The 44,238-nt window shown below is 72.0% G+C and carries 39 protein-coding genes and 1 pseudogene (1 of these 40 only partly in view); 27 read left to right on the top strand and 13 right to left on the bottom strand.

The annotated features are described in order from the left end of the window. Window positions 1–139 carry the 5' portion of a class I SAM-dependent methyltransferase gene (locus tag ACZ42X_RS31290; RefSeq protein WP_468297282.1) on the bottom strand. It extends 605 nt beyond the left edge of the window, so the window shows 139 of its 744 coding nt (coding positions 1–139); it begins with the start codon at window positions 137–139; its stop codon lies off the left edge, out of view. A gap of 110 nt (window positions 140–249) precedes the next feature. Between ACZ42X_RS31290 and ACZ42X_RS31295 the strand changes: the two genes are divergently transcribed. Together ACZ42X_RS31295 and ACZ42X_RS31300 are read left to right on the top strand one after the other, a co-directional pair. Then, on the top strand, window positions 250–861 hold the full coding sequence (locus ACZ42X_RS31295; protein WP_468297192.1) for a dihydrofolate reductase family protein: 612 nt from the start codon (window positions 250–252) through the stop codon (window positions 859–861). Window positions 862–947: 86 nt separating this feature from the next. Continuing rightward, complete coding sequence (locus ACZ42X_RS31300; protein WP_468297195.1) at window positions 948–2,084, top strand: CapA family protein; 1,137 nt, start codon at window positions 948–950, stop codon at window positions 2,082–2,084. A gap of 41 nt (window positions 2,085–2,125) precedes the next feature. Here the strand turns inward: ACZ42X_RS31300 and ACZ42X_RS31305 are convergent, their stop codons facing one another. After that, window positions 2,126–2,530, bottom strand: coding sequence for a DnaJ family domain-containing protein (locus ACZ42X_RS31305; RefSeq protein WP_468297198.1), 405 nt, complete (start codon window positions 2,528–2,530; stop codon window positions 2,126–2,128). Between the two features lie 129 nt (window positions 2,531–2,659). Next, window positions 2,660–2,863, bottom strand: coding sequence for a cold-shock protein (locus ACZ42X_RS31310; RefSeq protein ID WP_003967102.1), 204 nt, complete (start codon window positions 2,861–2,863; stop codon window positions 2,660–2,662). A 261-nt stretch (window positions 2,864–3,124) separates the two neighbouring features. On the opposite strand from ACZ42X_RS31310, the gene ACZ42X_RS31315 reads away from it, so the two are divergent. The 5 genes from ACZ42X_RS31315 to ACZ42X_RS31335 all read left to right on the top strand — a co-directional run bounded on the left by ACZ42X_RS31315 (window position 3,125) and on the right by ACZ42X_RS31335 (window position 8,482). Continuing rightward, a complete protein-coding gene (locus ACZ42X_RS31315; RefSeq protein WP_468297200.1) occupies window positions 3,125–4,012 on the top strand; it encodes a menaquinone biosynthetic enzyme MqnA/MqnD family protein in 888 nt (295 codons plus the stop codon). Window positions 4,013–4,145: 133 nt separating this feature from the next. After that, the gene (locus tag ACZ42X_RS31320; protein WP_468297203.1) at window positions 4,146–5,870 is read left to right on the top strand and encodes a serine/threonine-protein kinase; all 1,725 of its coding nucleotides are present in this window, start codon (window positions 4,146–4,148) and stop codon (window positions 5,868–5,870) included. Window positions 5,871–5,953: 83 nt separating this feature from the next. Continuing rightward, window positions 5,954–7,153 carry a cyclic dehypoxanthinyl futalosine synthase gene (gene mqnC, locus ACZ42X_RS31325; RefSeq protein WP_468297206.1) on the top strand — a complete coding sequence of 400 codons (1,200 nt, stop codon included), beginning with the start codon at window positions 5,954–5,956 and terminating at the stop codon, window positions 7,151–7,153. A 7-nt stretch (window positions 7,154–7,160) separates the two neighbouring features. Continuing rightward, window positions 7,161–7,760: a hypothetical protein gene (locus tag ACZ42X_RS31330; protein WP_468297209.1), complete on the top strand. Its 600-nt coding sequence runs from the start codon at window positions 7,161–7,163 to the stop codon at window positions 7,758–7,760. 29 nt (window positions 7,761–7,789) lie between these two features. Next, window positions 7,790–8,482 carry a demethylmenaquinone methyltransferase gene (locus ACZ42X_RS31335; RefSeq protein WP_468297211.1) on the top strand — a complete coding sequence of 231 codons (693 nt, stop codon included), beginning with the start codon at window positions 7,790–7,792 and terminating at the stop codon, window positions 8,480–8,482. A 37-nt stretch (window positions 8,483–8,519) separates the two neighbouring features. On the opposite strand, the gene ACZ42X_RS31340 is transcribed toward ACZ42X_RS31335, so the two are convergent. After that, window positions 8,520–9,044, bottom strand: a complete 525-nt coding sequence (locus ACZ42X_RS31340; protein WP_361428284.1) for a GNAT family N-acetyltransferase — start codon at window positions 9,042–9,044, stop codon at window positions 8,520–8,522. 98 nt (window positions 9,045–9,142) lie between these two features. Between ACZ42X_RS31340 and ACZ42X_RS31345 the strand changes: the two genes are divergently transcribed. Further along, window positions 9,143–10,435: a geranylgeranyl reductase family protein gene (locus ACZ42X_RS31345; RefSeq protein WP_361428286.1), complete on the top strand. Its 1,293-nt coding sequence runs from the start codon at window positions 9,143–9,145 to the stop codon at window positions 10,433–10,435. Window positions 10,436–10,455: 20 nt separating this feature from the next. Here ACZ42X_RS31345 and cuyB read toward each other — a convergent pair whose 3' ends face one another. Genes cuyB through ACZ42X_RS31360 form a run of 3 tightly spaced genes read right to left on the bottom strand, consistent with a single transcriptional unit; the run spans window position 10,456 to window position 12,959 of the window. After that, entirely contained in the window at window positions 10,456–11,166 is a 711-nt protein-coding gene (gene cuyB, locus ACZ42X_RS31350; protein WP_361428288.1) for a cysteate racemase, read from the bottom strand. 7 nt (window positions 11,167–11,173) lie between these two features. Beyond that, window positions 11,174–11,953, bottom strand: a complete 780-nt coding sequence (locus tag ACZ42X_RS31355; protein WP_468297214.1) for a TSUP family transporter — start codon at window positions 11,951–11,953, stop codon at window positions 11,174–11,176. Then, the gene (locus tag ACZ42X_RS31360) at window positions 11,946–12,959 is read right to left on the bottom strand and encodes a TauD/TfdA family dioxygenase (protein WP_468297217.1); all 1,014 of its coding nucleotides are present in this window, start codon (window positions 12,957–12,959) and stop codon (window positions 11,946–11,948) included. The genes ACZ42X_RS31355 and ACZ42X_RS31360 overlap by 8 nt, the downstream gene beginning before the upstream one ends. A gap of 253 nt (window positions 12,960–13,212) precedes the next feature. Between ACZ42X_RS31360 and ACZ42X_RS31365 the strand changes: the two genes are divergently transcribed. Next, window positions 13,213–14,670, top strand: a complete 1,458-nt coding sequence (locus ACZ42X_RS31365; RefSeq protein ID WP_468297220.1) for a benzoate/H(+) symporter BenE family transporter — start codon at window positions 13,213–13,215, stop codon at window positions 14,668–14,670. A gap of 40 nt (window positions 14,671–14,710) precedes the next feature. On the opposite strand, the gene ACZ42X_RS31370 is transcribed toward ACZ42X_RS31365, so the two are convergent. Continuing rightward, window positions 14,711–15,790, bottom strand: coding sequence for a helix-turn-helix transcriptional regulator (locus tag ACZ42X_RS31370; RefSeq protein ID WP_468297223.1), 1,080 nt, complete (start codon window positions 15,788–15,790; stop codon window positions 14,711–14,713). 120 nt (window positions 15,791–15,910) lie between these two features. Further along, complete coding sequence (locus tag ACZ42X_RS31375) at window positions 15,911–16,744, bottom strand: C40 family peptidase (protein ID WP_468297226.1); 834 nt, start codon at window positions 16,742–16,744, stop codon at window positions 15,911–15,913. A gap of 704 nt (window positions 16,745–17,448) precedes the next feature. Between ACZ42X_RS31375 and ACZ42X_RS31380 the strand changes: the two genes are divergently transcribed. The 16 genes and pseudogenes from ACZ42X_RS31380 to ACZ42X_RS31455 form a co-directional block, all read left to right on the top strand. Beyond that, window positions 17,449–17,808 (top strand): NADH-quinone oxidoreductase subunit A, encoded by a 360-nt coding sequence (locus tag ACZ42X_RS31380; protein WP_031077122.1) that lies wholly within the window; start codon window positions 17,449–17,451, stop codon window positions 17,806–17,808. Window positions 17,809–17,851: 43 nt separating this feature from the next. Next, a complete protein-coding gene (locus tag ACZ42X_RS31385) occupies window positions 17,852–18,406 on the top strand; it encodes a NuoB/complex I 20 kDa subunit family protein (protein WP_064070020.1) in 555 nt (184 codons plus the stop codon). Beyond that, the gene (locus ACZ42X_RS31390) at window positions 18,403–19,134 is read left to right on the top strand and encodes an NADH-quinone oxidoreductase subunit C (RefSeq protein WP_468297231.1); all 732 of its coding nucleotides are present in this window, start codon (window positions 18,403–18,405) and stop codon (window positions 19,132–19,134) included. The genes ACZ42X_RS31385 and ACZ42X_RS31390 overlap by 4 nt, the downstream gene beginning before the upstream one ends. Next, window positions 19,131–20,462 carry an NADH-quinone oxidoreductase subunit D gene (locus ACZ42X_RS31395; protein ID WP_468297234.1) on the top strand — a complete coding sequence of 444 codons (1,332 nt, stop codon included), beginning with the start codon at window positions 19,131–19,133 and terminating at the stop codon, window positions 20,460–20,462. Before ACZ42X_RS31390 ends, ACZ42X_RS31395 begins: the two co-directional genes overlap by 4 nt. A 26-nt stretch (window positions 20,463–20,488) precedes the next feature. Beyond that, window positions 20,489–21,304: an NADH-quinone oxidoreductase subunit NuoE gene (nuoE, locus tag ACZ42X_RS31400; RefSeq protein ID WP_468297236.1), complete on the top strand. Its 816-nt coding sequence runs from the start codon at window positions 20,489–20,491 to the stop codon at window positions 21,302–21,304. Continuing rightward, the gene (nuoF, locus tag ACZ42X_RS31405) at window positions 21,304–22,647 is read left to right on the top strand and encodes an NADH-quinone oxidoreductase subunit NuoF (RefSeq protein WP_468297239.1); all 1,344 of its coding nucleotides are present in this window, start codon (window positions 21,304–21,306) and stop codon (window positions 22,645–22,647) included. Before nuoE ends, nuoF begins: the two co-directional genes overlap by 1 nt. Continuing rightward, window positions 22,644–25,142, top strand: coding sequence for an NADH-quinone oxidoreductase subunit G (locus ACZ42X_RS31410; RefSeq protein WP_468297241.1), 2,499 nt, complete (start codon window positions 22,644–22,646; stop codon window positions 25,140–25,142). The genes nuoF and ACZ42X_RS31410 overlap by 4 nt, the downstream gene beginning before the upstream one ends. Continuing rightward, window positions 25,139–26,497 carry an NADH-quinone oxidoreductase subunit NuoH gene (gene nuoH / locus ACZ42X_RS31415; RefSeq protein ID WP_468297243.1) on the top strand — a complete coding sequence of 453 codons (1,359 nt, stop codon included), beginning with the start codon at window positions 25,139–25,141 and terminating at the stop codon, window positions 26,495–26,497. The genes ACZ42X_RS31410 and nuoH overlap by 4 nt, the downstream gene beginning before the upstream one ends. After that, entirely contained in the window at window positions 26,490–27,116 is a 627-nt protein-coding gene (gene nuoI, locus ACZ42X_RS31420; protein ID WP_468297246.1) for an NADH-quinone oxidoreductase subunit NuoI, read from the top strand. Before nuoH ends, nuoI begins: the two co-directional genes overlap by 8 nt. Beyond that, the gene (locus ACZ42X_RS31425; RefSeq protein ID WP_468297248.1) at window positions 27,113–27,961 is read left to right on the top strand and encodes an NADH-quinone oxidoreductase subunit J; all 849 of its coding nucleotides are present in this window, start codon (window positions 27,113–27,115) and stop codon (window positions 27,959–27,961) included. The genes nuoI and ACZ42X_RS31425 overlap by 4 nt, the downstream gene beginning before the upstream one ends. Beyond that, window positions 27,958–28,257 carry an NADH-quinone oxidoreductase subunit NuoK gene (nuoK, locus tag ACZ42X_RS31430; RefSeq protein WP_064070011.1) on the top strand — a complete coding sequence of 100 codons (300 nt, stop codon included), beginning with the start codon at window positions 27,958–27,960 and terminating at the stop codon, window positions 28,255–28,257. Before ACZ42X_RS31425 ends, nuoK begins: the two co-directional genes overlap by 4 nt. 10 nt (window positions 28,258–28,267) lie before the next feature. Next, window positions 28,268–30,208 (top strand): NADH-quinone oxidoreductase subunit L, encoded by a 1,941-nt coding sequence (nuoL, locus tag ACZ42X_RS31435; protein ID WP_468297251.1) that lies wholly within the window; start codon window positions 28,268–28,270, stop codon window positions 30,206–30,208. 5 nt (window positions 30,209–30,213) lie between these two features. Next, entirely contained in the window at window positions 30,214–31,785 is a 1,572-nt protein-coding gene (locus ACZ42X_RS31440) for an NADH-quinone oxidoreductase subunit M (RefSeq protein WP_468297253.1), read from the top strand. Then, on the top strand, window positions 31,782–33,437 hold the full coding sequence (gene nuoN, locus ACZ42X_RS31445) for an NADH-quinone oxidoreductase subunit NuoN (RefSeq protein ID WP_468297256.1): 1,656 nt from the start codon (window positions 31,782–31,784) through the stop codon (window positions 33,435–33,437). The genes ACZ42X_RS31440 and nuoN overlap by 4 nt, the downstream gene beginning before the upstream one ends. A 133-nt stretch (window positions 33,438–33,570) precedes the next feature. Then, complete coding sequence (locus ACZ42X_RS31450; protein ID WP_468297259.1) at window positions 33,571–34,539, top strand: helix-turn-helix transcriptional regulator; 969 nt, start codon at window positions 33,571–33,573, stop codon at window positions 34,537–34,539. Between the two features lie 45 nt (window positions 34,540–34,584). Continuing rightward, window positions 34,585–35,220: pseudogene (locus ACZ42X_RS31455) on the top strand (dioxygenase family protein); the annotation flags it as partial. Between the two features lie 63 nt (window positions 35,221–35,283). On the opposite strand, the gene fahA reads toward ACZ42X_RS31455, so the two are convergent. Together fahA and ACZ42X_RS31465 are read right to left on the bottom strand one after the other, a co-directional pair. Further along, entirely contained in the window at window positions 35,284–36,522 is a 1,239-nt protein-coding gene (gene fahA / locus ACZ42X_RS31460) for a fumarylacetoacetase (protein WP_468297262.1), read from the bottom strand. A gap of 58 nt (window positions 36,523–36,580) precedes the next feature. Further along, window positions 36,581–38,530 carry a CocE/NonD family hydrolase gene (locus ACZ42X_RS31465; RefSeq protein ID WP_468297265.1) on the bottom strand — a complete coding sequence of 650 codons (1,950 nt, stop codon included), beginning with the start codon at window positions 38,528–38,530 and terminating at the stop codon, window positions 36,581–36,583. A gap of 183 nt (window positions 38,531–38,713) precedes the next feature. On the opposite strand from ACZ42X_RS31465, the gene ACZ42X_RS31470 reads away from it, so the two are divergent. After that, a complete protein-coding gene (locus ACZ42X_RS31470) occupies window positions 38,714–39,724 on the top strand; it encodes a polyprenyl synthetase family protein (protein ID WP_468297268.1) in 1,011 nt (336 codons plus the stop codon). Window positions 39,725–39,859: 135 nt separating this feature from the next. Then, window positions 39,860–41,041, top strand: a complete 1,182-nt coding sequence (locus ACZ42X_RS31475) for a LolA family protein (RefSeq protein WP_468297271.1) — start codon at window positions 39,860–39,862, stop codon at window positions 41,039–41,041. A 62-nt stretch (window positions 41,042–41,103) separates the two neighbouring features. Here ACZ42X_RS31475 and ACZ42X_RS31480 read toward each other — a convergent pair whose 3' ends face one another. Continuing rightward, on the bottom strand, window positions 41,104–42,420 hold the full coding sequence (locus tag ACZ42X_RS31480; RefSeq protein ID WP_468297273.1) for a M28 family peptidase: 1,317 nt from the start codon (window positions 42,418–42,420) through the stop codon (window positions 41,104–41,106). 469 nt (window positions 42,421–42,889) lie between these two features. Continuing rightward, window positions 42,890–43,843 (bottom strand): EamA family transporter RarD, encoded by a 954-nt coding sequence (gene rarD / locus ACZ42X_RS31485; RefSeq protein WP_468297284.1) that lies wholly within the window; start codon window positions 43,841–43,843, stop codon window positions 42,890–42,892. Window positions 43,844–44,238: the final 395 nt, after the last annotated feature.

Here is a 44,238-nt window from a genome sequence, read left to right on the forward strand (position 1 = left end):
CGGTGCCGCACGCGACGTCCAGTACCGTGCTCGGCCCCTCGGGCAGCAGCCGCTCGAGCGCCTCGGCGGCCGCCCGCGCCCGCGGCTCGCCGCCCCGGGAGGCGTCGTACTCCTCGGCCTCCCCGTCGTAGTCGAGCAGAGTGGATCTCCGTGTCATGTCCCCGTCCCCGTAGCGATGATTTCGGCGCGGCGCACCGGTCTCTCCTGTGACGGCGATCCCCGCCACGCAGACAAGGAGCGCGCAGACCGATGACGACCAAGGTGTACACCGGCGCCAGCATGTCCCTCGACGGCTTTATCTCCGGGCCCGAGGAGACCGGCTTCGACAAGCTGTTCGCCTGGTACGGGAACGGCGAGGTCACCGTCGAGACCGCGGACCCCGGGATGACCCTGCGCATGACCGAGGTGAGCGCCACCCACTGGCGGCGGCTCGTCAGGGAGACGGGGGCGCTCGTCGTCGGCCGGAAGCTGTTCGACCTGACCGGCGGCTGGGGCGGCAACCACCCCATGGGCGTGCCCGTCGTGGTCGTCACGCACGCGGTGCCGGACGGCTGGCCCCGCGAGGGCGCTCCCTTCCACTTCGTCACCGAAGGGGTGGAACGCGCGGTCGCACTCGCCCGCGAACTCGCCGGGGACGGCCGGCACGTCGGGGTCAACGGCGGCACCATCGCCCAGCAGTGCCTCGACGCGGGGTTGCTCGACGAGGTGGGAGTGGACCTGGTCCCGGTCCTGCTCGGCGGCGGAACGCCGTTCTTCACCGACCTCAAGGGCGCCCCGTACGAACTGGAGGGGCCGCTGTCCATCGCCGAGGGCAAGGGCGTCACGCACCTGCGCTACCGCGTGCGCGCACGGAACGCGTAGGAGGATCCCTTGGGCCCCCCGGCCCCCGGCCCCCCGGGCCCTCGCGGCGGAGGGGCGGCGACGGGGCGCGGCGGTAGCGTGGAGGCATGCGCGGGGACACGCTGACGCTGTTCCTCTGCGGCGATGTGATGCTCGGGCGCGGCGTCGACCAGATCCTCCCCCACCCCTCGGACCCCACCCTGTGGGAGGAGTACATCCGCGACGCCCGCGCCTACGTCGAGCTCGCCGAGGCGGTCAGCGGCCCGATCCCGCGGCCGGTCGACCCGGCCTGGCCGTGGGGCGACGCGCTGGCGGCGCTCGACGACGCCGCACCGCACGCCCGCATCGTGAACCTGGAGACCAGCGTCACGCGCAGCGACGACCGCGAGCACGGCAAGGCGGTCCTCTACCGCATGAACCCCGACAACCTGCCGTGCCTCGCCGCCGCCCGCCCCGACGTGTGCGTGCTCGCCAACAACCACGTGCTCGACTTCGGGCGGCGCGGCCTGGAGGAGACGCTCGACTCCCTGGCCGGTGCCGGCCTACGGACGGCGGGCGCCGGGCGGAACGCGGCCGAGGCGCGCCGCCCCGCCGTCGTCCCCCTGCCCGGCGGCGGCCGGGTGCTGGTCTTCGCCCTCTCCATGTCCTCCAGCGGCGTCCCCTCCGCATGGGCGGCCGGCGAGGACACGCCGGGGGTCCACTACGTCGCCGAGCCCTCCGACGCCGACGCCGCCGCGCTGGCCCACCGCGTCCGGGAGACGAAGCGACCGGGCGACGTGGCCGTCGTCTCCGTCCACTGGGGCTCCAACTGGGGCTACGGCGTCCCGCGCGCCCAGACCCGGTTCGCCCACGCGCTGATCGACGCCGGCGTCGACCTCGTACACGGGCACTCCTCGCACCACCCGCGCCCGCTGGAGCTGTACCGGGACCACCTGGTCCTGTACGGCTGCGGGGACTTCATCGACGACTACGAGGGCATCACCGGCTACGAGCAGTACCGCGACGACCTGCGCCTGGCCTGCTTCGCCTCCCTGGAGCCGGACACCGGCCGCCTCGCCGGCCTGCGGATGGCGGTCCTGCGCCCCCGGCGGATGCGCCTGCGGCCCGCGGCGGGCGCGGACCGCACGTGGCTGCGGGAGACCCTCGACCGGATCAGCCTCCCGTACGGGGTGCGCGTCGCGGCGGACCCCCAAGGCGGCGGCCTGCGGGCCTTGCCCGCGGAGCGCGCCGAGCGCTGGGCCTGAGCGCTGAGCGGGTACGCGGCACGGCCGCGCACCGACACGTCCTAGCCGTCGCGGCCCGCGCGCCACTCCCGTACCAGTTCCTCCGCGTCGAGCGGCGCCAGCCGCAGCGGTGGGCCCGCGGGCGGGCGGCGCAGCGCCGCCTCGATCTTCTCGTTGATCTCCGCGACGATCCGCCGCACCTGCGCCTCGCTCGCCGCCCGCCCCGCAGCCTCCCGCGCGTCCTCGGCCTCCTTGCGGAGCGCGAGCGCGGCCGGCAGGACGGGCGCGATGCCCTCGCGGTGCATCTTGCCCTTGACCCACCACGTCTCGTCGTACGGCGCGGTGTCGTCCGGCAGCGGCTTGCCGAAGCCGTCGAGCTGCTCGAAGTCGCCCCGGTCCTGCGCCTCGCGGATCTGCCGGTCGACCCATGACTCGAAGCTGACGCCGGGCGGTTTGCGATCGGTCATGTCTTCGATCGTACGGACGCGTCGTGCTTCGGGGGCGAAAAAGGCAGGAGCCCCTTCCCGTGACCGCCTGGTCACGGGAAGAAGCTCCTTGGGTACTGCTAAGTCGTGCGCGATCGCCGACCCGGGCAACTAGGCCGGGGTGACGTTCTCCGCCTGCGGGCCCTTGGGGCCCTGGGTGACGTCGAAGTTCACGACCTGGTTCTCCTCGAGGGAGCGGAAACCAGAGGCGTTGATCGCGGAGTAGTGTACGAAGACATCCGGGCCGCCGCCGTCCTGGGCGATGAAGCCGAAGCCCTTTTCAGCGTTGAACCACTTGACGGTTCCGGTAGCCATAAGCCCTCCTATGGGCCAAAGGGTTGCCCTGCTCCAGAACCTGCAAAGAAGTCTGAAAACTACAAAAGCCTGCGGGTCACATGCTCCGCAGGCTCTGTACTGCAAGGGAAACCAAACTGCAACTTGCGCCGAGCCTAGCACGCAGCCACGGGGGAGCGGTAGAGGTAAAGATCACTTCACTCGGAGGTTTGAACCTTTCACGGACGCTGACGCACGGCACCCCCTGACGCCTGCCGCGCCGCGCGGGTCTAGCCTCGCGATGTGGACAATTCAACCGACTGTCACCACGGGCAGCAGCAGCGACAGCAGCCGAACCGGCCGCGCGTCGGTCACATTCAGTTCCTGAACTGCGTGCCCCTGTACTGGGGACTCGCCCGTACCGGAACGCTTCTCGATCTCGAGCTCACGAAGGACACCCCGGAGAAGCTCAGCGAGCAGCTGGTGGACGGCGCTCTCGACATCGCCCCGATCACCCTCGTCGAGTTCCTGCGCAACGCCGACGACCTGGTCGCCTTTCCCGACCTCGCGGTCGGCTGCGACGGCCCCGTCATGTCCTGCGTGATCGTCTCGCAGCGACCGCTGGAGGAGCTGGACGGGGCACGCGTCGCGCTCGGCTCGACCTCCCGCACGTCCGTGCGCCTGGCCCAGCTGCTGCTCTCCGAGCGGTACGGCGTGGCGCCCGACTACTACACCTGCCCGCCGGACCTCGGCCTGATGATGCGCGAGGCGGACGCGGCCGTCCTGATCGGGGACGCGGCGCTGCGCGCCTCGCTGCAGGACGCGCCGCGACTCGGCCTTCATGTTCATGACCTGGGGCAGCTGTGGAAGGAATGGACGGGGCTGCCGTTCGTGTTCGCGGTGTGGGCCGTGCGCAGGGAATACCTGGCGCGTGAGCCTGAAGTGACGCGTCGGGTCCACGAGGCGTTTCTCGCCTCGCGCGACCTGTCGCTGACGGAGGTCGTGAAGGTGGCCGAACAGGCGGCGCGCTGGGAGACCTTCGACGCGGCGCTGCTGGAGCGGTATTTCACGACGCTCGACTTCCGTTTGGGGGCGGAACAGTTGGCGGGTGTACGCGAGTTCGCCCGCAGGACCGGGCCGACGACCGGCTTTCCCGCGGATGTGCGGGTCGAGTTGCTGCGTACGGAGTGACATTTCCGGGAAGTCCGGGAAGGGGGCCGCGGGAATTCGCGGCCCCGGAATCCACCGCCCCCGTCGAATCACCGCCCTCTACCCTGCTGTCGACGACGTAGGGGAACCAGGCGTACGGGAACGGGGGGCTCGCATGCAGCCGTTGGAAGCCGGCGAACCGGGGGCCATCGGCCCGTACCGGCTGCTCGGCAGGCTCGGGGCGGGCGGTATGGGACGGGTGTACCTCGCGCGGAGCGAGGGCGGCCGTACCGTCGCCGTGAAGGTCGTGCACCCGCACTTCGCGCTGGACGAGGAGTTCCGGGCGCGGTTCCGCCGCGAGGTGGAAGCGGCCCGGCGCGTGGGGGCGCGGTGGACCGCGCCCGTCCTCGACGCGGACCCGGAGGCGCCCGTGCCCTGGGTCGCGACGGCGTACGTGGCCGGGCCCTCGCTCGCCCGCGCGGTCACCGAGCACGGCCCGCTGCCGCCGCACACGGTACGGGCGCTGGGATCCGGACTCGCCGAGGCGCTGGAGGCCGTGCACGGGCTCGGGCTCGTCCACCGCGACGTGAAGCCGTCGAACGTCCTGCTGACCGTCGAGGGGCCGCGGCTGATCGACTTCGGCATAGCGCGGGCGACGGACGGGACGGCGTCGCTCACCTCCACCGGCGTGTCCGTCGGGTCCCCGGGCTACATGGCGCCCGAGCAGATCCTCGGCAAGGGCGTGGGCGGCGCGGCGGACGTGTTCTCGCTGGGCTCGGTGCTCGCGTACGCGGCGACCGGGGAGCCGCCGTTCTCCGGCGACTCCTCGGCGGCGCTCCTCTACAAGGTCGTCCACGAGCAGCCCGAGCTGGGCGGCGCCCTCACCGGTGAGCTGCGGGACCTGGTCGCCGCGTGCCTGGCCAAGGACCCGGCGGCCCGCCCCGCGCCCGCCGAGGTCGCCCGGCGGCTCGCCCCGGACGGGGCGGCCGCGCTGGTCGAGGGCGGCTGGCTGCCGGGCCCGCTGGTGGCGCGGCTCAGCCGGGAGGCGGTACGGCTGCTGGACCTGGAGCCGGCGGCGGCGGACCCGGCCGGGGTGCGGTCGGGTCCGGTGCCGTTCAGCGGCCCGGCGGTCGAGCCGCCGTCGCCGGGGACGGCGGCCGGGGCCGTATCGGACGCGTCGTCCGGCGCGGGGCCCGGCGCGGGGCCCGGCGGGGGATCCGGCACGGGGGCGGGCACCGGGGCCGGCTCGTCGTCCGGCAACTCGTCGCCCGGCGCGGCGCCCGGCTCCGCGGGCGCCTCCACGGGCGGTCCGCTGGGCGTCTTCGGGCCGCCGCTCGACCCGGCGCCGCCGACCGCGGCCCGCGGTCGGCGCCTCAGCTGCACGGTCGCCCTCACGCTCGCGGGGGCGCTCGCGGCGGTGACGGTCGGCGGCGCGTTCCTGCTGGACCTGCTGCCCGGGCAGGGCGGCGACAGCGACAACGCGGCCAAGCCCCCGACGCAGGGCTCCACGCCTCCCGCGTCCGCATCCTCCGTCCCGAAGGAGTTCCTCGGCACCTGGAAGGGGCCCACCCAGGAGGCCAACGGCCTGCCGCACGGCGAGCTGACGGCCGTCTTCAGCCGGGGAGGCACCGGGCAGGACGTGGTCCGGATGACGACCACCCTCTCCGTCCTCACCACGACCGTCGAGTGCCACAGCGTCGGCAGGCTCACCGCCGTCAAGCCGGGCGAACTCACCGTGGTGGACCGCACGGACCCGGCCAAGCCGGGGTCGCCGGGCCTGTGCACCGGCAGCTCCGCCACCCTGACCTTCGCCCTCACCGCCGACGGCACCCTCGCCTACCGGTCCGACGAGGCGGCGGCGGGCCGGCCGACCGGCACCCTGACCAAGGCGGGCGGGTGAGCCGGGCGTAGGCTGGTTCGGTCCGTACTGAAGCCGCTGAAGCACCCCTGAAGCCCTGTAAAACCGCCGAAAGGTGACATCCGGTGACCGAGAAGGCCGACCTCCAGTCCGTCCTGGACCGCGCCGCCGAGGGTGGGCGGATCACCCCCGAGGAGGCGCTCGACCTCTACCGGTCGGCCCCGCTGCACGCCCTCGGCGCGGCGGCGGACGCGGTGCGGCGGCGGCGCTACGCCGGTACGGAGCACATCGCGACGTACATCATCGAGCGCAACATCAACTACACGAACGTGTGCGTCACGGCGTGCAAGTTCTGCGCCTTCTACGCGCCGCCGAAGGACACCGCCAAGGGCTGGACCCGCGACCTCGACGACATCCTGCGGCGCTGCGCGGAGACGGTGGAGCTCGGCGGCACCCAGATCATGTTCCAGGGCGGTCACCACCCGGACTACGGCGTGGAGTACTACGAGGAGCACTTCGCGGCCATCAAGAAGGAGTTCCCGCAGCTCGTCATCCACTCCCTCGGGGCCTCCGAGGTCGAGCACATGGCGCGGATCTCCAAGGTGACGGTGGAGGAGGCCATCCAGCGCATCCACGCCGCAGGCCTCGACTCCTTCGCGGGCGCGGGCGCCGAGCTGCTGCCCGAGCGGCCGCGCAAGGCCATCGCCCCGCTGAAGGAGTCCGGCGAGCGGTGGCTGGAGATCATGGAGATCGCGCACACCCTGGGCGTGGAGTCCACCTCCACGATGCTCATGGGCACGGGCGAGACCAACGCCGAGCGCATCGAGCACCTGCGCATGATCCGTGACGTGCAGGACCGGACGGGCGGCTTCCGCGCCTTCATCCCGTACACGTACCAGCCCGAGAACAACCACCTGAAGGGCCGCACGCAGGCCACGCTCTTCGAGTACCTGCGCATGATCGCCGTCGCGCGGCTGTTCATGGACAACATCGCCCACATCCAGGGCTCCTGGCTGACCACCGGCAAGGAGATCGGCCAGCTGACCCTGCACTACGGCGCGGACGACCTCGGTTCGATCATGCTGGAGGAGAACGTCGTCTCGTCGGCGGGCGCGAAGCACCGCTCCAACCTGCGCGAGATGATCGACATGATCCGCACCGCCGACCGCGTACCGGCGCAGCGCACCACGACGTACGAGCACATCGTCGTCCACGACGACCCGGCGAACGACCCGGTCGACGACCGCGTCGCCTCGCACATCTCCTCCACCGCGATCGCGGGCGGCACGGCCCACCCCGAGCTCAAGCTGCTGAACGCCAACTGAGCCCGTCATGCTGACGATCCACGTCGCCGAGGCCACGCCCGAGACGGCCGTCCTGGTCGACGGGGCGTCCATCGCCGCCCTCGGCCCGTACGAGGACCTGGCCGCCGTCCGCCCCACCGCACGGGTGCGGCGGTGGCCCGGCATCCTCACGCCCGGGCTGCTCAACCCGTACGGTCCCGAGATCCTGGAGCTGACCTACCACCCGGACCCGCGCGAGGCCGACGAGTTCGGCACCGCGCCGATCACCGGCGAGCGGGCGCGGGCCCTCTTCCGCGCCGACCCCTCCCGGCTGGGCGCCAGCGCCCGGCGCGGGGTGCAGCGGCTGCTGGCGCACGGCACGGTCGCCGTCGCCGGTGAACTGCGCGGCCGGGCCGCCCTGGACGCGGTGCGCCGGGCCGGGCTCGTCATGGCGGCCCGCCCGGCGGCCCTGCGGGGGCCCGTGTCGTTCTCCCCGGTGCCGCTCGTGCTGCTGCCGGGGCTCCGCGTCGGCGGACCCGCCCGGTTCGCGGTCTTCGACGTCCCCGACCGGACGGAGCTCGTCCGGCGCGGCGCCGCGACCTGCGTGGCCACGGTGATCGGCGGACGGCTGGTGCACCGGCGCGCGTAGCGCCGGAGGGCCCCTGCTTGAATGGGGGCGTGACCCGCGCATCCCTGGACAAGCAGCCGCACGAAGTCGCCTCGATGTTCGACGACGTCGCGGCCAACTACGACCTGACGAACGACGTGCTCTCGCTGGGCCAGGACCGGCGGTGGCGCAAGGAGGTCGCCAAGGCGGTCGACGCCCGGCCCGGCCAGAAGGTCCTCGACCTCGCGGCGGGCACCGGCACCTCCTCGCTGCCCTTCGCCCGGGCCGGCGCGTACGTCGTGCCGTGCGACTTCTCGCTGGGCATGCTCCGCGAGGGCAAGCGCCGCCACCCGTGGCTGCCGCTCACGGCGGGCGACGCGACGAAGCTGCCCTTCCGGGACGAGGTCTTCGACGCGGTGACCATCTCCTTCGGTCTGCGCAACGTCCAGGACACGGACGCCGCGCTGCGCGAGCTGTACCGGGTGACCAAGCCGGGCGGACGGGTCGTCATCTGCGAGTTCTCCCACCCGACGTGGGCGCCCTTCCGGACGGTGTACGAGGAGTACCTGATGCGCGCGCTGCCGCCGGTCGCCCGCGCCGTCTCGTCCAACCCGGACGCGTACGTCTACCTCGCCGAGTCCATCCAGAGCTGGCCCGAGCAGGCCGAGCTGGCCCGGCTGCTGCAGAAGGCCGGCTGGTCGAAGGTGGCGTGGCGCAACCTGACGGGCGGCATCGTGGCCCTGCACCGGGGCACCAAGGCCTGACGCGTCAGAACCCCAGCACGTCAGAGCCCCGGCCCCGTCACAGCTCCAGGCGGAAGCAGTAGCCCTCCTGGCCGCCGCTGTCGGGAATGGCGTACGTCTCGCCCCGCGTCATGCCGAGCCGCCGCGTCACGGCCACCGAGCGCGCGTTGCGGGTGTTCACCATGGCGACCACCCGCTCCACGCCCGCCGCGCGCAGCCGCTCCAGCGTCGCGTGGGCCGCGGCCGTCGCGTACCCCTTGCCCCAGGCGGACCGGGCCAGCCGCCAGCCGATCTCTATCTCGCCGACCGGGCCCCAGGAGTGCGGCCACGGCTGCGCGCCCGTGAAGCCGATGACCTCGTCGTCCTCGTCCAGCAGCGTCCACAGGCAGAAGCCGCGCTCGGCGTCGTGCCGGCGCTGGCGGGCGGTGAACTCGTGGTAGACGGACAGCTCGGCCGGGCCGCCCTGGAAGAACTCCATGACCTCCGGGTCGTCGAAGACCCGGTGCCAGGCGTACGCGTCCTCGTCCGTCGGCACGCGCAGCCGGACTACGGGCGGGGCGGCGGCGGGGAGCAGCTCGGTCATCGGGGTGGCCCTTCGGGTCGCTGATCGGTACGTCCCCCTAGACTGCACATGACCTGTGCCGTCCGGTACGCAATTTCGAGTATTCGGGAGAACCCGCCGTGGCCGAGCAGCAGTCCCTGTCCGAACACACAGCGGATGTGATCGTCGTCGGGGCGGGCCCGGCCGGTTCGACCACCGCCTACTACCTCGCCAAGGCGGGCCTCGACGTCCTCCTCCTGGAGAAGACCGCCTTCCCGCGCGAGAAGGTCTGCGGCGACGGCCTCACGCCCCGCGCCACCAAGCAGCTGGTCGCGATGGGCATCGACATCTCCGAAGAGGCCGGCTGGCTGCGGAACAAGGGCCTGCGCATCATCGGCGGCGGCGTGCGCCTCCAGCTCGACTGGCCGGACCTCGCCAGCTATCCGGACTACGGACTGGTGCGCAAGCGCGACGACTTCGACGAGCAGCTAGCCCGCCAGGCGCAGAAGGCCGGCGCCCGTCTCTACGAGCGCTGCAACGTCGGCGCGCCGATCGTCGACGAACGCACCGGCCGCATCACCGGCGTCCACGCCAAGCTCGGCGAGGAGAAGGCGCCCGTCACCTTCCACGCGCCGCTCGTCGTCGCCGCCGACGGCAACTCCACCCGCCTGTCGCTCGCCATGGGCCTGCACCGGCGCGAGGACCGCCCGATGGGCGTCGCCGTCCGCACGTACTTCACCTCCCCGCGCCACGACGACGACTACCTGGAGTCCTGGCTGGAGCTGTGGGACCGGCGCGGCCCGGGCGAGGACCGGCTGCTGCCCGGCTACGGCTGGATCTTCGGCATGGGCGACGGCACCTCCAACGTCGGCCTCGGCGTCCTCAACACCTCCGACTCCTTCAAGGAGCTGGACTGGCGCGAGGTGCTGAAGGCGTGGTGCGCCTCCATGCCGGAGGACTGGGGGTACGTCCCCGAGAACATGACGGGCCCGATCCGCGGCGCCGCCCTGCCGATGGCCTTCAACCGCCAGCCGCACTACACGCGCGGCCTGCTGCTCGTCGGCGACGCGGGCGGCCTGGTCAACCCGTTCAACGGCGAGGGCATCGCGTACGCGATGGAGTCCGGCCAGATCGCCGCCGACGTCATCGTCCAGGCCCACGCCCGCGCGACCCCGGCCCAGCGGGAGCTGGCCCTGCACAACTACCCGAAGATCCTCAAGGACACGTACGGCGGCTACTACACGCTGGGCCGCGCCTTCGTGAAGCTGATCGGCAACCCGAAGGTCATGAAGATCGCCACGCAGCGCGGTCTGACGCACCCGCTGCTGATGAAGTTCACGCTGAAGATGCTCGCCAACCTCACCGACCCGACGGGCGGCGACGCGATGGACCGCATCATCAACGGCCTGTCGAAGGTGGCCCCGCGCTCCTGAGAGCCAGGGCCCGACACCTCCTACACCGCCGCCGCAGTCGGCGCGGACAGCGCCTCCCGGACCGTCGCCCGCGCCAGGACCGACGTGGGGTCGACCACCGGGAGGCCGGCGCTCGTCTCGCCGAGCAGCAGGGGCAGTTCGGTGCAGCCCGCGACGAGCAGCCCGGCGCCGCGGGCGGCCAGTTCCTCGGCGGCCCGCTCGATGAGCCGCACCGGGCCCGCGTCCACCTCGCCCGCCTTCACCCGGCGGATCGCGCCGGTCACGTACTCCTCCTGGGTGAGCGTGGTGGGCGTGACCACCCGCAGGCCCTCGCCCTCCAGGCCGCGTTGGTACAGCCCGGCCCGGAGCGTCCCGGTCGTCGCGAGCAGCCCGACCGAGGTGACGTCCGGGTGGCAGGAGCGGATCTCGGCCACCGTCTCCGCGATCATGTCGAGCATCGGGACGCGGACGCTGGTGCGGACGGAGTCGAGGAAGGCGTGCGCCGTGTTGCACGGGGTCGCGATGATCCGCGCTCCCATCGCCTCCAGCCGGTGCGCCCCGCGCACCAGCCACGGCGTCGGGTCGGGCCCGCGCCCGGTGAGGGCCGCCGAGCGGTCCGGGACCGTCGGGTCGGCCCACACCACCACCGGCAGGTGGTCCTGGTCGACGCCGGCCGGCGTCACGTCGATCACCTTGCGGTAGAAGTCGACGGTGGCCAGGGGCCCCATACCGCCGAGAATGCCGATCGTCACGCGTGACTCACTTCCCCCACTGGTCGAGTGCGAGCTTGCCGACGAGCGCGACCACGACGACGAGCATCACGGCCCGTACGAAACCGCTGCCGCGCTTGAGTGCCATGCGCGCGCCCACGGAGGCGCCCGCCAGGTTGAACAGCGCCATGAACGGCGCGAGGGCCCACAGCACGGTGCCCTGTGCGGTGAACATCGCCAGGGCGCCCAGATTGGTGCCGACGTTGACGACCTTGGCGGTCGCGGAGGCGGTCACCATGTCCATGGAGAGCAGCGCCACCAGGCCGATCACCAGGAAGGTCCCGGTGCCCGGGCCGAGCAGCCCGTCGTAGAAGCCGATGCCGCCGCCGACCACGATGATCGCCGTGACGATCCGCCGCCGGGTGGCCGGCCCGCCGCCCGGCTTCCGCCCGAACTGCGGGCGCAGCACGACGAAGGCCGCCACCGCCACCAGCAGCACCATGATCACGGGGCGCAGCACCTCGCTGTTCACGCCGGCCGCGAAGAACGCCCCGCCGACCGCCGCCAGGGCCGCGACCCCGCCGAGCCGGACCGCGAGCCGGACGTCGACGGGCGCCTTGCGCACGTACGTCACCGCCGCCGCCGACGTGCCGACGACACCGACGGCCTTGTTGGTGCCCAGCGCGTACGCGGGCGCGAGGTGGGGGAAGGCGATCAGCAGGGCGGGCACCTGGAGCAGGCCGCCGCCGCCGACCACCGCGTCCACCCACCCCGCCAGCGCGGCGGCGACGCAGAGCATCACCGCCGTGGTGAGGGTCAGGTCATGCACGTGCGTAACTGTCCTTGCTCAGCACCCGCCCGCCGGAGCGGACGAGGACGTCGTCCGTCAGCTCGCCCGGGTACGGGTAGAAGCGGCGCAGCCAGCGGTCGTTCCCGTCGTAGCGCGGCGTGAAGTCGCTGCGGCCGTGCACCACGATCCGGTTGTCGACCAGCAGCAGCTCGCCGCGATCGGCGCGCACCGCCCGGTGCACCGTGTGCATGGCCGCGTTGAGCCGCTCCAGGGCGGCCTGCGCCTCGGCGTCGGTGCCGAAGGTGTTGTGCATGTTGAACCGGACGTTGGTGCCGGTCGGACCGTCCGTCAGCACCGGGTGCGGATCGGTGACCGGCCGCTCGTCCTCGCCGAGGCCCCGCGTGAAGGAGAGCGGGAAGCGGCTGCGGTAGCGGTCGGTGCGCAGCATCGCGCGGTCGGCCGCCGACAGCAGCGGCTCGGCCTCGCGCACCGAGGCGACCATGGTGGCGGCCCGCCGGTCGTGGTCGGGGCGCAGGCACAGCAGGCCGAGGTGGCTGGGGCGCACCGGGTGGTGGACGTTCTCGGTGTGGAAGTCGAAGAGCGAGGAGCCGGAGTTGAGCGGCTTCGCGGCGTCCGAGGCGACCGGGTACACGTCGTGCACCAGCGCTCCGGACTTCTCGTCCTCGTACCCGATCAGGCCGCCGAGCGGGTGCGCCACGAGCGCGACGAGCAGGCTGGAGGGGTGGGTCTCGCCCAGCACGTTGGAGCCGTAGGTGTCGGGGGTGGCCGGGATCGCACCGACCGGCAGCCCGCGCACCACCATCAGGCCGTGGTCCGGCGGGGTGTCGCGGAAGGACTCGACGGCCTCGCGCAGCGGGGCCGGCAGCCGTTCGGCCAGCGCCGCGACGGCGGCGGACTGCAGCGTCTGTTCCAGCGGACCCGCGAGGCGGCCGGCTTCGTGTATCAGTGCCTCCAGGCGGGCGGTGTCACGCGGTTCGAGGGTCAGGGGCGCGAGGTCGGCACGGGGTTCTGCGTACGTCGTCATGCCGTGGAGTCTGGGTCGCCGACAGCGGCCGCCACCAGGCATGTCGACGGTCCGGAAACGTCCATGACCCGTGCCGGACACGCGCGGGGACTGGCCGGTGGGGGACGCGGCCGGAAGCGGACGCCTCCCTGGTGCCCGCCCGGGGCCGGCCGTGCTGGAGCATGGAGGCGCGCGACGACATCTACGGGGATCCTCGGGGGAGGTGTCCGCATGTTCCTTTCCGCTTTCTCCTTCATCTGGGGCTGACGAACCTGTGCGTACGAAGAAGGCCGCGCGGCCACGGTTCTCCTGGCCGCTGACCGCCGTCACCGCGGGCCTCGTGGCGATGGTCGTCTCGTACGCCGGACCGCTCGCCCTCGTGCTCGCCGCGGCGGACGCCGCGGGGCTCACCGGGGCGCAGAGCTCGTCGTGGGTCTGGGCCATCTCGATGGGGGCGGGACTGACCTGCATCGGGCTGAGCTGGTGGAGCCGCGCCCCGGTGATCACGGCGTTCTCGACGCCGGGCGCCGCGATCCTGGTCACCGCGCTGCCGCAGCACGGGTATGCCGAGGCCGTCGGGGCCTTCCTCGCGGCGGGCGCGGCCGCCACGGCACTGACGGCGACCGGGGTGTTCGCGCGGGTGCTGGCCCGGATACCGGAGGGAGTGGTCTCGGCGATGCTCGCCGGGACGCTGTTCTCGTTCGGCACCTCGGTCTTCACCTCCCTGCGCACGGCCCCGCTGCTCGCGGGCGCGATGCTCCTCGGCTACCTGCTCGCCCGCCGCTTCGTGCCGACGTACGCGGTGGTCTGCGCGCTGGTCGCCGGGGTCGCCGTCGCCGGCGCCACGGGCGACCTGGACGTGGACGTCTCGGGCGCGGGGCTGGCGGCACCGCACCTCACCGTGCCGGAGTTCTCGGTGGGCGCGCTCGTCGGGATCGGCGTGCCGCTGCTGGTGGCGACACTGGCCGGGCAGTACGCGCCGGGCATGGCGGTGCTGCGCGCCGACGGGTACCGGCCCGACGAGCGGGTGGTCTGCGGGACGACGGGCGCGGTGTCGGTGCTGCTCGCCCCGTTCGGCTCGCACGCCGTCAACCCGGCGGCCATCACCGCCGCGATCTGCACCGGCCCCGACGCGCACCGGGACCCGGCCAAGCGGTGGATCGCCGGTATCAGCTGCGGGCTGGGGTACGTGGTGGTGGGCTGCTTCGGCTCGACCCTGGTGGCGGTGTTCACCGGGCTGCCGGGGGCGCTGGTCGCCACCCTCGCCGGGGTGGCGCTGTTCGGGGCGATCTCGGGCAGTCTCGCGCGGACGGTCGCGAGCGAGCGCGACCGCGAGGCGTCCGTCATCACCTTCCTGGCGACGGCCTCCGGCATGACGATCGCCGGCATCGGCTCACCCTTCTGGGGCCTGCTCGCCGGCATCCTGGCCCACGCACTGCTCCGCGCGGGCCGCCGCACCGGGACACCCGACGGCGCCGACGGCTCGGCGCCCGGCGGTTCGGGGCCTGGCGGTTCGGCGGGCGTGGCTTCCGGTGGTTCCGGGGGCACGGCGTTCGGCGGTTCCGGTGGTTCGGCGTCCGGCGCCTCCGCGGGCATCGCGTCCGGCGCCTCCGGTGGTTCGGCGCCTGCCGGGGTCGGGCACGGGGTGCCGCGCACTCCCGAGGCGGCCGTGTCTCCGCCGGCCACGGCCACCGCGCCGCCGCGCGAACCGCACCTCCCGGCACCGTCGTAGAGCAGGTCGCGCGGCCCGCGGGGGGCACTCGGCGCCGTGGTCAGTCGGCCGTCGCGGTGTCGGCCGCCCCGTGAGCGTCGGGTTCCGCGGTCTGCGTCGACTCCGTCGACTCCGCCGGCTCCGGCGCCAGCCAGCCCGCGCGTTCGGCGAGGACCGCGACCTGGAAGCGGCTCGTGGCGCCGAGGGCGACCGTGAGGTCGCCCACCAGGCGGCGCACGGTCCGGTCGGAGACGCCCAGCCGGCGGCCGACCGCCTCGTCCGTCAGGCCCTCCGCCAGGAGCCGCAGCACCGCCCGCTGCCTCTTGTCGGGCTGCCCGGTGGTGGCCTCCTCGGGCGCGGCGGCCCCCAAGTCCGCGGCCTCGGCCCACGCGTGCTCGAACTGGGAGCGGAACACCTCCACCAGCGACGGGTCGTACACGACCACCGCCGCGGGCTGGCCGTCCCGCCCGGTCGCCGGGACGATCGCGAGGTGCCGGTCGACCACGATCAGCCGGTGCGGCAGCGTCACCGCCGTCCGTATCTGACCGCCCGCCTTCCTCACCTCCCGCAAGTACGCGGCCATGTGCGGCATCGCGGCGGACGACGCCAGGTGGACCGTCCGCATCGCGACCCCGCGCCGCAGCACCCGCCGGTCCCGGGCCAGCCCGTCCTCGACCATGTGCGCGGACACCCCGCGCCCCGGGTGCAGTGAGATGACCTCCTCGTGGGCCTGCTGGGCGGCGTCCTCCAGGGCGGCCGCGATGTTGGCCGTTCCCTCGACCAGCGTCGCCTGCGTACCCGACACCCGCTGGGCGTGGATCGGATGGAAGTCGGTGAGCATGCGGGCCATCGCCTCGCGGGTCCGGGTGCTCTGCTCGATGAGCGCCTCGACGTGCCGGGCGTCGGCCGCCAGCAGGTGGTCGAGCGCGGACTCGGACGACACACACGCCCAGCCGCTCGGGGTCGCGGTGGTGCGTACCAGCAGCCCCAGCTCGAAGAGCACCTGGACGGCGGCGGCGTACTCCTCGCTGCTCCAGCCCAGTCGGCGGCAGACGGCCGCGGGAGTCCAGGCGGCGTCCTGGACGGCGATCACATAGAGGTCCCGCGCGAGCTTGTCCTCGGTCGTGGCGTTTCTGCCCAAAGGTTCCCCCTCACCTCTGCGCCGGACTCTGGAGTATAGGGCGGCCTGCTCAACGCCGAAGGGCCGTCGCTCCCACCCCGAGCGGGGGAGCGACGGCCCTTCGGCGTGTGTGCCCCTGGATCAGAGCAGGCGGACCGCGCCGGACGGCGGGTCGTAGTCGAGCGGGCGCTCGACGACACCGGTGCCGGGGTTCTGCGCGCCGATGAACATGCCACCGCCGGAGTAGATCGCCACGTGGTACGAGCCGCTCCGGCTGCCCCAGTAGAGGATGTCGCCGGGCTGGAGGTTGTCGAGCGAGACCGAGGTGCCCATGCTCGACTGCGCGCCGGAGACGCGCGGCAGGTCGATGCCGGCCTGGCGGTACGCGGCCTGCACGAGGCCGGAGCAGTCCCAGGAGTTGGGGCCGGTGCCGCCCATGACGTACGCGTCGCCGACCTGGGCGCGGGCGAAGGCGATGATCGCCGCGGCGGAGCCGGTGGCGGGCGCGGAGACGGAACCGCCCTCGTCCGAGTTGATGGCGGAGCCGGAACCCGAGGCGGAGAGCGTGGTGCGCTCGGAGGAGCGGTTGGCGCGCTCCTGGGCCTCGGCGCGGGCCCGCTCCTCGGCCTTGCGCTCGGCCTCCGCCTTGCGCTCGGCCTCCTGCTTGGCCTTCTTGGCGTCCTTGGCGGCCTTGGCCGCCGCGGCGTCCTCCGCGGCCTGGAGCTCGGTGTCGAGGGCGATCTGCTGGGTCGCCTCGGCGGAGGCGGCGACCGCGCTCGACAGACCCGCGGAGAGGTCTCCGTTGAGCGCGGGCATCTCGATGGTCTCGGTCACCGGCTCGGCCTGGGCCGGGCCGGCGGCACCGGCCACCGCGACGGTGCTGAGGACGCCACCGGCAACTCCGGCGCGCAGCGAGAGCTTCGAGGCGCTGCGGCGGGGCTTCCGGTGGCTGGGTATGTGAGCGGTGTGGGACATGAGTACAACCGCTATCAGGGCGGTGCGGTTCCCTTCAAGAAACGTGGGTTGCGCCACAGTTGTGCGTGGAATGCCCGAATCCGCTTCATCGGGGCCCTTATTGACGCCGTAACGGACAATGCGGACTGTCGTGATCAAGGCCGTGATCATGGGCTTTCCGCGAAACGCCCGAATTGCCGCGCGCTTACCACTCCGGCGCTCCGGTGGCCAAGCCCGCTATTGGCGAGGGGTGAATCCTGTGACGCAGGTCACGGAGTGATCACGGCTCGGGGTGCGGGGAGCGGCCCGAAAGATCGTGAAAACGCGCACGCGTCCACTTCGGTCCAGGCGACCCCCTCGGGCGGGTGAGGTGAAGCTCCTTTATCACTCGGGGGAGTCCATTGCGAATTTGCCTGTAGGTGCCATCTCTTGATAGGGCGCACCCCTCGCGACCAGCGGTAACCCCCTTGAGTGTCACGGTATGAGGTCATTCGGCCACGCCGCGTACCAAGATCACCGTTCATCCGAATTCGTGATCCTTCGCCAGGTGGTGGAGATCACAAAGACGTTGTCGTACCCCGTGTCGCAGATCACAGATCGGCGGGCATAGGATGCGAAGCAGTCGGGCTTGTGAACTGCCTCACATGTACGCGATCTTCGCGAGGCGGCGAGACGAAGGCCCGGTGCGGTCCAACGGTCAAGGACGACTGGAAGGAGCGAGGAGCGTGAATGCCTACGCGCCCATCCTCGTGCTCGGCGCCCTCGGGGCAGGGTTTGCGATCTTCTCCGTGGTCATGGCCACGCTTATCGGCCCAAAGCGGTACAACAGGGCGAAGCTTGAGGCGTACGAGTGCGGTATCGAGCCGACGCCGACACCAGCCGGTGGCGGCCGCTTCCCCATCAAGTACTACCTGACGGCGATGCTCTTCATCGTCTTCGACATCGAGATCGTCTTCCTCTACCCCTGGGCCGTCAGCTTCGACGCACTCGGGCTGTTCGGGCTCGTGGAGATGCTGCTCTTCGTGCTCACCGTCTTCGTCGCCTACGCGTACGTATGGCGGCGCGGCGGCCTGGACTGGGACTGAGGACCAAGAGGCAAGAGGACTTAAGGGGCTGAGGGGCACCGACATGGGACTCGAAGAGAAGCTGCCGAGCGGTTTTCTGCTGACGACGGTCGAACAGGCCGCGGGCTGGGTGCGCAAGGCGTCCGTCTTCCCCGCGACCTTCGGTCTCGCCTGCTGCGCCATCGAGATGATGACGACCGGCGCCGGGCGGTACGACCTGGCGCGTTTCGGCATGGAGGTCTTCCGCGGCTCACCGCGCCAGGCCGACCTGATGATCGTGGCCGGCCGGGTGAGCCAGAAGATGGCGCCCGTCCTGCGCCAGGTCTACGACCAGATGCCCAACCCGAAGTGGGTGATCTCCATGGGGGTGTGCGCATCGTCGGGCGGAATGTTCAACAACTACGCGATTGTGCAGGGCGTTGACCACATTGTTCCCGTTGACATCTATTTGCCGGGCTGCCCGCCGCGTCCGGAGATGCTGATGGACGCGATCCTCAAGCTCCACCAGAAGATCCAGGGCTCCAAGCTCGGCGTCAACGCGCGGGAAGCGGCCCGTGAGGCGGAGGAGGCGGCGCTGAAGGCGCTGCCGACGATCGAGATGAAGGGCCTGCTGAGGTGAGCGAGTCACAGCCCAATCCGGATCAGGAACTCAGCGCGCAGAACCTCCCCGGCCAGCGGGGCCAGGGCGGTGAGGAGATCCGCGTCCAGCGCGGCATGTTCGGCGCGAACAACGGCGGCGACACCTCCGGCTACGGCGGCCTCGTCCGCTCCATCCGCCTGCCCGGCGAGGCCACCCGCCCCTACGGCGGGTACTTCGACGAGGTCGCCGACGAGCTCGAAGGCGCCCTGGAGGAACAGGGGCTCGTCCCCGAGAACGCCATCGAGAAGACGGTCGTCGACCGCGGCGAGCTCACCTTCCACATCGCCCGCGAGCACCTGGTCCGCGTCGCCCGCACCCTGCGCGACGACCCCGCCCTGCGCTTCGAGCTCTGTACGGGCGTCAGCGGCGTCCACTACCCCGGCGACAAGGGCCGCGAGCTGCACGCCGTCTACCACCTGCGCTCGCTCACCCACGGCCGGCTCGTCCGGCTGGAGGTGTCGGCGCCGGACGCGGACCCGCACGTCCCCTCGCTCGTCGAGGTCTACCCGACCAACGACTGGCACGAGCGCGAGGCGTACGACTTCTTCGGCCTGATCTTCGACGGCCACCCCGCCCTGACCCGGATCATGATGCCGGACGACTGGCAGGGCTTCCCGCAGCGCAAGGACTACCCCCTCGGCGGCATTCCCGTCGAGTACAAGGGCGCCCAGATCCCGGCTCCGGACCAGCGGAGGTCGTACTCGTGACCACCCCACACGCTCCCCACGCGGAAAGCCGCGAGACCACCGAGGGGACCGTCTACACGGTCACCGGCGGCGACTGGGACGAGGTCGCCGAGTCCGCGGTCAAGGCCGACGACGAGCGGATCGTCGTCAACATGGGCCCCCAGCACCCGTCCACGCACGGCGTGCTCCGGCTCATCCTGGAGCTCGACGGCGAGACCGTCACCGAAGCCCGCTGCGGCATCGGCTACCTCCACACCGGCATCGAGAAGAACCTCGAGTTCCGGACCTGGACGCAGGGCACCACGTTCGTCACGCGCATGGACTACCTGACGCCGTTCTTCAACGAGGCGGCGTACTGCCTGAGCGTGGAGAAGCTGCTCGGCATCGAGGACCAGATCCCCGACCGCGCCTCCGTCATCCGCGTGCTGCTGATGGAGCTCAACCGCCTCTCCTCCCACCTGGTGTGCATCGCCACCGGCGGCATGGAGCTCGGCGCCACCACGATCATGATCTACGGCTTCCGGGACCGCGAGCTGATCCTGGACCTGTACGAGCTGATCACCGGCCTGCGCATGAACCACGCGTTCATCCGGCCCGGCGGCCTCGCCCAGGACCTGCCGCCCGGCGCCGTCGACCAGCTCCGCGAGTTCGTGAAGACCATGAAGCGGAACCTGCCGGAGTACGACAAGCTCGCCACCGGCAACCCCGTCTTCAAGGCCCGCATGCAGGACATCGGCTACCTCGACCTGGCCGGCTGCATGGCCCTCGGCGTCACCGGCCCGATCCTGCGCTCCGCCGGCCTCCCGCACGACCTGCGCAAGACCGACCCGTACTGCGGCTACGAGACGTACGAGTTCGACGTCCCGACCGCCGACACCTGCGACGCGTACGGCCGCTTCCTCATCCGGCTGGAGGAGATGCGCCAGTCGCTGCGGATCGTCGAGCAGTGCCTCGACCGGCTGGAGCCCGGTCCGGTGATGGTCGCCGACAAGAAGATCGCCTGGCCCGCGCAGCTCGCCCTTGGCCCGGACGGCCTCGGTAACTCGCTGGACCACATCAAGAAGATCATGGGCACCTCCATGGAGGCCCTGATCCACCACTTCAAGCTGGTGACCGAGGGCTTCCGGGTCCCGCCCGGACAGGCGTACACCGCGGTCGAGTCGCCCAAGGGCGAGCTCGGCGCGCACGTCGTCTCCGACGGCGGCACCCGCCCCTACCGGGTCCACTTCCGCGACCCGTCGTTCACCAACCTGCAGGCCATGGCGGCGATGTGCGAGGGCGGCATGGTCGCCGACGTCATCGTCGCCGTCGCGTCCATCGACCCCGTGATGGGAGGCGTCGACCGGTGACCGCTAATCAACAGGTCGGTTTGGGGATGCCGCAGCTCCCCGCCCCGGACTACCCCGCCGAGGTGCGGGCCCGGCTGGACGCGGACGCCAAGGAGATCGTCGCCCGCTACCCCGACAGCCGCTCCGCGCTGCTGCCGCTGCTGCACCTGGTGCAGGCGGAGGAGGGCTACGTCTCGCGCACCGGCATGAGGTTCTGCGCGGAGACCCTGGGCCTGACCACCGCCGAGGTCACCGCCGTCGCCACCTTCTACACCATGTACCGGCGCAAGCCCTCCGGGGACTACCAGGTCGGGGTGTGCACCAACACCCTGTGCGCCGTCATGGGCGGCGACGCCATCTTCGACGAGCTGAAGCAGCACCTCGGCGTCGGCAACGACGAGACGACCCCGGACGGCAAGGTCACCCTCGAACACATCGAGTGCAACGCCGCCTGCGACTTCGCCCCCGTGGTGATGGTCAACTGGGAGTTCTTCGACAACCAGACACCCGAGACCGCCAAGCGGCTCGTCGACGACCTGCGCGCCGGCCGCCCGGTCACCCCGACCCGCGGCGCGCCCCTGTGCACGTACAAGGAGACCGCCCGCATCCTGGCCGGCTTCCCGGACGAGCGCCCCGGCGCGGTCGAGGCGACGGGCGGCGCGGGCCCCGCCTCGCTCGTCGGGCTCCGGCTCGCCAAGGGCGAGGCCGCACCCGGCGCGCGCGTGGTCCACCCGCGCGGCGAGGCCCCGCAGGACGAGCCGGCGCCCGGCTCCGGGCACCTCAGCTCGCATGACGCGCCGCAGCCGACCTCGGCCTCCGACCCGCAGCACCCGTCCGGCCCGGTCACCGAGGAGGGGGAGTGATGACGTTGGCAACCGAGATGACCAGCCCCGAGAAGCTGCTGTCGCCGGTCCTGTCGGCGTTCTGGGACGATCCGCACTCCTGGACGCTGGAGACGTACAAGCGGCACGACGGGTACGAGGGGCTGCGCAAGGCCCTCGCCATGTCGCCCGACGACGTCATCGCGTACGTCAAGGACTCCGGCCTGCGCGGCCGGGGCGGCGCGGGCTTCCCCACCGGCATGAAGTGGCAGTTCATCCCGCAGGGCGACGGCAAGCCGCACTATCTTGTTGTCAACGCCGACGAATCGGAGCCCGGGACCTGCAAGGACATCCCGCTCCTCTTCGCGAACCCGCATTCCCTCATCGAGGGGATCGTGATCGCCTGTTACGCGATCCGGTCGAACCACGCCTTCGTCTACCTGCGCGGCGAGGTCGTCCCCGTCCTGCGCCGGCTGCACGAGGCCGTGCGGGAGGCGTACGCGGCGGGCTACCTCGGCACGAACATCCTCGGCAGCGGACTCGACCTCGAACTCACCGTGCACGCGGGCGCGGGCGCGTACATCTGCGGTGAGGAGACCGCGCTGCTCGACTCGCTCGAAGGCCGTCGTGGCCAGCCCCGGCTGCGTCCCCCCTTCCCCGCGGTCGCCGGTCTCTACGCGTGCCCCACTGTGGTGAACAACGTCGAGTCCATCGCGTCGGTTCCCGCGATCCTGAACCGGGGCAAGGACTGGTTCAAGTCGATGGGCAGCGACAAGTCCCCGGGCTTCACGCTGTACTCGCTCAGCGGCCACGTCGCCTCGCCGGGCCAGTACGAGGCGCCGCTCGGCGTCACGCTGCGCCAGCTGCTCGACATGGGCGGCGGCATGCGCCCCGGCCACCGGCTGAAGTTCTGGACGCCCGGCGGCTCGTCCACGCCGATGTTCACCGACGAGCACCTCGACGTGCCGCTCGACTACGAGGGCGTGGGCGCCGCCGGCTCGATGCTCGGCACCAAGGCGCTGCAGTGCTTCGACGAGACGACGTGCGTGGTGCGGGCCGTGACCCGGTGGACCGAGTTCTACGCCCACGAGTCGTGCGGCAAGTGCACCCCGTGCCGCGAGGGAACGTACTGGCTGGTGCAGTTGCTCCGCGACATCGAGGCGGGCAAGGGCGCCATGAGCGACCTCGACAAGCTCGCCGACATCGCCGACAACATCAACGGCAAGTCGTTCTGCGCCCTCGGCGACGGCGCCGCCTCGCCGATCTTCTCCTCGCTGAAGTACTTCCGCGACGAGTACGAGCAGCACATCACGGGCAAGGGCTGCCCCTTCGACCCGGCCAAGTCGACCGCCTGGGCGGACAACCACGTGGAGGTGACGGCATGACCGTCATGGCGTCCAACCCCGCCGGGGGCGGCGCGGCTGCCGTCCCGCCGGAGGACCTCGTCTCGCTGACGATCGACGGGGTCGAGATCTCCGTCCCCAAGGGGACGCTGGTGATCCGGGCCGCCGAGCAGCTCGGCATCGAGATCCCCCGGTTCTGCGACCACCCCCTCCTCGACCCGGCCGGCGCCTGCCGCCAGTGCATCGTCGAGGTCGAGGGCCAGCGCAAGCCGATGGCCTCCTGCACCATCACCTGCACCGACGGCATGGTCGTCAAGACGCAGCTGACCTCGCCGGTCGCCGAGAAGGCGCAGGTGGGCGTGATGGAGCTGCTGCTCATCAACCACCCACTGGACTGCCCGGTCTGCGACAAGGGCGGCGAGTGCCCACTGCAGAACCAGGCCATGTCGCACGGCCAGGCCGACTCCCGCTTCGAAGGACGGAAGCGGACGTACGCCAAGCCCGTGCCGATCTCCACGCAGGTGCTGCTCGACCGCGAGCGGTGCGTGCTGTGCGCGCGCTGCACCCGCTTCTCCAACCAGGTGGCGGGCGACCCGATGATCGAGCTGATCGAGCGCGGCGCGCTGCAGCAGGTCGGGACGGGGGAGGGCGACCCGTTCGAGTCGTACTTCTCCGGGAACACCATCCAGATCTGCCCGGTCGGCGCGCTGACCTCGGCGGCGTACCGGTTCCGCTCCCGCCCCTTCGACCTGGTCTCCAGCCCGTCGGTCTGCGAGCACTGCGCGGGCGGCTGCGCCACGCGCACCGACCACCGGCGCGGCAAGGTCATGCGGCGGCTCGCCGCCAACGACCCGGAGGTCAACGAGGAGTGGCTGTGCGACAAGGGGCGGTTCGCGTTCCGGTACGCGCAGCAGCGCGACCGGCTGACGACGCCGCTGGTACGCAGCTCCGAGACGGGTCGGCTGGAGCCCGCCTCCTGGCCGGAGGCCCTGGAGGCGGCCGCGCGCGGGCTCGTCCGGGGGCGCACCGGTGTCCTGGCGGGCGGGCGGCTGACGGTCGAGGACGCGTACGCGTACGCCAAGTTCGCGCGCGTCGCCCTCGACACCAACGACGTCGACTTCCGGGCGCGTGTCCACAGCAGTGAGGAGGCCGACTTCCTCGCCGCACGGGTCGCCGGACGCGGCAAGGACCTGGACGGGCACGGGATCACGTACACCTCGCTGGAGAAGGCCCCGGCGGTGCTGCTGGCCGGGCTGGAGGCGGAGGAGGAGGCTCCGGGCGTCTTCCTGCGGCTGCGCAAGGCCTGGCGCAAGCGCGGCCAGCGGACCTTCGCGCTCGCGTCGCACGCGACCCGGGGCCTGGAGAAGGCGGGCGGCACGCTGCTGCCGGCCGCGCCCGGGACCGAGACCGAGTGGCTCGACGCGCTGGCCCTGGGCACGGGGCTGGACGCCGACGGGACCGTCGCCGCCGAGGCGCTGCGGCAGCCCGGCGCGGTGCTCGTCGTCGGCGAGCGGCTGGCCGCGGTGCCGGGCGCGCTGACCGCCGCCGTACGGGCCGCGACGGCGACCGGCGCGGAGCTGGTGTGGATCCCGCGCCGGGCCGGGGAGCGCGGCGCCCTGTGGGCGGGTGCGCTTCCCTCGCTGCTGCCGGGCGGGCGCCCCGCCACCGACCCGCGCGCGCGGGAGGAGGTCGCCACCGCCTGGGGCGTCCGGGAACTGCCGCACCGTTACGGGCGCGACACCGGCCAGATCGTGGAGGCCGCCGCCACCGGCGAGCTGGGTGCCCTGCTCGTCGGGGGCGTCGAGGTCGCGGACCTGCCGGACCCGGCACGCGCCCGGGAGGCGCTCGACGCGGCGTTCGTCGTGTCGCTGGAGCTGCGGCCGAGCGAGGTCACGGAGCGCGCGGACGTCGTCCTCCCGGTGGCCGCGGTCGCCGAGAAGTCCGGCACCTTCCTCAACTGGGAGGGTCGGGTCCGGATGTTCGAGGCCGCGCTGAAGCCGGAGCACATGACCCGGACGCTCGCCCCGGCCGACGCACGCGTGCTGCACATGCTGGCCGACACGCTGGACGTGCATTTCGCGCTGCCGGACGTGAAGGCCGTACGCCGCGAGCTGGACCGGCTCGGCGCCTGGGACGGTACGCGCGCCTCCGACCCGGTGGCGTCCGGCCGCCCGCTGCCCCTCGCGGGCGCGGGCGAGGCCGTGCTGGCGGGTCACCGGATGCTGCTGGACCTCGGCGTCCTCCAGCAGGGCGACGAGGCCCTGGCGGGTACGCGCCACGCCTCCCTCGCCCGCCTCTCGGCGGCCACGGCGGCGGAGACCGGCGTCAAGGACGGCGACCTGCTGGCGGTGACGGGCCCTTCCGGCTCGGTCGCGCTGCCGCTGCGGGTGACGCCGATGCCCGACCGCGTGGTCTGGCTCCCGCTCAACTCGACCCCCGGCGGCGCCCTGTCGGCCCTGGGCGCCGGCCCGGGTGACCTGGTCCGCATCGGCGCCGCGACCCCGATCTCCGCGGAGCGCACGGAGGTGGAGGCATGATCCCGTACACGCTGGCGGCGGAAGACCTGTCCATGTTCGGCCGCGACCCCTGGTGGCTGGTCGTCATCAAGGCGGTCTTCTGCTTCGCCTTCCTGATGATCACCGTGCTGTTCTCCATCGTGTGGGAGCGCAAGGTCGTCGCCTGGATGCAGCTGCGCATCGGGCCGAACCGGCACGGCCCCTGGGGCCTCCTCCAGTCCCTCGCGGACGGCGTCAAGCTGATGCTGAAGGAGGACGTGATCGTCAAGCGGGCCGACAAGGTCGTGTACGTGCTCGCGCCGATCGTCGCCGCCATCCCGGCCTTCATGGCGATCGCCGTGATCCCCTTCGGCCCGGCCGGCAACGAGATCTCGATCTTCGGGCAGCGCACCACGATGCAGCTGACCGACCTGCCGATCGCGATGCTCTACATCCTCGCCGTCGCCTCCGTCGGCATCTACGGCATCGTGCTGGCCGGCTGGTCGTCGGGCTCGACGTACCCGCTCCTCGGCGGGCTGCGCTCCTGCGCGCAGATGATCAGCTACGAGATCGCGATGGGCGCCGCCTTCGCGTCCGTCTTCCTCTACTCGGGGTCGATGTCGACCTCGGCGATCGTCGAGGCGCAGGCGGACCGCTGGTACATCGTCCTGCTGCCGGTCTCCTTCCTCATCTACATCGTCACGATGGTCGGGGAGACCAACCGCGCCCCGTTCGACATGCCGGAGTCCGAGGGCGACCTGGTCGGCGGCTTCAACACCGAGTACAGCTCCATCAAGTTCGCGATGTTCATGCTCGCCGAGTACGTGAACATGGTGACGGTCTCGGCGGTGTCCGTGACGCTCTTCCTGGGCGGCTGGCGGGCCCCGTGGCCGGTCTCCACCTTCTGGGAGGGCGCGAACCACGGCTGGTGGCCGATGCTCTGGTTCGTCGTCAAGGTGCAGCTGCTGCTGTTCTTCTTCATCTGGCTGCGCGGCACGCTGCCGCGCGTCCGCTACGACCAGCTGATGAAGCTCGGCTGGAAGGTCCTCATCCCCGTCTCGGTCGTCTGGCTGATGCTCGTCGCGACCGTGCGCGCGCTGCGCAACGAGAACTACGAGTTCCAGCAGATCGTGCTGTACGTGGCGGGCGCGGTGATCGCGGTGCTGCTGATCTCCTTCGTGGCCGACGTCTTCCGCGACAAGAAGGCGAAGGGGGCGGAGCGGACCGCCGAGCCGCCCGCCGAGTTCGACCCGATGGCCGGCGGTTTCCCCGTACCGCCGCTGCCCGGGCAGACCCTGCCGCCGGTGCCGCGCCGACGGCCCCGGGGTGACCGGGCGCTGATTGTCAGTGGTGGGCCGGACACTACAAGTGACGGAAAGGAGGCCGACGGTGTCTGACAGTAACTTCCAGAATCCGGTCGCCGGCTTCGGCGTGACCTTCAAGGCCATGTTCAAGAAGCGGCTGACCGAGCAGTACCCGGAGCAGAAGAAGACGACAGCACCGCGCTTCCACGGCCGGCACCAGCTCAACCGCCACCCGGACGGCCTGGAGAAGTGCGTCGGCTGCGAGCTGTGCGCCTGGGCCTGCCCGGCGGACGCCATCTACGTCGAGGGCGCGGACAACACCGACGAGGAGCGCTACTCCCCGGGCGAGCGGTACGGCCGCGTCTACCAGATCAACTACGCCCGCTGCATCCTGTGCGGCCTGTGCATCGAGGCGTGCCCGACCCGGGCGCTGACGATGACGAACGAGTTCGAGCTGGCCGACTCCACCCGGGCGAACCTCATCTTCACCAAGGAGCAGCTCCTCGCGGGCCTGGAGGAGGGCATGGTGGACACCCCCCACGCCATCCACCCCGGCATGACGGAGCAGGACTACTACCGGGGCCTGGTGACCGAGGCCGCGCCGGGCACGGTCCAGCAGGCCGCCGTCAGCAAGGGCGATGAGAAGCCTCAGGAGGCCGCTTCGGACTTCGGCGAGGAAGAGCCCGCCTCGAAGAAGGTGATCGGGGCATGAACAGCCTTGCAGCCTCCCTGACCTCGACCGGCGAGGCCGTGCAGTTCTGGGTGCTCGGCGTCATCGCCGTCCTCGGCGCGCTGTGCACCATCCTGATGAAGAAGGCCGTGCACAGCGCGCTGTGCCTCGCCGGAACCATGATCATCCTGGCGGTCTTCTACCTCGCCAACGGGGCGTACTTCCTGGGCGTCGTCCAGATCGTCGTCTACACCGGCGCGATCATGATGCTGTTCCTCTTCGTCGTCATGCTGGTCGGCGTCACTGCCGCCGACTCCCTCAAGGAGACGATCAGGGGCCAGCGCTGGTGGGCCGCCGCCTGTGGGCTCGGCTTCGGCATCCTCCTCATCGCCGGTATCGGCAGCGCCTCGCTGAACACCTTCGACGGCCTCGGCACGGCGAACGCCGGCGGCAACGTGGAGGGCCTCGCCGCGCTCATCTTCAGCAAGTACGTCTTCGCCTTCGAGATCACCGGAGCGCTCCTCATCACGGCCGCAGTCGGCGCGATGGTGCTGACGCACCGGGAGCGCACGGAGCCCGCCCGCACCCAGCGGGAGCTGGCGGAGCAGCGCGTACGCGAGGGCAAGCAACTGCCGCCGCTGCCCGCGCCCGGTGTCTACGCCCGGCACAACGCTGTGGACATCCCCGGGCTGCTGCCCGACGGCACGCCGTCCGACCTCACCGTCAGCCAGACGCTGCGGGCCCGCGGCCAGATCCGCGACGTGTCCCGCGAGGCCCTGGAGGACCTCAAGGCGCTGGAGCAGCGCGCCGAGGAGCGTCTGGGGCGGGGGCCGTCGGAGCCGCAGGCGTCCCGGCCCCAGGACCGCGAGGAGGAGAACGCGCAGTGAATCCGGTCAACTACCTGTACCTGGCCGCCCTGTTGTTCACCATCGGCGCGGCCGGGGTGCTGATCCGGCGGAACGCGATCGTGGTCTTCATGTGCGTGGAGCTCATGCTCAACGCCTGCAATCTCGCGCTCGTCGCCTTCTCCCGGATGCACGGCAACCTCGACGGCCAGATCATCGCCTTCTTCACGATGGTCGTCGCCGCCGCGGAGGTCGTGGTCGGCCTCGCGATCATCGTGTCGCTGTTCCGTTCCCGCCACTCGGCCTCGGTCGACGACGCCAGCCTGATGAAGCTGTGAGGGGCTGAAAGTGGAGAATCTGATCGCGCTGCTCGTCGCGGCGCCTCTGCTGGGAGCGGCCGTCCTGTTGTGCGGCGGCCGCCGGCTGGACAGGGCCGGGCACTGGCTCGGCACCCTGCTCGCGGCCGCCTCCTTCGCCATCGGCGCGGTGCTCTTCTTCGACATGCTCGGCAGGGGCGCGGAGGAACGCGCCCTGCACCAGCACCTGTTCAGCTGGGTGCCGGTGGAGAGCTTCCGGGCGGACATCGCCTTCCAGCTGGACCAACTGTCGATGACGTTCGTCCTCCTCATCACCGGCGTGGGCACGCTCATCCACGTGTACTCGATCGGGTACATGGCCCACGACGAGCGCAGGCGCCGCTTCTTCGGCTATCTGAACCTGTTCCTCGCGGCGATGCTGCTGCTGGTCCTCGCCGACAACTACCTGCTGCTGTACTTCGGCTGGGAGGGCGTCGGCCTCGCCTCGTACCTGCTCATCGGCTTCTGGCAGCACAAGCCGAGCGCGGCGACGGCGGCGAAGAAGGCCTTCCTGGTCAACCGGGTCGGCGACATGGGCCTGTCCATCGCCATCATGCTGATGTTCACCACCTTCGGGACCTTCACCTTCGGGCCCGTGCTCTCCTCGACCGGTGAGACCTCGGAAGGCATGCTCACGGCCATCGGGCTGATGCTGCTGCTCGCCGCGTGCGGCAAGTCGGCACAGGTGCCGCTGCAGTCCTGGCTCGGGGACGCGATGGAGGGCCCGACCCCGGTCTCGGCCCTGATCCACGCGGCCACCATGGTGACCGCCGGCGTCTACCTCATCACCCGCTCGGGCGCGATCTTCAACGCCGCCCCGGACGCGCAGCTGGCGGTCACGGTCGTCGGCGCGGTCACGCTCCTCTTCGGTGCGATCGTCGGTTGCGCCAAGGACGACATCAAGAAGGCGCTGGCCGGCTCCACGATGTCGCAGATCGGCTACATGATCCTGGCCGCCGGTCTCGGCCCCATCGGTTACGCCTTCGCGATCATGCACCTGGTGACGCACGGCTTCTTCAAGGCCGGGCTGTTCCTCGGCGCCGGCTCGGTCATGCACGGCATGAACGACGAGGTCGACATGCGGAAGTACGGCGGCCTGCGAAAGTACATGCCGGTCACCTTCGTCACCTTCGGCCTCGGCTACCTCGCGATCATCGGCTTCCCGGGGCTCTCCGGCTTCTGGTCCAAGGACAAGATCATCGAGGCGGCCTTCGCCAAGGGCGGCACGGAGGGCTGGATCCTCGGCGGCGTCGCGCTGCTGGGCGCGGGCATCACCGCGTACTACATGACCCGCGTGATGCTCATGACGTTCTTCGGCGAGAAGCGCTGGCAGCCCGCCCCCGACCCGGACACCGCGCCCAGCGTGGAGCCGGGCGTCGACGTCCACCCGGGCGAGATGCCGCACCCGCACGAGTCGCCGAAGTCCATGACGATCCCGATGATCCTGCTGGCCTTCGGTTCGGTCTTCGCGGGCGCGCTCTTCTCGCTCAACAGCGCGTTCGTCAACTGGCTGAAGCCGGTGACCGAGTTCGAGCACGGCCACCCGCCGATCAGCGCGGGCGCGGTGACCGCCTCCACGGTCGTCGTGCTGCTGATCGGTGTCTCCCTCGCGTACGCGCAGTACGGCCGCCGGCCCGTGCCGGTCGTCGCCCCGCGCGGCTCGCTGCTCACCCGCGCCGCCCGTCGCGACCTGCTCCAGGACGACTTCAACCACGTCGTCCTGGTGCGCGGCGGCGAGCACCTCACCCGCTCCCTGGTCTACGTCGACCACACCCTGGTCGACGGGGTGGTCAACGGCACCGCCGCCTCGTTCGGCGGCCTGTCCGGCCGGCTGCGCCTGCTGCAGAACGGCTTCGCCCGCTCCTACGCGGTCTCGATGTTCGGAGGTACGGCGGTGCTGATCGCCGCGACCCTGCTGATGAGGGGAGTGTGACCCTGATGTCGTTCCCCCTCCTGACGGTGACGGCGGCCGTCCCGGCCGTCGGCGCGATCCTCACCGCCGCCGTCCCCGCCGCGCGCCGCACGGCCGCCAAGTGGCTGGCGCTGCTCGTCTCGCTCGCCACGCTCGTGCTCGCCGCGTACGTCGCGGTCCGCTTCGAGCCCGGCGGCGACCGCTACCAGCTCACCGAGTCGCACACCTGGATCAAGGACTTCGGGGTGCGGTACGAACTGGGCGTGGACGGCATCGGGGTGGCGCTCATCGCGCTCACCGCGCTGCTGATCCCGTTCATCATCCTCGCCGGCTGGCACGACGCCGACCCCCTGGAGACGCAGTCGAAGAGGTGGCGGCCGACGCAGGGCTTCTTCGCCCTGATCCTGGCCGTCGAGGCGATGGTGATCCTCTCCTTCGAGGCCACCGACGTCTTCCTCTTCTACATCCTCTTCGAAGCCATGCTCATCCCGATGTACTTCCTCATCGGCGGCTTCGGGGACCGGGCCCACGCGGGCAGCGACGAGAACGCCGCCGCCCAGCGGTCGTACGCCGCGGTGAAGTTCCTGCTCTACAACCTGGTCGGCGGGCTCATCATGCTCGCCGCCGTCATCGGGCTGTACGTCGTCGCCGGGAACTTCTCCCTCACGGAGATCGCCGAGGCCAGGGCGAGCGGCGAGCTGGAGATGGCGGCCACCACCGAGCGGCTGCTGTTCCTGGGCTTCTTCTTCGCCTTCGCGGTGAAGGCGCCGCTGTGGCCGCTGCACACCTGGCTGCCCAACGCCATGGGGGAGGCCACCGCCCCGGTCGCCGTGCTCATCACGGCGGTCGTGGACAAGGTCGGCACCTTCGCGATGCTCCGCTTCTGCCTCCAGCTCTTCCCGGAGGCGTCGAAGTGGGCCACGCCCGCGATCATCGTGCTGGCGCTGGTCAGCATCGTGTACGGGGCGCTGCTGGCCGTCGGCCAGCGGGACATCAAGCGGCTGGTGGCGTACGCGTCGATCTCCCACTTCGGCTTCATCATCATGGGCATCTTCGCCATGACGAGCCAGGGCCAGTCCGGGGCGACGCTCTACATGGTCAACCACGGGATCTCGACGGCCGCGCTGATGCTGGTGGCCGGGTTCCTCATCTCGCGGCGCGGCTCGCGGCTCATCGCCGACTACGGCGGGGTGCAGAAGGTCGCGCCGGTGCTCGCCGGGACGTTCCTGATCGGCGGTCTGGCCACGCTGTCGCTGCCCGGCCTCGCCCCGTTCGTCTCCGAATTCCTCGTTCTGGTGGGCACGTTCGCCCGCTATCCGGTCGCGGGCGTCATCGCGACCTTCGGCATCGTGCTCGCCGCGCTCTACACGCTGGTGCTCTACCAGCGGACGATGACCGGCCCGGTGAAGGAGGAGGTGCGGGCCATGCCCGACCTCAAGGCCCGTGAGCTGGTGGTGGTCGCGCCGCTGATCGCGCTGCTGCTGCTCCTCGGGGTCTACCCGAAGCCGGTGACCGAGATCGTCGATCCGGCGGTGCGGCACACCATGTCGGACGTACAGCAGAAGGACCCCCGGCCCGAGGTGGAGGCGGCCAAGTGAACGCGAACGCTGTCCACAGCCTGTGGACGACGGCGGCCGAACCGGCAGCCGTCGACAAGATCGGGGCGCCGACCATCGAGTACACCCAGCTGGCACCCACGCTGATCGTGGTGGGCGCCGCCGTGCTGGGCATCCTCCTGGAGGCGTTCGTCCCGCGCCGGGCCCGCTACTACGCGCAGGTCTTCCTGACCATCGTCGCGCTGGCCGCCGCCTTCGCTGCGGTGGTCGGCCTCGCCGCCGGCGGCTACGGCTCCACCAAGGCGGGCATCGCCGCGATGGGCGCCATCGCGGTCGACGGGCCCGCGCTCTTCCTGCAGGGCACCATCCTGCTGGCCTCGCTCGTCGCGGTGTTCACCTTCGCCGAGCGCCGGCTCGACCCCGCCCACCACGGGCACCGGGTCGACTCGTTCGCGGCCGAGGCCGCCGCCGTACCCGGCGGTGAGCACGAGAAGGCCGCCGTCAAGGCCGGGCACACGACCACCGAGGTCTTCCCGCTGATGCTCTTCGCGGTCGGCGGCATGCTCGTCTTCCCGGCGGCCAACGACCTGCTGACGCTCTTCATCGCGCTGGAGGTCTTCTCCCTCCCGCTGTACCTGCTCTGCGCCGTCGCCCGCCGCAAGCGGCTGATGTCGCAGGAGGCGGCGGTGAAGTACTTCCTGCTGGGCGCCTTCTCGTCGGCGTTCCTGCTGTTCGGCGTCGCGCTGCTGTACGGGTACGCGGGCTCGGTCTCGTACGCCCGTATCGCCGACGTCGTCGACGGCTCGGTCACGGCCGTCACCCCGGCGCTCGCCGACACCATGGGCAACGACGTCCTGCTGCTCATCGGTACCGCCATGCTGCTGATGGGGCTGCTGTTCAAGGTGGGCGCGGTGCCGTTCCACATGTGGACGCCGGACGTCTACCAGGGCGCGCCGACGCCGGTCACCGGCTTCATGGCCGCCGCGACGAAGGTGGCGGCGTTCGGCGCCCTGCTGCGCGTGCTGTACGTGGTGCTGCCGGGGCTCACCTGGGACTGGCGGCCGGTCATGTGGGGCGTCGCCATCGTCACCATGCTGGCCGGCGCGGTCATCGCCATCACCCAGACCGACATCAAGCGGCTGCTCGCCTACTCGTCCATCGCGCACGCCGGGTTCATCCTGGCGGGTGTCATCGCGGCCACCCCCGACGGCGTCTCCTCGGTGCTGTTCTACCTGGGGGCGTACTCCTTCGTGACGATCGGCGCCTTCGCCGTCGTCACGCTGGTGCGGGACGCGGGCGGCGAGGCGACGCACCTGTCGAAGTGGGCGGGGCTCGGGCGGCGTTCGCCGCTTGTGGCGGCGGTCTTCGCGGTGTTCCTGCTGGCCTTCGCCGGCATCCCGCTGACGTCGGGCTTCACCGGCAAGTTCGCCGTCTTCAAGGCGGCGGCGGAAGGCGGCGCCGGAGCGCTGGTGGTCGTCGGCGTGATCTCGTCGGCCATCGCCGCGTTCTTCTACATCCGGGTCATCGTGCTGATGTTCTTCAGCGAACCGAAGCCGGAGGGGCCGACGGTGGCCGTGCCGTCGCCGCTGACGATGACGACGATCGCCGTGGGCGTCGCCGTCACGCTGGTGCTGGGCGTCGCGCCGCAGTACTTCCTCGACCTGGCCGGACAGGCGGGGGTCTTCGTCCGGTAGCGACGGTCGCGGGCTGCTGGAGAGCGGTCGGCAGGGTGCGTGGGCGCCCGGCCGGCCGCTCTTCCGCGTGGTGCGCCGCCGTGCCATCGTGGTGCCGACACGACGATTGGTCTGGACCAAACGGAGGTCGGTGATGCGCGGAACCACCGTGTTACCCGGGGCGAAGGAGCTCACCCAGCCATCCGGGGCGCTGCCCCTGCACCGCCTGGACGTGCCGATGCCCAATGTGATGCCGTTCGCCGTCGGCACCTTCGACACGATCGGACCGATGTCCCGGGCGTCCTTCCCGCACCGGCACACCTTCTACGAGATCGTCCACGTCACCGCCGGAACCGGCGCCCACGTCGTCGACCTCGCCCGCTGGGAGCTGCGCCCGCCACACCTGTGCGTCATCACGCCGGGCCAGGTGCACCACTGGCAGGACGTGACCGGCCTGGCCGGCTCCCTCATCCTGTTCACCGAGCACTTCCTGCTCGACCACCCCGGCGACCGGGACCTCCTGCGACGCCTGAGCGAGCGCCCCTGGCTGACGCTGGGCGACCACGCCCACGCCTGGACGTCCCGCCTGGTGGCCGACCTCGACGACGAGTACCGCCGGGGCGCCGACGGCTTCGAGACCGTGCTGCGGGCGCTGCTCCACGTCCTCGTCGTACGGGCCGCCCGGCTGGACGGCCCGGCGGCCGGAGCCGCGCCTGGGGCCGCGGCCGAGGCCCCCGGGGGCGACCGCGCCCGAGCGGTGGCCGGGGAGTTCACGCGGCTCATCGCGGGCGCCACCGACCCGGACCTGTGGTCGGTGCACGCCTGCGCCCGCCGCATCGGGGTGACCTCCGGCTACCTCGCGGAGGCCGTCAAGGCCGCCACGGGCCGGACCCCCGGGCAGCTCCTCCGCGAGGCCCGTACACACGAGGCCAAGCGGCTGCTGGCCCGTACCGACCTGACGGTGCGCCAGGTGGCGCTGCGCGTCGGCATGGCGGACCCGGCGTACTTCTGCCGCTTCTTCCGACGCGAGACGGGCGTGAGTCCGGGTGACTTCCGGCGCGGCGGCGATATTCACCACGACCACCGGATCGAGTCCATCGCCCCGCCCGGGCGGCCCGCATAAGTTCGGTGCCGATCCCACGACCGCCCCCCACGAGGAGGAGCAGGCATGGCAGAGATCCCCGGGCGCCCCAGCCGCAAAGCGGTGCTGCGCGCCGCGGTCACCGCCGGCATCGCCGCACCCGCGGCGCTGATGGGCGTACCGGCCCTGGCCCGCACCATGACGGCCTCCGCGGACCCGACGGCCGCACTCGAACCGACACCCACCTGCGACGACGGCGACGACCCGACCCCGCCGCAGATGGAGGGCCCGTACTTCAAGCCCAACTCCCCCCGCCGCACGTCCCTGGTGGGACCGACCACCCCCGGCGTACGCCTCAGCCTCACCGGGTACGTCTTCGGCCTCTCCTGCCGGCCCCTCGGCGGCGTCCTGCTGGACTTCTGGCAGGCCGACGTCAACGGCGCGTACGACAACACCGGTTTCCGCTTCCGGGGCCACCAGTTCACCAACGCGCAGGGCGCGTTCACGCTCACCACCATCGTGCCGGGCCTCTACCCGGGCCGGACCCGGCACCTCCACGTCAAGGTGCAGGCGCCCGGGCGGCCCGTGCTCACCACGCAGCTGTACTTCCCGGGCGAGCCGCGCAACAACACCGACCCGCTCTTCGATCCGCGTCTGCTCATGACGGTGCGCGGCACCGGGGGCGCACGCGAGGCGGCGTTCGACTTCGTCGTCAACGTGCCCTAGGCGCAGCCGGCCTCCGGGCCCTGCCCTGCCTTGCTCGGGCCGGGCAGGGCCCGGATGTGTCTAGCGGGCGGGCGTGATCCGGCCCGTCACCTCGCCCAGCGCGACCTTCACCCCGTCCGGGCCGGGCGCCCACGCGGTGAGCGTGACCTCGTCGCCGTCCTCCAGGAACGTGCGCTTGCCGGCGGACAGTTCGATCGGCTCCTGCCCGTTCCAGGTGAGCTCCAGAAGCGAGCCCCGCTGATGGACCTCGGGGCCGCTGACCGTGCCGGAGCCGTACAGGTCGCCCGTACGGAGCGAGGCGCCGTTCACGGTCATGTGGGCCAGCTGCTGGGCGGCCGTCCAGTACATCGTGGCGAACGGCGGCTCGGCGACGACCTCCCCGTTGATCCGCACCGTGATGTGCAGCTCGAAGCCGCCCGGCTCCTCCTCCGCGCTGTCGTCCAGGTACGGCAGGACCGGGAAGTCCCGCGCGGGCGGCGCGACGCGGGCGGCGTCCAGCGCCTCCAGCGGCGTGACCCAGGCGGACACGGAGGTGGCGAAGGACTTGCCGAGGAAGGGGCCCAGCGGCACGTACTCCCACGCCTGGATGTCGCGCGCCGACCAGTCGTTGAGGAGCGTCAGCCCGAAGACGTGGTCGCGGAAGTCGCCGAGCGCGACCGGCTCGCCCAGCCCGGACGGCGTACCGACGAGGAAGCCGACCTCGGCCTCGATGTCCAGCTTCACGGACGGCCCGAAGACCGGCGCCGGATCGGCGGGCGCCTTGCGCTGGCCGGAGGGCCGCGTGATCTCGGTGCCGGAGACCACGACCGTGCCGGAGCGGCCGTGGTAACCGATCGGCAGGTGCTTCCAGTTGGGCGTGAGCGGCTCGCCGTCCGGGCGGAACATCCGGCCCACGTTGGTGGCGTGGTGCTCGGAGGCGTAGAAGTCGACGTAGTCCGCGACCTCGTACGGCAGGTGGAGCGTGACGTCGGCCAGGGGGTGCAGCAGGGGTTCGATGTCGGCGCGGTGGGCCGGCACGGTGACCCAGGCGGTCAGGGCCCGGCGGACATCGCGCCAGGCGGTGCGGCCCGCGGCCAGCAGCGGGTTCAGGCTGGGCTGCGCGAGCAGCGCCGCGTACGGCGAGCCCAGCGCCAGGGCCGCCGCGCCCGCGTCCAGGACGTGGTCGCCGATGCGGACGCCGAGCCGGCGGCGGGCGGGCTCGTCGGCGGTGCTGAAGACGCCGTACGGGAGGTTGTGCGGGCCGAAGGGGTCGCCTTCGGCCAGGTCGAGCGGGCTGTGCTGCTCGGACTGCTCGGGCATCGGTGCTTGCCTCGCTTTCCACGTGTGTGGGGGACACGTTACGACGGTGCCGCGGTGATCATCCGGCCGTAGGGCCCTTGCGTCTGACCCAGGTGCGGTGGAAGAGGACTTCCGGGCCCTGGGCGCAGACGACCTCGTCGGTGGTGACGACGTGGCCGGCCTCGTAGGCGGTCTCGGAGCGGGTCTCGACGGTGACGTTCCACAGCTGGTCCGGGTCCGGGCGGTGGAAGCGGAACGTCCGCTCGGCGCGGCTGCGGGCGGAGAGCGGGTCGCCGTCGGTGACGGTGTAGGTCTCCACGGCGTTCTCGCCGAATTCGAGGCCGTCGGGGTGGACGCGCGTACCGCCGGCGCCGGCGCCGTCACCGCAGGGGGCGTTCGCCTCCAGGCGCCACTCGCCCCGGGCGACGTCCCGGACCAGCAGCAGCGCGGGGCGCTGCGCGTCGTCGAGGGTGGCGGGGTGGCGGACGCCGAGCTGCTCGGCCTGTTCCGGCGGCTCGAAGGCCACGCCGTCGTCGCTCGCGGGCGTGCGGAGGGGGAGTTCGAGAGCGCTGCCGGCCGGGTCGAGCGTGAAGCCCCCGGCCTCCGGGTGCGGCCGGACCCAGGGCCAGTACGCGGACGAGACCGCGAGCCGTACGCGGTGCCCGGGCGCGAAGGCGTGGGCGGCGGGGCCCAGGTCGAAGACGTACTCACCGCCCGGCCCGGTGGCGGAGGCGCCGCGCGCGATGAGGGTGGAAGCGCCGCCGGGCGCCACGTCGCAGAGCCGGGCGATCACCTGCGCGCGCTCGGCGGGGGCGTGTGGGCGCACGGCCAGGGTGACCCGGGGGCGGCCGAGGATCTCGACCGGTGGGCCGTCCTCCGGTACGGGGAAGTCGAAGCAGGCCGAGCAGGCGTCGTCGGCGCGCTGGTCGGGCGGCAGGTCGGCGTCACCGCCGCGGGGAACCGGCCGTCCGGCGTCCAGGCCGGTGTGGAGCGGCGAGCGGACGGCGACGGGCGGGCCCTGGAGTGCGTACGCGACCGGTGTGACCCGCGGCGACGGCCAGGCGTCGTCGCCCGCCCAGCGGCCCGGCAGCTCGGGCGGCGCGGTCGCGGGCGGGTGGGAGGAGCTGATCCAGGAGCGCAGGAGCGGCGCGGCCATGACGTCGTTGGCGGTGCCCTTGAGGTGGTGGTCCCACCAGCGCAGGGTCTCCTGGAGGAAACCGATCGCCGGCCCGGGCGGCAGGCCCTGGTCCGGGTACTGGAGCGGCCAGGGCCCCAGGATGCCGCGTACCCGGTCGCGCGGCAGGCGCTCCACGAGCCGCAGCACGGTGTCGCGGTGCGGGGCGTGCCGGCCGCCGACGGCGAGGACGGGCACGGCGATGGCCTCCGGCTCGTACGGCGGGAGCCCGGGCTCGCCGGCCGGGTCCAGCGCCTCCAGGCGGGCCAGCCACATCGCGCGCCACAGGTCGCCGACGTAGTGCGGGTCCGGCGGGCAGGCGGCGCGGGCGAGCCGGGCGCCGTGGCCGTGGTCGTACCGGGTGTTCTGCGGGGCGTCGTCCTCGGCGCAGACGGCGACCACCGCGCCGAGCGGGCCGGAGGCCGGGGTGGCGGCGGGTGAGGGGAGCGCGGCGGGTGAGGGGAGTGCGGCGAGGCGGAGGGCGGTGGTCGCGCCGGGGCCGATGCCGATCATGCCGACGCGGCCGCTGCACCACGGCCGGTCCGCGAGCCAGTTGAGGACCTCGGCCGCGTCCGCGAGGTCCTGCGTGAGCTTCGGCACGCCCTCGCTGTTGCCGTACCCGCGCGCGTCCACCCGTACCGAGGCGTAGCCGTGGCCCGCGTACCAGGGGTGGCGCTGCGCGTCGCGGGCGGCGGTCGCGTCGGTCAGCCGGTCCGGCGCGTACTCCAGCAGCGCGGGCACCGGTTCGTCCGTCAGCGGCCGCCAGATCCGGCCGTACAGGCGGGTGCTGTCCGGCAGCGCGATCCGGACGTCCTCGTGGGTCGTCTCGTACGGGAAGGAGGTGCGGAAGCGCATGGAGAGGCCTCACGGAGTTCCGAAAAAAGCGCATATTGGCTGGCAAATCTACCCATCCCGAACATACCGGGGGTGGCGGGAAGGCGCCCATGGTGATCGAAAGGCGACCGGATACGCTGACTTGAGTGAATCCAGCGACACATCGACAATCCGTGTGATCGTCAGCAGACAGGAGATCTCCTCGTGACCGCAGTCGGGCCGTTCGGGCTGAGCGTGCGGGACCAGGCTCTTGAAGCCGATGTCCAGACCGGATTGGCGGCGGTCGAGGCCGGGCTCCTCGATGCCTGCAAGAGCGACGTGCCGTTCATCACGGAGGCCGCCCAGCACCTGGTGCGGGCCGGGGGCAAGCGCTTCCGTCCGCTGCTCGTGATGCTCGCCGCGCAGTTCGGCGACTCGTACGCCCCCGGGGTCGTCCCCTCGGCCGTCGTGGTCGAGCTCACGCACCTGGCGACGCTCTACCACGACGACGTCATGGACGAGGCCGACGTGCGGCGCGGGGTGCCCAGCGCCAACGCCCGCTGGGGCAACTCGGTGGCCGTCCTCACGGGTGACTTCCTCTTCGCACGCGCCTCACACATCCTGGCGGACCTCGGGCCGGAGGCCGTACGCATCCAGGCGGAGGCCTTCGAACGCCTGGTCACCGGACAGATCCTGGAAACGGCCGGCCCGGGCGACGGGCGCGACCCCGTCGAGCACTACCTCGACGTCATCGCCGGCAAGACCGGCTCGCTGATCGCCGTCTCGGGCCGCTTCGGCGCGATGATGTCGGGCGCCGACGAGCGGGTCGTCGACATCCTCACGCAGTACGGCGAGCGCCTCGGCGTCGCCTTCCAGCTCGCCGACGACCTGCTGGACATCGCCTCCGACTCCCACGAGTCCGGCAAGACGCCCGGCACCGACCTGCGCGAGGGCATCGCCACGCTGCCGGTGCTGCACCTGCGCGCGATGGCGGCGGCCTCGGGCGAGGCGGCGGACCACGAGCTGGTGGCGCTGCTGGACAGTGACCTCACGGACGACGAGCGGCACGCGGAGGCCCTGCGCCGGCTGCGCGTCCACCCGGCGCTGGAGCTCGCGCGCCGGGACACCATCCGGTACGCGCAGGAGGCGCGGGCGCTGCTGGCGCCGCTGCCCGACTGCACCGCGAAGGCGGCGCTCGAGGAGCTGTGCGACCTGGTGGTGCACCGGGCGGGCTAGTGCCCGTGCGCGGGGCTCTCAGGGTCCGGGTCATCCTTCAGCAGTACGGAAGTTGAGCCCGGGGGCTGACGCCTCCGGGGCGCCGCCTTGGTCAGATGGATCCAGATGGATCGCTGACCACGGAGGTAGGCACACATGGCACCGAACGACAGCGCACGGAACGAGAGCGCGGGGCGCCGGACCATGGCGCGGTACGCCGTTCCGGTCGCGGTGGCGGGGGTGGCGGCGGCGACGATCGGGCTCGTCCCGGCACTCGCGGCGGCCGGGGACCCCGAGCTGCCGGAGATCACGGCACAGCAACTGGTGGAGAAGATCGCCGCCTCGGACGTACAGCGCCTGTCCGGCACGGTGAAGGTCACCGCAGACCTGGGGCTTCCGTCGCTCGGCGCCCTGGGAGGCGCCGGCGGTGACGAGAGCGGGAAGCTCATGGAGCTCGCCTCGGGCACGCACACCCTGAGGGTGGCGGCCGACGGCCCGGACAAGCAGCGGCTGACCTTCGTGGACGACGCCGCCGAGTACAGCCTGATACGCAACGGGAAGGACGTCTGGGCCTACGACGGCGCGTCGAAGGAGGCGGTCCACTCCTCGGAGGCCAAGCAGGGCTCCGGCACGGCTCCCGACCACGAGGTGCCGGCCACCCCCAAGGACCTCGCCGACCAGGCGCTGAAGGCCGTCGACGACACGACCTCGGTGACGGTCGACGGCACCTCCCGGATCGCCGGGCGCGACGCGTACCAGCTGCTCATCAAGCCGAAGCAGAGCGACTCGGGCTCGACGATCGGCTCGATCAGGGTGGCGGTGGACGCGGAGAAGGGCGTGCCGCTGAAGTTCACGCTCATGCCGAGCGACGGCGGCAAGGCGGCGATCGACGTCGGCTTCACGAAGGTCGACTTCGGTACGCCGGCGGCCTCGACGTTCGCGCTCCCGCAGGGCGCGAAGGTGACGGAGGCGCCGCAGGAGGCGCAGGAGCCGGCGGGGGAGAGGGTGCCCGAGGAACTCGCGAAGGGATTCGAGGGCCTCGCGGACCTCGAGGGCGGTCTCAAGGTCATCGGTGAGGGCTGGACGACCGTCGCCTCACTGAACGCCCCGGGCGGCGAGGCGGCCGCGGACGGCAAGGCAGCCGCGGGCCGCGAGGAGATGCCGGCGGAGGCGGGTGCCTTCCTGGACGCCCTGGGCGACAAGGTCTCGGGCAAGTTCGGCACCGGAACCGTCTTCAAGACCCGGCTGGTGAACGCCCTGCTGACGGACGACGGCCGGCTGTACGCGGGCGCCGTCACCCCGGAGAAGCTTCTCTCCGTGGCCAACGCCGAGAAGTAGCCGCGCGCGTCGGGGCCGTACGTGGGTGGCGGGTCCGCCGCCCACGTACGGCCCCTTCGGCTTCAGAACGTGAGCCGGAAGGCGTTGATGTAACCGGTGTCCTGGGCCGCCACGTCCTGCGCCCGCAGCTTCCAGGCGCCGTTCGCGGCCTCGCTCGACGCGTCGACGGTGTACGTCGTCTGGATGTTGTCCGCCGAGTCCGAGGAGCTGGAGTTCTTCAGACGGTATGCCGTGCCGTCCGGGGCGACGAGGTCGAGCACCACGTCCCCGCGCCAGGTGTGGACGACGTCGACGCCGACGCGCAGCGCGGCCGGGGCGTTGCCGGTGCGGCCGGAGACGGTGACCGTCGAGGTCACGGCCGGGCCGTTGTCCGGGATGGCGACGTCGGCGGTGTTCTCGTACGTGTCACCGGTCGGCGGCGGCGGCGTCCCGGCGGACAGCGTCCACACGGCGTGCGCCAGCGCGTCGCTGTTCCGGTCGAGCGCCGTGTCGTTGATGTTCGCCGTGGTGTCGCAGGACGAGTGGTAGCAGCGGTCGAAGGCCTGACCGGCGGTGCCGCCCCACTTCTGCGCCTGCGCGCTCGTCTTCGTACGGCTCGCGCCGGTGAACAGCCCGCCGACCGGGATGCCGACGTTCTTGAAGGCGGCGTGGTCGGAACGGCCGTCGCCCTCGGTCTCGATCTCGGTGGGCACGCCGAGCCCGGCGAAGTAGTCCTTGAAGGTCTTCTCGATCGTCGGGTCGTCGTCGTAGACGAAGTAGCCGGGGTTCGGCGACCCGATCATGTCGAAGTTGAGATAGCCCGCGATCTTGGCGCGCTCGGTGCTCGGCATGTTGTTGACGTGGTACTTCGAACCGACGAGGCCCAGTTCCTCCGCGCCCCACCAGGCGAAGCGCAGGTGCTTCGCGGGCTTGTACTGGGCGCGGGAGACGGCGAGCGCGGCCTCCAGGACGGCTGCGGAACCGGAGCCGTTGTCGTTGATTCCGGCGCCGGAGGAGACGGAGTCGAGGTGGGCGCCGGCCATCAGGACCTGGTTGGCGTCGCCGCCGGGCCAGTCGGCGATGAGGTTGTAGCCGGTGGTGCCGTTGTACGTGAACTGCTGGACGGTGGTGGTGAACCCGGCGGCGTCCAGCTTGCCCTTGACGTAGTCGATCGACGCCTTGTAGCCGGGGCGGCCGTGGGCGCGGTTGCCGCCGTTGGCGGTGGCTATGGACTGGAACTGGGCGAGGTGCGCCTTGACGTTGGCGACGGGTATGTCGGGCGCGGCGGCGGCAGCGGCAGCGGCCGTCGGCGGGGCGGAGGTGGCGGGGGCCGCCGTGGCTATCAGCCCGGCGACGGCGAGTGCCGCGGCGGACGCGGCGGTTCCTCTGGAGAGCTTCATGTGGGGGCTCCGGGATTCCGTACGGGGATGGAACGGAACGTGCGAGACGCCCCGCGGCCGTGGTGGCGCGGGGCGCTGGAGCTTCTGGTGCGGCGTGCGTGCTGAATGTTCAGCGAGACGTTGACTCGACGTCAAGAGCGTGTTCCGGACACAGGTGTTCGATGACCGGACGCTTCACGTCGCCATCGGTTACGGGGCGGTTCCGCCGGTTGCCCCGCGTGCCGCTCACCCTTCGCCCCGAGATACCTCGACGCGGCCCGGCACCGCCCCGCTACGCCGCACGCCTTGTCCGGATGCCGGACACCGGCCGAATCCCGTTAAGGGGTGGGCTTTTGGTCCTGCCGCACGGGTCTGGCGATTCCGCCGAGGGCGGCCGCGGCGGGGGCCGGGGGCCGGGGGGCGTCAGCCCCCGCCCGACGGGGGGCTGGGGGCGGAGCCCCTCGGTGGGGGAAGGGGCGGGTGGGGGAACTCAGAGCCGCGGCGCCCTGTCCTCCGGCACCCGCGCCGCCACTGCCTCCTCCGGCCGCGCCCCGGCCGCCGCCTCTGCAGCCTCCTCCGCCGCCTTCGCCTTCGCCAGGCGCAGCGCCTCCGCCCGTGTACGCCGCGATGTCCGCAGCGCGTCCCACGTCAGGACCGTCAGCGCCAGCCACACCAGCGAGAAGCCCGCCCACCGCTCGGGCGGCATCGCCTCATGGAAGTACACGACCCCCAGCAGGAACTGGAACACCGGCGCCAAGTACTGCAGCAGCCCCAGCATCGACAGCGGTACCCGTATCGCCGCCGCGCCGAAGCAGACCAGCGGCGCGGCCGTCACCACGCCCGTCGCGGCGAGCAGCGCCGCGTGCCCCGCGCCCTCCGCCCCGAAGGTGAGCGTGCCCTGGGAGCCGAGCCACACCAGGTACGCCATCGCCGGCAGGAACTGGATCGCCGTCTCCGCGGCCAGCGACTCCAGGCCGCCGATGTTGACCTTCTTCTTCACCAGGCCGTACACGGCGAACGAGAAGGCGAGCGTCAGCGAGATCCACGGCGGCCGCCCGTACCCGAACGTCAGGACCACCACCGCCGCGAAGCCGGTGCCGACCGCCGCCCACTGGGCCGGCCGCAGCCGCTCCTTGAGCAGCAGGACGCCCATGGCGATCGTGACGAGCGGGTTGATGAAGTAACCGAGGGACGCCTCCACCACATGGCCCGTGTTCACGGACCAGATGTACAGGCCCCAGTTGACGGTGATCACGGCCGCGGCGACCGCGATCAGGCCGAGCTTCCGCGGCTGCCTCAGCAGCTCGCGCATCCAGCCCCAGCGGCGCAGGGCGAGCAGGGCGATGCCGACGACGGCGAGCGACCACACCATCCGGTGGGCCAGGATCTCGATGGCGCCCGAGGGCTTCAGCAGGGGCCAGAAGAGGGGGACCAGGCCCCACATGCCGTAGGCCGCGATCCCGTAGAAGAGCCCCGCCCGCTGATCGCCGCCACCGCTTTTCGCCGCCACTGATCGCCTCCTGTCCCGACCGCCCCTGCCCTGCCACGCCCTGGCCTGGCCTGCTGAAGAAAGGTAGCGCCGGGCGGGCCGCCCTGTCATGTCCGTACCGGGATACGGTCATGACGTACGGGCGGGTGCCGCAGCGGGGCCGCCCCGTACGCGGGCAGGGAAAAGGGGCGCCCTCGGGAGGACGCCCCTTCCTGCGTGCACGGCGACGGCCGTGCCCGGCTGTCTCTATCCGACGACCGTCCAGGTGTCGCCGCCGGTCAGGAGTGCGGCGAGGTCGCCCTTGCCCTTGTGTTCGATGGCGGTGTCGAGCTGGTCGGCCATTTGTGTGT

It is taken from the genome of Streptomyces sp. NPDC030862, assembly GCF_055571835.1.

Bases quoted from the DNA above. Each gene is read 5' to 3' on its own strand.
- ACZ42X_RS31295 (WP_468297192.1), top strand. From the start codon at position 250: ATGACGACCAAGGTGTACACCGGCGCCAGCATGTCCCTCGACGGCTTT.
- ACZ42X_RS31300 (WP_468297195.1), top strand. From the start codon at position 948: ATGCGCGGGGACACGCTGACGCTGTTCCTCTGCGGCGATGTGATGCTC.
- ACZ42X_RS31305 (WP_468297198.1), bottom strand. From the start codon at position 2,530: ATGACCGATCGCAAACCGCCCGGCGTCAGCTTCGAGTCATGGGTCGAC.
- ACZ42X_RS31310 (WP_003967102.1), bottom strand. From the start codon at position 2,863: ATGGCTACCGGAACCGTCAAGTGGTTCAACGCTGAAAAGGGCTTCGGC.
- ACZ42X_RS31320 (WP_468297203.1), top strand. From the start codon at position 4,146: ATGCAGCCGTTGGAAGCCGGCGAACCGGGGGCCATCGGCCCGTACCGG.
- ACZ42X_RS31330 (WP_468297209.1), top strand. From the start codon at position 7,161: ATGCTGACGATCCACGTCGCCGAGGCCACGCCCGAGACGGCCGTCCTG.
- ACZ42X_RS31340 (WP_361428284.1), bottom strand. From the start codon at position 9,044: ATGACCGAGCTGCTCCCCGCCGCCGCCCCGCCCGTAGTCCGGCTGCGC.
- ACZ42X_RS31360 (WP_468297217.1), bottom strand. From the start codon at position 12,959: ATGACGACGTACGCAGAACCCCGTGCCGACCTCGCGCCCCTGACCCTC.
- ACZ42X_RS31375 (WP_468297226.1), bottom strand. From the start codon at position 16,744: ATGTCCCACACCGCTCACATACCCAGCCACCGGAAGCCCCGCCGCAGC.
- ACZ42X_RS31385 (WP_064070020.1), top strand. From the start codon at position 17,852: ATGGGACTCGAAGAGAAGCTGCCGAGCGGTTTTCTGCTGACGACGGTC.
- nuoE (WP_468297236.1), top strand. From the start codon at position 20,489: ATGCCGCAGCTCCCCGCCCCGGACTACCCCGCCGAGGTGCGGGCCCGG.
- nuoF (WP_468297239.1), top strand. From the start codon at position 21,304: ATGACGTTGGCAACCGAGATGACCAGCCCCGAGAAGCTGCTGTCGCCG.
- ACZ42X_RS31410 (WP_468297241.1), top strand. From the start codon at position 22,644: ATGACCGTCATGGCGTCCAACCCCGCCGGGGGCGGCGCGGCTGCCGTC.
- nuoH (WP_468297243.1), top strand. From the start codon at position 25,139: ATGATCCCGTACACGCTGGCGGCGGAAGACCTGTCCATGTTCGGCCGC.
- ACZ42X_RS31425 (WP_468297248.1), top strand. From the start codon at position 27,113: ATGAACAGCCTTGCAGCCTCCCTGACCTCGACCGGCGAGGCCGTGCAG.
- ACZ42X_RS31440 (WP_468297253.1), top strand. From the start codon at position 30,214: ATGTCGTTCCCCCTCCTGACGGTGACGGCGGCCGTCCCGGCCGTCGGC.
- ACZ42X_RS31450 (WP_468297259.1), top strand. From the start codon at position 33,571: ATGCGCGGAACCACCGTGTTACCCGGGGCGAAGGAGCTCACCCAGCCA.
- fahA (WP_468297262.1), bottom strand. From the start codon at position 36,522: ATGCCCGAGCAGTCCGAGCAGCACAGCCCGCTCGACCTGGCCGAAGGC.
- ACZ42X_RS31465 (WP_468297265.1), bottom strand. From the start codon at position 38,530: ATGCGCTTCCGCACCTCCTTCCCGTACGAGACGACCCACGAGGACGTC.
- ACZ42X_RS31475 (WP_468297271.1), top strand. From the start codon at position 39,860: ATGGCACCGAACGACAGCGCACGGAACGAGAGCGCGGGGCGCCGGACC.
- ACZ42X_RS31480 (WP_468297273.1), bottom strand. From the start codon at position 42,420: ATGAAGCTCTCCAGAGGAACCGCCGCGTCCGCCGCGGCACTCGCCGTC.
- rarD (WP_468297284.1), bottom strand. From the start codon at position 43,843: ATGTGGGGCCTGGTCCCCCTCTTCTGGCCCCTGCTGAAGCCCTCGGGC.